Below are 55,980 nucleotides of genomic sequence, written 5' to 3' on the forward strand. Positions count from 1 at the left end.
CTGGCTCCGTCAGAGCCGGGCGTCCGCGAGGCGCTTCACTCCTCGTCCCTGCGCAGCGAGGCGAGCACGCTCAAGTCCTCCAGCGTGGTGGTGTCTCCCGTCGTCTCCTTGCCGGCCGCGACGTCGCGCAAGAGCCGCCGCATGATCTTTCCGGAGCGCGTCTTCGGCAGGCCCTCCGCGAACCGGATCTCGTCCGGCCGGGCGATCGCGCCGATCTCCTTCGCCACGTGCGCCGCCAGCTCCTTCTTCAGCTCCGGCGAGGGCTCCGTGCCCTTCTTCAACGTGACGAACGCCACCAGCGCCGTGCCCTTCAAGTCGTCCGGACGGCCCACCACCGCGGCCTCGGCGATGCGCGGGTGCGCCACCAGCGCGCTCTCCACCTCCGCCGTGCCCAGGCGGTGGCCTGCCACGTTCACCACGTCATCCACTCGGCCCATCAGCCAGAAGTAGCCGTCCGCGTCCGTGCGCGCCCCGTCGCCCGTGAAGTACTTGCCCGGCAGCTCGCTGAAGTACGTCTTCACGTACCGCTCCGGATCCCCGTACACCGTGCGCAGCATCGACGGCCACGGCTTCGTGATGAACAGCAGCCCACCCTGCCCCTTTGGCACCGGGTTGCCCTGCCGGTCCAGGATCTCCGCGTGGACCCCCGGCAGCGGGAACGTCGCCGAGCCCGGCTTCGTCGGCGTCGCCCCCGGCAGCGGCGTGATCATCATCCCGCCCGTCTCCGTCTGCCACCACGTGTCCACCACCGGGCACCGTCCGCCGCCAATCACGTCCCGGTACCACATCCACGCCTCGGGGTTGATCGGCTCTCCCACCGAGCCCAGCAGCCGCAGCGAGCTCATGTCGTGCTTGCGCGGGTGCTCCTCGCCCAGCCGCATGAAGGCCCGGATGGCCGTGGGCGCCGTGTAGAGGATCGTCGCCTTGTAGCGCGCGATGATCTCCCAGAACCGATCCGGCCCCGGATGCGTGGGCGCGCCCTCGTAGAGGATCGTCGTCACCCCGTTCATCAACGGCCCGTACACCACATAGCTGTGCCCCGTCACCCAGCCCACGTCCGCCGTGCACCAGTAGATGTCATCGTCCTTCAAGTCGAACACCCACCGCGTCGTCAGCGAGATGTTCATCGCGTAGCCCGCCGTGGTGTGCAGCACGCCCTTGGGCTTCCCCGTCGAACCCGAGGTGTAGAGGATGAACAGCGGGTGCTCGCTCTCCACCCACTCCGGCTCGCACGTCTCGCTCTGGCCGCGGACCAGCTCCTCCCAGGAGATGTCCTTCGGCCCGAGCGGCCCCGCCTCCCCCGCGCGCTTGAGCACCACCACCTTCTCCACCGTGCGCATGTTCGGCACGGCCGCGTCCACGTTCTTCTTCAGCGGCACCACCGCGCCCTTGCGCCACCCGCCGTCCGCCGTGAGCAGCACCTTGGCTCCCGCGTCGTTCATGCGCTCCTGCAGCGCCTCCGCCGAGAAGCCGCCGAACACCACCGAGTGCACCGCGCCGATCCGCGCGCACGCCAGCATCGCCACCGCCGCCTCGGGCACCATGGGCAGGTAGATGCCCACCCGATCTCCCTTGCGCACCCCGAGCGACTTCAGCCCGTTGGCCAACTTGTTCACCGCCACCGCCAGCTCGCCGTAGGTGACGGTGCGGCGATCTCCGGGCTCGCCCTCGAAGAGGATGGCCGGCTTGTCCTTCAGCTTCGGCAGGTGCCGATCCAGGCAGTTGTAGGCCAGGTTGGTGCGGCCCTCGATGAACCACCGCGCGTGCGGCGGCTTCCACTCGAGCACCGTCTTGAAGGGCTCCTTCCAGTAGAGCTCCTCGCGCGCCCGCGCCCCCCAGTACGCCTCGGGATCCTTCGCCGCCTCGTCCCACAGCCGGCGGTAATCCTCCATGCTGCGGATGTGCGCTCGCTTCGAGAACTCCGCGGGCGGAGGGAAGACTCGGTTCTCCGAGAGGACTGATTGGATCTCGTGCGACGGACGCTGCGGCTCGGCCATGGCTTCCTCCCCAGCAGGACAGCAAGACGTGTCCTATTGTCTAGGTCGCCTGTGGCTCGGGCTCAAGGCTGCTCTGCGCACTGCTCCCCATTCTGAACGGCCTCGAAGCGGGCCCACAGCTCGCAGACGCACTGGTCCGGGCGCCGCGCCTCGTAGCGCACCCGCAACACGCCGTTGAACTGCGTACGACACACCGTGTCACCTTCCAGGTGCACGCTCACCTGATCCAGCAGGCACTCCTGTCCGTTGGCCGTCGCCGTGGCGTTGGCCACGCTGCCGTCCACCGCGAAGCTGCCGCCGGACTCCAGGAAGCGGCCGACGAGCTGCATCTCCAACAGCTCGAAGTCCATGCGCACCACCTGTCCGGTAATGAGCAGCGAGCCGTCCCAGAGCGCCTCCTCCGAGGACAGCAGCTTGCAGTCGTCCCGGTACACCTCGGTGGCGCGGATGTCGTAGTGCCCCGGGTTCTGGGGGTAGGAGTTGCAACTGGCACAGAGCCCCGCAACGAGGAGCAGGCACGGCAGGAGCAGGCGGCGGGTGGACACGAGCACACCATAACCAACCCCGCGCATCAGTGCAGTGCCCTCGCTCGGCCCGGGGTAGACTGCCCGCCCCTATGGCCGAGACCCAGTACAAGAACCCCACCCCCACCGTGGACTGCATCATCGAGCTGTCCGGCGAGCGCATCGTCCTCATCCGCCGGGCCAACCCGCCCATCGGCTGGGCCCTCCCCGGGGGCTTCGTGGACGAGGGCGAGCCCCTGCACGCCGCCGCCGTGCGCGAGGCCAAGGAGGAGACGGGCCTCACGGTGGAGCTGATCGAACAGTTCTTCACCTACTCGGATCCCAAGCGCGATCCGCGCAAGCACACGGTGTCCACCGTCTACATCGGCCGGGCCCAGGGCGAGCCCCAGGGCGCGGACGATGCCGCCGAGGCCAAGGCCTTCCCCCTCAATGCCCTGCCGAAGGATCTCTGCTTCGATCACGGCACCATCCTCTCGGACTACCTGGCCTATAAGCGGACCGGGCAGCGCCGGAAGATCTGAAGCCGCGCTCGGATGTACGTCCTCCTGGCCCTCCTCGCCCTCGGCCTGCTGCTGGCCGTGCACGAACTGGGACATCTCGTGGCCGCGCGGCTGCTCGGCGTGACCGTGTCCCGGTTCTCGCTGGGCTTTGGGCCTCCGCTGCTGTCCTTCCGGCTGTTCGGCACGGAGTATGTCGTCGCGGCCATTCCCCTGGGCGCCTCGGCCACCCTCCACGGGATGAACCCCCACGCGCCGGGGTTGGATCCCGCTGATCCCCGGAGCTACTCGGCCCAGCGCCCGTGGAAGCGCCTGGTCATCACGCTCGCCGGCTCGCTGGCCAACTACCTGGTCGCGCTCGGTGTCCTGGTCGCGCTGTACACCTCGGGCACGCACGTGGTGGTGCCACTCACCGTGGGCACGGTGACACCCGGCTCGGAGGCGGCGTTCGCGCAGATGCTCCCGGGCGATCGCATCCTCAGCGTGGATGGACAGCCGGTGAAGACCTGGTCGGACTTCGTGGAGTTCATCGCTCAGAGCCCGGGCCGCGAGCGGTCGCTCGTCGTCTCCCGCCACGGAGAGCCCCGCGTGGTGAAGGTGCGCCCCCGAGCCGATGAGCACGGAGTGGGCCGCATCGGCGTGAGCCAGCAGTACGTCTACAAAGAGCACAAGCCCGGCGAGGCCCTGATCCAATCGCTGCTGCACACCCAACGTGTAGCGGGCGAGGCACTCTCGATCATCCGAGGGTTCGTGGTCGGGCGCGATCCCGCGGCGGACTCTCCCATCTCCGTGGCGCTGGTGCGCCAGTCCTCCGGCGCGGCTTCCAGCGGCTTGGACTCCTTCATGCGAGTGCTGGTGGCCATCTCGGTGGTGCTCGCGTTGCTGCACCTCGTGCCCGTGCCGGGGCTGGACGGCGGGCAGTTGGTGTTTCTCGCGCTCGAGCTGGCGCGAAAGCGTCCCGTGTCCCCGCACGTGCAGACGCTGGCGAACACGGTGGGGTTCCTGGCCATCGTGGCCACCATGGTGGCCGTGGCCATCGCGGACATCCGCCGCGCCCTTCCCTCCTCGGAGGCGGCGAGCAGCCCTGGCAATGGAGGGGTGGCGCTCCCCGCTCTCCTGGATGCCGGGGATACGGCCAGCCAGGGTGGCTCTCCCAGCGATTCGGGCGCTGCCGACGCGGGGTGAAAGCTCTATTCTCGGACGGTCCATGAATCGCCAAGCCACTGCCGGCCTCTTCTGCGAGCTGTACTGGGGTGAGTCCCTGGCCGAAGCCTGGAGCTTCGGTCCCGAGCAGCCCCAAGTGCTCGCCGCGCCTGATGAGAAGGCGCCCCTGCCGCTCTATGGCTTCACCCTGCCCCAGGAGCCGTTCCTCCTGGCCGAGCGCACCGAGCGCGGCTACCGCGTCTTCGTGCCCCCGAACGTGAAGCTGGAGCGCAGCACCCGGGGGGATGCGTTCCACGGCGTGCCCGAGTCCCAGCTCGAGCGGCGCGAGGGGCGGGTGAGCGTGGAGCTGCCCGAGGGCTCCACGCTGCGGCTCACCGAGGGGGAGCTCCATCTGACGCTCCAGCACTCGGTGGCGAAGGATCGGGAGAAGCCGTCCCGGTTGAAGCTCCTCGTACGGGTGGCGGTGGGCAGCGCCCTGTTCCTCTTCCTGCCCCTGGGGTTCCTGCTCGGGGGGCCGGATCCCGACCAGCTGCAGAAGATCAACAGCCGGGGGCTCGAGGCGGCGAAGGAGAAGGAGCTGGCCCGGCGCAAGGCGCTGGGAGTCGACACGCCCCTGCGCCCTCTGTCCGACGCCGAGAAGAAGCAGAAGCCGGATGGAGGCACCCCAGCCCCCGTGCCCGGTGGGTTCAGCGTCCAGTAACGGCTGCGCTAAGGCCCGAGCCCCACCCAGATCTCGCCGTCCTCGAAGAACTCTTTCTTCCAGATGGGCACGTCCTGCTTGAGCCGCTCGATGGCGTGCTCGCAGGCCAGGAACGCCTCCTTGCGGTGTGGCGCCGCGGCGGCGATCACCACCGCCAGCTCTCCCGGCATCAGCGTGCCCACCCGGTGCATGATCGCCAGGCGCGTGCCGCTCCAGCGCTCCGCCACCTCCGCGCCGATCGCCGCCAGCCGCTTCTCCGCCATCGGCGGATAGGCCTCGTACTCGAGCCTCAGCACCCGGCGGCCCTTCGTCTGGTTGCGCACCGAGCCCGAGAACGTCACCAGCCCGCCGTACGCCTCGCCCGACACCGCCGCCACCACGTCCTCCAGCCGCAGCGGCCGGTCCACCACCGAGAACAGACCCGAGCCTCCCGACACCGGAGGAATGAGCGCGAACTCCGCCCCGGCCGGCACCTCGGCGCTCGCATCCACGAACTCCTGGTTCACCGCCACCCGCAGGTGCGGCAGCAGTGGCTTGAGGCTCGCGTGCCGCTCGGCCAGCAGCCGCAGCACGTCCTGCACTCGCGTGCCCGCGGGCACCTCGAGCGTCTCGCGCTGGGCTCCCGCGCGCTCCCGGGCCGCGGCGAAGTAGAGGATGGTGATCATGGCCATCTCAGCGCGTCCGCACCACGATCCGGCCTCGCAGCCGAGCCCCACCCTCTTCGACAGCGAAGTCCAGGAAGGCATGCTCGAAGGGCGTGAGCTGATCCAGGAACGCCCCGCCAAAGGCCTTGGCCGCGCTCAACTGCCCCTGGGGAACGCCCGGCACCTGCTCGGGCGCGTCCATGTCCGCGCGCAGCCGGCCCATGTCCACCATCAGGGACACGTGGCTCGGCCCGAACGTGCTGGCTCCGAAGCGATCCCGCAGCGCGGCGCCCACGTTCCCTCGCGGCCTCGCATCCAGCACCTCGCCCGCCTGCAGCGACAGCCGATCCGCCGCCACGCTGACCACCAGCGGCTGCTCCATGACCCGCGTCCGGAACCGGGTGACGTTCTTCTCCTGGCTCGACTCCACGCTCCACGAGCCCTCCTCGAACGCCTTCATGAGCGCCGTCACCACCGGCTCGGAGCGCGTCAGCCCCGCCTCCAGCAGCACCGCGCCGCGGGGCTCGGGCCGCTTGTTGAGCAGGAAGTTCCGGTAGAAGGCCGGCGCGTCGAAGTACACCAACAGCGTCACGTCCCCTCGCAGCGCGCCGATGAGCCCCTCGGCGTCGAGGCCCTCCTTGCGCCAGATGTCCTGAGCCTCCGCCCGCCGCGGCGAGCCCGGCGCTCCGAAGACCAGCGAGGCCAGCTCCTCCGGAGGGATGGACATCATCGCCGCGCCGACGGGCCCCAAGGGCGCCTGATCCAGCAGCGCGGGCACGGGCCCCTGCTTGCCCTTGAGCAGTGGCTTGTCCGTGGCCAGGAAACCATCCAGCTCCGCGCGCCCCTCCTTCACGCCCAACGAGGCGAGGAACCCGGGGAACCCTTCATCCACCTCCTTCTTCGGGAACTGGGTGAGGATGTACACGCTGCCCTGCGCCACCTTGCCCCGCAGCCGCGTCAGCAGCGGAGACTCGGACAGGCCCGGGCCGGTGAACCCCGCCACGTACCGGCGCAGCCCCTCTGCATCCGGTGACGAGGTGGAGGCCTTCACCGGCTCGCCCTCCTTCGCCTCCTCCTTCTGCGGCATCGCCAGGTACAGGTAGCCCCGGTCCAGGAACGCCGTGACGGGCTCCGCGCCGTTGAGCTCGATGCGCACGCTGCCGTCCTCCTGGCGCCGCGCCTTGTGGCCCTCGGACTCGAACTCCTTGACGACGGCCTCCATCGCCGCCTGCCCGTCCGTCACTCCCAGCAGCGCCACCGTGCCCTCGAACGTGGGCACCGCGAACAGGCCAAAGCCCTCCTCCGGATCCACCGCGCTCGAGTCCCCCTTCACGCTCTGCAGCACCATGGGCAGGAAGGGCGTCTCCTCCATCTGCCGCTGCGCGACGTCCGGCCCCACCAGCCGCTCGTAGAAGTCCACCAGCGGCTCCACGGAGCCACGGAGCTGGGGCACGTAGATGGCCACCGTGGCATCCGAGGGGATGGCGCGCAGCACCGGCCTGGGCGCCACCGTGAGCTGCGCGCGGCCCACCTCCGTCGTCCCATCGAGCGCCCGCACCGCGTACGTGCCCGAGCGCGCGAAGGCATGCGACACGTGGCTGGCCTTCTGGGCCGGGGTACCATCGCCGAAGTCCCAGCTCACTTCAGGCGTGCCCTCCTGGACGGCGCCGAACTCCACCGGGATGCCCGCCTCCACCGTACGGTCCGGCCCCAGCTCGGGCCTCACCGTGTGGTGGCAGCCAGCGGCCAGCAGGCCACCAGCCACCAGCGAGAGGAAGGACAGCGGGACTTTCAGGGACAGGCACGAGGAAGACCGCATAGAAGCGGTCTAGTAGTCCAAGGCCAGCCCGAACATCCAGTGCCGACTGGAGAGAACGATTCCCGGGCTGCCAAAGTTGTCCACTTGAGCGTATGTCCACTCAGCGAAGAAGTAGCTGTGGTTGACACCGATGTCCGAGTCGAAGTCCCGAGCCAGCCGAGGCTCCAGCACGTCCAGCAGGAACGAGACGCCCCCCGTGAGGCCGTAGCCCCACCGCCCCCCCTTGCCCGCGCGATCGCCGAGCGTCTGCGTCTCGCCGCCCTTGTTGATCCACCATGGCATGTAGATCAGCCCCAGCTTGCCGTAGGGCACCAGCGGCACGTGCCAGCGCAGCGCCGGGTAGTCGAACTTGTAGAAGCCGTTGAGCTTGAGCGGCACCACCTTGAGCGCTGTCTTCTCCTCGGCGGTGTCGCCCGTGTCGGTCTTGGTGCTCGCGTACTTCTCCGCGTAGCCCGCGGACACGCCCAAGCCCGCCGTGCCGATGCCCTGGTAGAAGTAGCGCTGCAGCTCCAACTCGAAGAGCAGCATGGGCCTGTCGCCGAACGTCTCCGCGTAGGGCTTACCGGTGAGGCCCTCCTCGGTGTCGATCCGGGGCGTGAAGGTGCCCAGCTTGAACTCCACGTCGCCCGTGCGCGGGGACTGCAAGGGCACCACGGGGGACGTCTGCGTGACAGTCTGCGCCTGGCTCGGCAGCGCGCCGAGGAGCGCGAGGATGCCGAGGGCTACTGCTCGACTCATGACCGTTTTCTCCTTGAGGACAGCCAGAACGCCAGGACGGCCATGACCCCACCGCCCGTCAAACCACCTGCCGCCGCGCCACAGCCTCCCGTCTCCGCCCCCTGAGCCTCGACGTACCGATCGAAGAAGCCCAGGGTGTGGATCGGCGTGCCCTCCAGGGGCTCCGAGGCCGCGCTCTCATTGTCCGCCGCGTCCAGCGCCGTCGCGGTGACCGTGTACGTCACTCCGTTCTCCAGGCCGTCCATCTTGAACAGCGTCAGATCCGCGGCCTGGGTGGACGTTCTCTCATCGGAGCCGTCCGCCCGCGCCACGTGGACCTTCACCCGGGAGGCATCCGAGGGGGAGCTCACGTGCACCGAGAGGGCCTGGTCCAGCGCCGCCACCTTGTCGATGGTTGGCGCATCCGGGGGCTTGGCGTCATAGGTGACGTCGATCGAGGCCTTCTGGAAGTTCTTGGAGTTGGTGGAGCAGTCTCCAGCAATCCCTCCCGGAGTCGGGACCGAGCCGCACAGCTTGTAGGTCTTCTCCTGGCCGTCGGCGGGACAGGTGGTGGTCCCCCCCTGGAAGAGCGGGAGATCATTCGTCGTGAACGACACCGCGCCGGTGCGGTTGTTGATCACGTTCGCCTTCGACACGGTCTCGACGGGCGTGGTGCCACTGGGCACCTCATCCGTGCAGGACTCGGCGAGCCAGAAGTGGAGATCGTCGCAGACGACGGTCGTCGTGAGGTTGTAGGTCCAGGTCACCGTGGTTTTCTCATCGCACGAACCCTTCTTCAGCCGGATGTCGAGCTGGTTGCCCGGCAGCGAGATCTGAAGCGGGGACGCCGTCTGGCTCCAGGCGGCGGTGGTGGCGGTGAGCGTGAGGGCAATCAGCAGGTAACGCATGGACGGTGGTGACCCTAGCAAGTGGGGGGCCATCTGAAACGGGGGGTGTATCCCTTCATTCCCAGGTGAGAGTCCCCGGTCCCTCCGCCAAATGGGCAAGCCCGGCCCGGGGGGCGTGCCAAATTGTCAGGCAGGGCGTTGGAGCAGCCGCAGGCCGGCCTCCACCAGGTTGAGCGCGCCCCCTCGGCCGGCGTTGTCCACCACGGCGAAGAGGGAGAGCCACTCGGGCGCCTGGGGAAAGGTACGCAACCGGCCGACGTGGATGGCCGGGTCTCCGGCAATGAGCATGGGCATGGGGTAGACCTTCTCCGTGGGAGCATCCAGCACCTTGAGTGCGGGGGACGTCTTGAGGGCGGCGCGCGCCTGCTCCACGGGGGCCGGCACCTTGAGCTGCACGTGCACGCTCAGGCCGTGGCCATAGAAGGTGGGCACCTGCACGGCGGTGCCGGCGATGACGGGCGTCTCTCCTCGGGCGCCGAACAACCGAGCCGCCTCGAGCGTCCAGCCGGCCTCCTCCTCGGTCCAGGGCGAGTTGGCCATGAAGGGGCCCACCTGCGGCACCAGGTTGAAGCCGATGCGGTGGGGGAAGGCGTGCGCCTCGGGCTCGCGGGCGGAGAGCAAGCCGGCGGTCTGCTTCTCCAGCTCCCCCACCCCGCTGACTCCGGCCGAGGACACGCCCATCATCGCCGTCACCTGGGCCCGGACGACGCCGCCAAAGGCCTTCTGGAGCGGGGCGATGATCGAGACGAGGGCGCTCGACACGGCCGAGGGGATGCTGACGATGCGGCCCTTGAAGGTGGCGCCCAGCACCTCGGGGTTGAACGTCGGGAGCACCAGGGGCACGTTGCCGTCCGCGCGGAAGGCGGAGCTGGCATCCACCACCCAGGCGCCCGCGGCCTGGGCCACCGGCGCCAGCTTGCGAGAGGCGCTGGCCGGGGTGGCCAGGAGCACCAGGCCCACGCCCCGGAAGGACTCGGGGGTGGTCTTTTCGAGCTCCAAGGTGTCCTCGCCGTACTCCAGCTCCACGGCCTCGGAGCGCTCGGAGGCCAGTGCGGCGAGACGCTCGGAGGGCACGCCCTGATCCAGCAGCGCGGAGAGCACCTCGCGCCCCACGACCCCCGTGGCCCCCACCACGGCGATCCGTACGTTCTCATTCATGGCGCGCCCTTTAGCATGTCCCCATGTCCGAGTGGCTCTCCGATAAATCCTTGAAAACAAGAACTTTTAGATCTTCTAGCCATCTTTGACAGTCAAGTATGCGTAGGCCAGACTACTCAAGGCGCGAAAGGTGTTTTCTTGGAATTCTGGAGACAGGATGCCCATGAGTGATCTGCCACTGCCGGTACACGGTAAGGAGCTGGTCGTTGCCGCAACCGCCGGGTCGTCTCGGAGGAGCTTCCTGGCTCACTTCGTGCGGCTGGGGCGGACCAAGTACCTCTTGTACAGCTGGGTCCTGCACTCGCTGGGGGTCACGGCCGCGGTGTACATGGGGTCTGCGCCACAGCTCGGGGCGTACCTGCACGGCCAGCTGTTCGTGTGGTGCCTGCACCTGATGACGCACTACTGCAACGAGTACTTCGATCTGGAGGCGGACCGGGCCAACCCCTCGCCCACCCAGTGGACCGGGGGCAGCCGCGTGCTCGTGGAGGGGCTGATCGAGCCCAAGGTGAGCCTCATCGCCAGCCTGGTGCTGCTGTGCGTGTGCCTGGCGCTCATCCCCTCGATGCCGCGCCCGGCCCAGTATGCGGCCATCATCGGGTTGGGGCTGGCGTGGTTCTATACGGCGCCTCCGTTCCAGCTCAACTACCGCGGCCTGGGTGAGCTGACCGTCACCACCGTGCTCAATGGCTGCTTCCCGATGATCGGCTACGCGCTGGCCACCGGCGAGGCCAGCCTCTTCCCCGCGCTCCTGCTGCTGCCGGCCTTCCTCATCCAGTTCGTCCGGATGACGATCATGAACCTGCTGGACTACGAGGGAGATCGGCGCGTGGGCAAGCGCACCCTGGTGGTGCTGCTGGGGCCTCGGGCGGTGCTGCACCTGCACGCGGTGGTGCAGGCGCTGGCCTATGTCCTCCTCGTCCCCGCCGTGCTCTGGGGGCGCGTGCCCCTCTGGGTGGCGCTGTGCGTGGGGAGCACCTTGCCGCTGTCCGCGTGGCATGTGGCGCGGCTCTACCGGGGCGCCCACCTGAATCCGCGCACGGCCAACAGCGTGCCCTTCTGGGCCTCCACCCACGTCTCCCTGGTGGTGGCCGCCGCCTATATCGGGCTGCTGCTCGACGGCTTCCTCCGAGGCATCTTCCGGGTCGGCGGCCCCTCCAACCTGCTCCTGGCGCCGATCGTCGTCTATGCCGTCATCCTCCTGCGCCAGATGCGCAAGAACCGCCCCAAGCCCATCGGCGAGCCCCGGGACGCGGCGGCCCCGGCGCGGGCGGCCTGAACTCCAGCGCGGGTGAAGAACAGCCGGGGAGGGGAGCCCCTGCCTCGACGCGGGCCCCTACCCCCACAAATCCTGGAAGGCGGACAACTTCGCCCCCACCCATGAGGGCGGTGTATGATCCGTAACCGCTTTGCCCCCTACCGCCCTTCATGCTCACGCCAGAGCCTCCGCGGCGCCCGAGTTGCCGAATGATGACTGCTGGGTTGAATTTCGGGAAGTACTCCATCCTGGAGCACCTGGGCTCCGGAGGAATGGCCGAGGTCTACAAGTGCCGGCTCGGCGGCATCGGCGGTTTCGACAAGCTGGTGGTCGTCAAGCGCATCCTTCCCGAGCGCTTGGAGGAGCCTGAGTTCATTCACATGTTCCTGGATGAGGCGCGGATCGCCGCCAACCTCAACCACCCCAACGTCATCCACATCTTCGAGGTGGACGAGATCGACGGCGCGCCGTACATGGCCATGGAGTACGTGCGTGGCCCCACGATGGCCGCGATGATGCGCGCCGCGTACCGCCAGAAGAAGGTGCACCTGGGGCACATCGCGAAGGTTCTCGCCGACGTGTGTGCCGGGCTGTACTACGTGCACAACGCGAAGGATCAGAACGGGGTGCCGCTGCAGATCATCCACCGGGACATCAGCCCGCAGAACATCCTCATCTCGGTGGAGGGCGTGCCCAAGCTGCTGGACTTCGGAGTGGCCAAGGCGGTGGGCAGGCTGGCGCAGACCGAGGCTGGCATGTTCAAGGGCAAGCTGCGCTACATGGCGCCGGACCACGTGCGGGGCGTGCCCGTGGATCACCGCGCGGACATCTACTCGGTGGGGGTGTGCCTGTACGAGGCGATGACGGGCCGCCAGCGCTTCCCCAGCAGCCTGAACGAGGCGGCGGTGATGGCCACCATCATGGATGGCAAGGTGGCGCCCCCCTCCCAGGTGGTGGAGAACTTCCCGCAGGAGTTGGAGAGCATCATCATGTGGGCGCTCGAGCCCGAGCCGGCCCAGCGCTGCCCCAGCGCCGATGCGCTGCGCCAGGCGCTGGAGCAGTTCATCGCTTCGGGCGGCTATGCCTCCAGCGCTCAGGCGGTGGCGCAATGGGTGGCGGAGCTGTTCCCGCCCTCGGAGACGCAGTCGTACGGGCGCAAGCCCGCCGTGTCCCCGGGGACCGGCTCCGCCTCTTCGCCGCGCACCGGCTCGCGCCCCGCCCTGGGCAGTGCGGCCAACTCGGGCAGCAACTCCAGCATCCGCGCGCTGCGCACCAGTGGCAGCAGCTCCGGGAAGCTGCGGATGGGGCAGCAGCCCTCGCAGGAGGAGGGCGCCTATCCCGCCGATCTCACCCAACTGGAGAAGGCCCCCTCCGAGCAGGAGGAGGCTCCGGCCAAGCCGGTGGCGAACGCCATCGTGGCCGTGGGGACGATGGTGGCGCTGCTGTTCGGCGGAAGCGGGGTCGCGTACCTGGCCACCCGGAAAGGGGCTCAGGAGCATGCCCCGGCGACGCAGGCCGCCCAGCCGGAGGCAGCCAACCCCCAGCAGGCCTCGGGCAGCACCGCGCCCCCCGTGAAGGAGACACCTGCCCCGCCCGTGGCCCCTGCCCCACAGGCGCCGCCACCGGCGGCTCCCACGGCCGCCACCCTGGAGTCCTCCCTGGAGGAGGCGGAGCGCTTGCTGAAAGAGGCCCAATACGGCCAGGCCCTGGAGCTGCTCTCCAAGGTCAGTGAGGTGCAGACGACGAATCCCGAGCTGAGCAGCCGGCGCGTGCGCCTGACGACGATCGCGGAGCGGGAGTCGCTGCTCACCAAGGCCCGCATGGCGCTGGAGCTCAATGACGTGCCCAAGGCCGTCGAGACCGCCAAGCAGGTGCTGGACCTGGAGCCGAACAACCCGGAGGCGCTGCGGCTGTTCTCCGAGACCAAGAAGCTGACCGGCGCGAACGCGAACGCGGCGCAGCGCCCGCGCCAGCGCCAGCGCATGGGCACGCTCAACCTGACGGTGGAGCCCGCGGCCATGGTCTACCTGAATGACGAACCGGTGGGCCTGTCTCCACTGCGGCAGTACAACCTCCCCCAGGGCAGCCACAAGGTGGAGGTCCGGCTCGCGGGCTACGTGCCCATGGAACGCACCGTGCAGATCCAGGGCAACAAGGCCACCACGCTCGAGCTGGCGTTGGCGCGGGCCAGCCGGCCGCAGGACGGTGGCAAACCGGCGGCGAAGGGGGGCGAGGGCGAGGAGGCCGCCCCCCCCCGTGCCACTTCCGACTCTACGACTCCAGCCCCGCCTGAACCGCCCGGCAACACCGCGGCGGCGCCGCATTAGAAGGAGGCCGCCCCATGCAGCCCATGGCTATCGCCGCAGCCACCGGCCTCATTGCTCCCCCACCCCACACCACACCACTACCATCCGAGCCCTCCCTCGCGTGAGCTCGGCGAAGCGGGCACTCGACTCTTATGAATACCGCCATCACTCTTGCTCGTGTGATCATGGGGCTTTGCTTCGTCATCATCGGGCTCAACTTCTGGGCCAAGTGGTTCCAGCTCAATATGCAGGGCGCGGCCAAGCGGTTCCTCGATGCGATGGAACAGAGCGGCTACATGCACGCCGTGAAGACCGTCGAGGTCAGCGGCGGCGTGATGATGTTGGTGGGGTACAACCTCCCGCTGGCGCTGCTGCTGCTGGGGCCGGTCATCGCCAACATCTTCCTGTTCCATGCCTGCCTCGACAGGAAGGGCCTGCCCCTGGCGACGCTGCTCGTCGTGCTCGAGGGGTTTCTGCTCTTCGTGTACCGCGCCGCCTTCATGGGTATCTTCCGGGGCATCGAGTCCTGAGGCGCCGTACTTCTGGCTGGCCCAGTTCAGCTTCCATCACGTGCTGCACTACCGAGGCGGACGCTACGGCACCTTCCGGTTCGTGCCGCCGGGCCCTCTGCGGTTCCTCGTCAAGGCCAGCCTGGGCAAGAGCCGAGTTCCCATCGTGAGCGATCATGACGCCCACCACGCCGAGCGGTTCTCGTGCTGGGCTGCCTGCCTGGGAACCGCCGCGAGCCGGGCCGAGCGGTGTCGGTATAGGTAGGGGCTCTCCCGGGGCTGCTGTCCTTGCGGCATACTCGCGAGCCATCGTGAGCTCCCCTGCCCATTCCGAGCCCCCCACCTCTTCCTCTTCTGAGTCCTCCCAGTCGCCCTCGCTGGTCGCGGTCTCCCCCCCGGCCCCGGCGCTCACCGAGAGCCAGAAGCTGTCCGTCTCCCAGCGGCTCCAGGTGCTGCGGACGCGCTACAGCCAGTTGGAGGCCGTCCTCTTCTTCGCGGCCGGCTTCACCTTCGACGCGGTGATGCTGGACCGGATCGACGACGAGCTGATGCTCTGGCAGCAGATCGTCTACCTGGGGGTGGCGGGGCTGGTGCTGGGGCTGACGTTCCGCCACGAGATGGCCGGCTGGCACCCGCCGGCCTGGGCGGCCAAGCCGTGGAAGTACTCCGAGCACCTGCTGCACTTCATGCTCGGCACGCTGCTCAACGCCTACACGCTGTTCTACTTCAAGGCGGCGAGCGGCCCGGTGGCGGTGCTCTTCCTGGTGCTCATCGGCTGCCTGCTGGCCATCAACGAGATGCCGCTGTTCCACAAGATGGGGCCGGTGGTGGTGATGGGGATCTTCAGCTACGCGCTCACCAGCTACTTCGGCTACCTCATCCCGGTGTTGGTGGGCTCCATCCGCGTGTGGATGTTCCTCACGGCGGTGTTCCTGGCGCTGCTGTGCATGGCGCCGCTGTTCTACTTCGTGGAGCGCTGGCGCGGGCGCAACGAGGCGATCCTCAAGGTGGGCGTGCCCGGCGGAGCGGTGCAGGGGTTCATGCTCGCGCTGTACTTCTTCCACGCCATCCCGCCGGTGCCGCTGGCGCTGGAGTCCATCGGCGTGTACCACAAGGTGGAGCACACGCGGGGTGGCCCCTGGCGCCTGTCCATGCTGGAGCCCAGCGGGCTGTTCCACCGGCACGGGGACACCGAGTTCCTGGCGCGCAAGGGAGACAAGATCCACGTCTTCGTGCGCATCTTCGCGCCGCGTGGCTTCCACGATCGCATCTTCATGCGCTGGTTCCGCCAGGATCCCGTCCGGGGCTGGGTGCAGACGGATCCCATCCAGCTGGCCATCGCGGACCGCGAGGAGCGCGGCTACCCGACCTTCTCCACCAAGGCCAACTACCAGGCGGGCAAGTGGCGGGTGGAGGTGCAGACCGAGGACGGGCGCACCGTGGGCGAGCAGATCTTCACGCTGGTGGACGATACGTCGACCACGCCGCGCGACTTCGTGGTGGAGGACGGGTAAGGCGCGGCGCTATGCCGCCACGTGCTCATCGCCGACAGAGCTACCGGGGCCATTGCTTGTCTTCCCTTCCTACCAGACTGCGCTGATTGCGGCTTGCCAGAAGATTGTCTCCAAGCCGAGAGCCACGGCTGGCCGCAGGGATTCTCAAGGCTTTGACACGCGCTGGCGCGTCGGCACTGAGTATTGCGCGTGGATCATGGCAGTCGATGCCGGAACCGTGTACGCCATCACCACGGATGGCCGTATTCTGCGGCGTCTCTCCGAAGACGACCCGGACTATCCCAATCCGCTGAGGCTCTCCTCGGACGCAGGGATCTCTTCTCCTGCCAGTCCCGATGGAGGCTCCCGCCTGGATGGAGGCGTCCAGGATGATGGAGGCGTCCTCACGCCTCCCGCTCCATGAGGCTCAATCGTCCTTCAGGCGAGCGGTAGGCGCGGGCCCGGGCAGCGGAGGGAATTTCGGGTTGCGCTCGGGCTCGCTGGGCCGGACGTAGTGAGGCTCCAGCGCGAAGACCGCTTCCATGGCCTGCGTGTCCGGGAAGCGCGCCAGCCGCGCCAGCTCCACCGCCGAGGGAAACACCGGCCCTGACAGCAATCGCGAGGGCGCCACTCCAGCGGCCTCCAGCGCCGCGCGGTAGTCGGTCAGCGCGGGCCCCAGCGCGAGCGCCTCGGGCTCTGCGGCCATCTTCGCCGCCACCTCCTCCGGAGACATCGCCGTCTCCGGCGCCAGTGCCTCCACGCTCCGCCCGCTGCGGCGGTACGCGCCCAGGTACAGGTCATCCTTGCGCGCCACCGCGAGGCAGAAGAGCGGCGGTCCGTCGGGCCCCTCCAGCGCTACCGCCGCCAGGGAGGACGCTCCCACCACCTTCAGCCGTGTCGCGTAGGCCAGCGCCTTCACCGTGGCCAGGCCAATCCGCAGGCCCGTGAAGGACCCAGGCCCCAGCCCCACCACCAACCCCTCCAGCTCCGCCAGCTTCGCCCCGTGCCGCGCGAGCAGCTCGCCCACCACGCCGGGCAGCACCTCGCTCTGCTTCTGCGGAGGACCGATCACCACGTGCTCCAGGGCACGCACGTCCTCCCCCGCCCGCTCCACCAGGGCGAGCGACAACGTCAGCGTGGAGGTGTCGAGCGCGAGAAACACGGCCCTCCTCTACCCCGGGAGCGCCTCGGGCGGCATGGAAAAGGACGTCACCGGCCCCTCGTCCTGGCACCGGTACAGCCGCACCCGCGCCAGCCCCTTCTCCAACATGTCCAGCTTGCGCGCCGCGGCCAGGGACACGTCGATGATGCGCTCCGCCTTGAAGGGGCCTCGATCGTTGACGCGCACCTCTACAGACTTGCCGTTCTCCATGTTCACCACTCGCAGACAGGAGCCGAACGGCACCGTCCGGTGCGCCGCCGTCAGGGCGTTCTGATCGAAGCGCTCGCCGCTCGCCGTCCTCCGTCCGTTCAGGCCCGGGCCGTAGTACGAGGCCAGCCCCTCGCCCAGGTAGGCGCGAGGGCCCTTCTCCGGCGCCTCGGGCCGAGCCCTGCCCACGGTGGGCGGCTCAGGCCGAGCGGCCGGGAGCGGCCGGGCCGCACGCGTGGTGCACCCCGCCAGCAGCCCCAATCCCATCGTCAGCGCCAACCACCGCCCCAACGCCACGCTCACCGGGTGATGTCGTTGAACATCGCCACCAGCATCAGCGCCACCAGCATCGCCAAGCCGATGACGTTGGCGACCTCGCGCACCCGGACCGGGATGGGACGGCGACGGACGCCCTCCCACCCCGCGGCCACCAGGTGGAAGCCGTCCAGGATGGGGATGGGCAGCAGGTTCACCACGCCCAGGTTGATGGAGATCACCGCCATCAGGTTGAGGAAGTAGTCCCAGCCCAGCTCCGCGCTCCGAGACGCCATCTGGTACATCATGATGGGGCCACCGATGGAGCTCACCGGCACCTTGCTGCCGATGCTCGCGATCGCCATCACCGTCTGGCCGATGATCTTCGGGACGATCTTCACCGCCTGCTTCAGCGCCTCGTCCCACGCCAGCTTCACCGTCACCTTCTCGGCCGGGGGCACCTCGCCCCGCGTGGGGAACCAGGGACGAATGCCCAGCGCCAGCTTCTCGGGCACGCCGCCCTCCTCCAGCTTGAGCGGCGTCTGGGACAGCTTCGCCTTGTGCTCGCCGTCCGTGCCGCGCCAGGTCAGCTCGAAGGGCTGCTTGTCCAGCCCGCTGAGCTTCACGTCCAGCGTGTGGAACGTGGTGAGCGTCTCGCCGTTGAACGCCACGAGCCGATCCCCTGCCTTGAGCCCCGCCTCCGCCGCCGCGCTGCCCGGCAGCACCTCGGCCAGGTAGAGATCGTCCGGCTCCGCGCCGATCGCCGCCAGCCCCTCCTTGTCGGGCTGCCTCTCCACCTGGAGCTTCAGCACCTCGGGGACTCGGAGCTCCACCCCGCCCGCCTCCACCGGCTTCAGCCGCTGCACCGCCAGCTCCAACGTGCCCTGGTGCTTCGCCAGCGCCTGGTAGAGCGAGCCCTCATCCGGCACCGGCGTGCCGTTGATGGCCAGGATGCGATCGAACGTCTTCAGCCCCGCCTTCTCCGCCGGAGAGCCGGGCGGCACGCCCATGATGGGGATCGGCGAGTTGGCCTCCACCATCATCCGGCCGCGCTCGATGGTCTCGAACGGCGTGGACTCCACGTACTTCAGCGGCGTGACGTTGGTGGTGAACTGACTGCCGTTGCGCTCCACGATGAGCGGGATGGGGCGCTCGAAGCGGCCGACGAACGCATCCGCCATCTCCTCGAAGGTGCGGACCTTCTCGCCCTCCACGGCGACGATCTTGTCACCGGGCCGCAGGCCCGCGGCCGCCGCGGGCGTCCCCGGAGCCACATAGCCCAGCCGCGTCGAGATGGCCTCGTGTGGCCCCCAGAAGACGAAGAAGTAGATCAGCACGGGGAAGATCAGGTTGAACGCCGGCCCCGCGAGGACGATCGCCATGCGCTTGAGCGGCGGCTGATTCAGGAAACCCCGGTGGGCGTCTTCCGGCGGCAGCTCCTCGCCGGGCACATCCCCCGCCATCTTCACGTAGCCGCCCAGCGGCAGCAGGGCGATCTGGTACTCCGTCTCGCCCTTGGTGAAGCCCAGCAGCTTGGGCCCGAACCCGAAGGAGAACTTGAGCACCTTCACCCCGCAGGCCTTCGCCACGAGGAAGTGACCCAGCTCGTGCACCGTCACCAGCACCCCGAGCAGGAGCGCGAAGAACCCGATACTCGCCATGGCGGCAAGACTAATCGCGCCCCGGTCCAGGGACAACGCACATCCGTCCACACTGCTCGGCCGAGCACACAGCCGCTACGTCAGCCACCCGCGGACGAACTGCACGTAGATGAACACCAGCGGCGCGTTGAACAGCAGCGCGTCAATGCGGTCCAGGATGCCGCCGTGCCCGGGAATCAGCTTGCCCGAGTCCTTCACCCCATACGCCCGCTTGAGCATGGACTCGCACAAGTCCCCAATGGGGCCGGCAATCCCGCCCACCACGCCCAGCACCACACAGTCCGCCGGGGTGAAGTGCGGGAAGAAGCCCGCCCGGGCGATGAACATGCCGCCCACCGAGCCCACCATGCCTCCGAAGAAGCCCTCCCACGTCTTGTTGGGGCTCACCTCCACGTACAGCTTGTGGCGGCCCAGGAAGCGGCCGGCGAAGTAGGCGGCGGTGTCGTTGCCCCAGGTGATGACGAGCGCGCAGATGACCCAGGAGAGGCCCTCGTCGCGGATGCGCAGCGCGGACACGGCCATGAGCCCCACGGCGCCGTACAGGTACCCCATCATCAGATGCGCCGAGCGCAGGGGCGCCTCGGGCAGCGGGCCTCGGATGAGGTGGTACGTCCACACGAAGAAGAACAGGCCCGCCGTGAGCCAGAAGGCCATCTCCCCCACGTGCTCCGCGTTGTGGAGCGGAAGCAGCGGGATGGCGCCCGACACCAGGATGCCCACCCATGCGGCCGGCGAGAGCTGCTTGAGGGTGATGGTGTAGTACTCGCTGGTGCACGCGGCGGCGGCCACCGCGAACAGGGCCGCGCTCCAGGCCCCTCCCTTCGCGATGAGGAAGAGGACCACTGGCAGCAGCACCAGCGCCGACACCACCCGGAGGACGAGGTTCTTGTTCTTCTCGTTCACGCCTTGGCCCGCTGGGTTTCCTCGAGCTGGATCTGCCCGGACGTCAACCCGAAGCGCCGCTCCCGCTGCTGGTAGTGCGCCAGACAGCGCAGGAACGCCTCGGTCCGGAAGTCCGGCCACTGCACATCCGCGAAGAACAGCTCCGCGTATGCCATCTGCCACAGCAGGAAGTTCGACACCCGGAACTCGCCGCTGGTGCGCACCACCAGATCCAACGGCGGCAGCCCGTGGGTCCACAGGTGGGACTCCATCTCCTTCTCGCCGATCTGCTCCGGCTTCAGCTCGCCGCGCGCCACCGCCTGGGCAATCTCCCGGGTCGCGTGGAGGATCTCCTCCTGGCCGCCGTACGAGAGAGCCAGCGTGAGCACCATGCCCTGGTTGTGGGACGAGGCCGCGCGCAGCTTCTCGAGCGGCTCGCGCACATAGCGCGGCAGCTTGTCCACCTCGCCGATAGCATTGAGGCGGATGCCGTTGTCGAGGATCTCCGAGTACTCGCTCTCGAGGAACTCGCGCAACAGCTCCATCAACCCGGCCACCTCGTCCGCGGGGCGCGCCCAGTTCTGCGAGGAGAAGGCATACAGCGTGAGCGCGGACACGCCCACACGGCGCGCGGTGCGCGCCACCTCACGTACACTGGCGGAACCCTCGCGGTGGCCCTCCAGCCGAGGCAGGCCGCGGATCTCCGCCCACCGGCCATTGCCGTCCATGATGATGCCCACATGGCGGGGCAAGGGCCGGGCCTTGACCTGTTGTTCTAGCGCGTTGATGGCAGAGGGGCGTTCCATGAAGCGTTGCACCTTAGAGGCCCCGCCCGGCGACGTCCACGGGAGTGTGGGCCAACGGTCGCCTGGTCACCGTGGCCGGTCGCCCGGTGGGGGTGGGCGGCGCACACCCACAAGCTGGCCCTTGGGACAGGTTGCCCAGCATGCACTGAATCACCCCCGAGCTTGTTTGACCCTGGAGCGACCTGCTCCGTAGGATCGGTTCATTCATGCCGCCCAAGTTGATAGGCCCCTACCGCGTGATGGAGACGCTCGGTAGCGGAGGTGTGGGGACCGTGTATCGGGCCCTGGACCGCCGCACGAATGATCCCGTGGCCCTCAAGCTGCTGTCCGCGGGTCCCGCGCTGGACACGCGAGCGGCACGGCGGCTCGCGCGCGAGTACGAGACGCTGGCGGATCTGGCCCACCCCAACGTGGTGAGGGTGTTCGACGTGGGCGTCTTCCAGGGCTACCCCTACCTGGTCATGGAGCTCATCGAAGGACTCACGCTGCGCAACTACCTGGATCTCCGAGGGGCGGAGCTGCTCTCTCCCTCGGGCTCCTTCTCCTCGCCGCGAGCGCGCGCCCTGCCGGACGACTCGGAGTCCTGGGGCGATAACGAGGAGGACTCGGATGACGAGGGCGGTGCGCTGCCCTTCAACCTGGCGGCCTTCTCCGAGGAGGAGCCGAGCGAGGTGGGGTTCGAGGCGGGGCCCGCGTCGGTCCGCGCGCTGGCGGACGCGGCGGATGAGCCGGACACAGGGGACCCAGAGGACTTCGATGCGGGCTACGAGGTGCCGGATCCGAAGGTTCAGCTGGTCGAGCGCCGCATCCAGGAAGCGCGCACGGAGGACCTCAACCGGCCCGAGCGCATGGGCCGCTTGAAGGACGCGATGCTCCAGGTCTGTGAGGCCCTGGCGTACATCCATGGCCACGGGCTGGTGCACCGGGATCTCAAGCCGTCCAACATCATGGTGGATGAGGACCGGCAGGTGCGGCTGATGGACTTCGGGCTGGCGAAGTTCCTGGCGGATGACGCGGGCCTCACGGCGGATGGGCGCATGGTGGGCACGTTCCGGTACATGTCTCCGGAGCAGATCCTGGGCGAGCCGCTGGACGCGCGAGCCGACCTCTACAGCCTGGGAGTCATCCTCTACGAGCTGATGACGGGCCGGCCACCGTTCGACGCGAAGACGCCGGGCTCGCTATGGCAGCAGGTGCTGGAGGTGGAGCCTGCCCCCATCCTGGGCATCAACCTGAAGGGAGATCCCCAGCTGGCGCGCGTGGCGCACAAGCTGCTGCGCAAGGAGCCGGACGATCGATTCCAGACGGCCGAAGAGGTCTACGAGGCCCTCGCCGAGTGAGCGCGGAGAAGGTGCATACGCTCTTGGTGGACGCCGCGAAGGCGGGTCAGCGGGTGGACCTCTTCGTGGGCGAGGCGCTGGGCCTGTCGCGGGCGAAGCTCAAGCGGCTGTTCGAGGAGGGCGCCGTCAAGGTGAACGGGCGCCCCGCGAAGAAGGGCCTGCTGGTGACGGGCGGCCAGAGCATCACCGTGGAGTACGAGGAAGAGACTCGCGAGGCCGTGCCGGACGAGGGCTTCCCGCTGAGGGTGCTGTACGAGGACTCGGCGCTGGTGGCCGTGGACAAGCCGGCGGGCCGGCCTTCGCATCCGCTGCGGCCCGGAGAGACGGGCACGGTGGCCAATGCGCTCGTGGCCCGGTATCCCGAGTGCGCCAGCGCCTCCGAGGACTCGCGCGAGGGCGGGCTGTGCCACCGGCTGGACATCGAGACCTCCGGGGTGCTGGTCGCGGCGCGCACGCGCGAGGCGTGGCAGGCGATGCGCTCGGCCTTTGGCGGCCGAGGCGTGGACAAGCGCTACCTGGCGCTGGTGACGGGTCCGCTGGCCGAGGAGGGAGAGATTGAAGTGCCCCTGCGCCACCACCCGCGCCACCCGGATCGCGTGGAGCCGGCGATGCCAGGAGAGGAAGGGGCGCGCGAGGCGCACTCGTTGTTTCAGGTGCTGGGGCGCTCGGGCGAGTACAGCCTGGTGGAGGTGCGGATCCTCACGGGCGTGCTGCACCAGGTGCGCGCGCACATGGCGGGCGTGGGGGCGCCGCTGGTGGGAGACATGCTCTACGGCGGGCGGGAGGAGCCTGGGCTCTCGCGCTTCTTCCTGCATGCGCAGTCGCTCGAGTTCACCCACCCGGTGACGGGCAAGAAGGTGCGCGTGGAGAGCCCGGTGCCCGCCGAGCTCACCGAGGTGATCCAGAAGCACGGCCTGTCGCTTACTCGCCCATCACCTTGACGATGACGCGCTTGCGGCGCTGCCCGTCGAACTCGGCGTAGAACACCTGCTGCCAGGGCCCCAGGTCCATCTTCGCCGCGGTGACGGGGATGATGACCTGGTGGTGGATGAGCAGGGACTTGAGGTGGGCGTCCCCGTTGTCCTCGCCCGTGCGGTGGTGGCGGTAGTCCGGCCCGTGGGGCGCGAGCTTCTGGAGCCACTCCCAGATGTCCTCATGGAGCCCGGACTCGTCGTCATTGACGAAGACGCCCGCGGTGATGTGCATGGCGGACACCAGCACCATGCCCTCTTGGATGCCGCTCTTGCGCACCAGGCCGGCGACCGTGTCCGTGAGCCGCACCAGCTCCCGCCGCTCCTTCGTCTCGAACCAGAGGTATTCGGTGAGGGTCTTCATTCCCAGTCCCCGTCAGCAAGGTTCGCTACAGTGACGGCCGCCATGCGCGCCATCATCCACGTCGACATGGATGCGTTCTACGCGTCCGTCGAGCAGCGGGACAACCCGTCCTTGCGAGGCAAGCCGGTGATCGTCGGCGGGCATGCACAGCGCGGCGTGGTGGTCGCCGCCTCCTACGAGGTGCGTCCCTTCGGTGTGCGCAGCGCCATGCCCATGGCCCGAGCGATGAAGATGGCGCCGCAAGCCATCGTCGTCCCGCCCCGCTTCTCCGCCTACGCGGAGGCCAGCGAGCAGGTGTTCTCCATCTTCGAGCGCTACACCCCGCTGATCGAACCGCTCTCGCTGGACGAGGCCTTCCTGGATGTCACGGCCTCGGTGGGCCTGTTCGGCGCGCCCGCGGACATCGCCCGCCGCATCCGCAAGGAGATCGCCGCCGAGCTGAGCCTCCCGGCCTCGGCGGGGCTCGCCTCGGTGAAGTTCGTGGCCAAGATCGCCTCGGATCTGGCCAAGCCCAACGGCCAGCGAGAGGTGCCCGCCGACCAGACGGTGGCCTTTCTGGCGAAGCTGCCCGTGTCTCGCCTGTGGGGCGTGGGGCCGAAGACCGAGGAGGAGCTGACACGCGCCGGGCTGAAGACCATCGGCGACGTGGCGGCGCGGGACGTGACGTGGCTGGAGCAGCGCCTGGGCTCGCAGGGGCGTCACCTCTGGGAGCTGTCCCAAGGCATCGATCCTCGCGAGGTGGTTCCGGACCGCGCCGCCAAGAGCGTGGGCGCGGAGGACACCTTCGAGGAGGATCTGAGAGGCGTGGACCTGCTGCGCCCCCACGTGCACTCGCAGGCGCTGCGCGTGGGCCGGCGGCTGCGCAAGGCGGGCGTGCGCGGCCGAGTCGTTCAGCTCAAGGTGAAGTTCGCGGACTTCATCACCATCACCCGGCGCACCACCCTCTCCTCTCCGACCGACGACGGACAGACGATCTACCGGGCCGCGCTCGAGCTGCTGGAGCGCGCGCACGAGGGCAAGCCGGTGCGGCTCACGGGAGTGTCCGTGCAGTCGCTCGGAGAGCAGGAGCCGCCACAGCAGCTCGGGCTCTTCTCCGCGCCGGCCGCTCCCCCACCGCGCAGCGCGAAGCTCAACGCCGCGCTGGATCGCATCACCGAGCGCTTCGGCTCCAAGGCCATCACCACCGCGGATCTCGCGAAGCGCGGTGATGAAGAAGACGACGATCCCCGGGGACGGGACTGAGCCGCGCCCCGGCGCTCAGGGGGAGGAGAGCGCCACGAGGTAACGCTCGATCAGGAGGCGATCCTCGGGAGTGAGCTTGGCGCGCTCGGCCATCTTGCCCACCAACCTGGGCCACTCCTGGGGCTGCTTCGCCGTGGGCACCACGAGGTTGTGGCACCCCGAGCAGCGCTGGACATAGCGGTCTCGCCCCGCCTCCAGGCTCTCCAGCGTGACGTCCGGCTGGCTGCGCGCGGCACGAGCCGCCACCTCGGCCGTGGGGTGGGGAAGGCCTCCGGCACATCCCACCAGCAGGAGCAGCAGCACACAGAGGCGCTTCATGGGAACACTCCGGGAGGGCAGGGAGACCCCGCGAACCCTACAAGTGGAAGGAGAAGAGGAGCCGGGCATTGAACTTCTCGTGCTCGGTGAGCACCAGCGTGCCTCCGCCCTCGGTGCGCTTCAGGGCCGGCAGCTGGGGCAGCACGGTGAGGCTCACCCACCAGTTGTCCGACGCATAGGAGACGACGGGCCCGGCGTGCAGCGCGGAGAACTCCCACGACTCATACTCGGGGAAGAGGTTGGTGTTGCGCACCTCCACGCCCAGCGAGAAGTGCGGAGTGAAGAAGTAGCTCGCCCCTCCCACCAGCTCCAAGGCGAGCTCCGGCTCGGTCTCCTCGGCTTCGAACTCGACCCCGTTCTCCAGCACGAGGTTGGCCGCGAGCAGCACGGGCCCGATGCGCTTGTCCAGGATGAGCTTGGCCTCCAGCTCGAGCTCATCAGGCTTCAGCCCCAGCTCTCCGTAGAGGGCCAGACCGAAGGCATCGGCCACCGGATCCATGAGCTTGTACTTCCACTCGTTGGAGACGCCGTCGAAGTTCGTGGAGGACTGAAGCTCCCCGCCCACGCGCTGGGTGACGGAGTTGAGGTTGAGGTAGAGCGAAGTCTGAAGCCGCTCGGTGAGCCCCACCTCGAACTCCACGCGCTCGTCGAAGCCCGTGTAGTACCCATCGCGTCCCAGCCGGGCCGTGGTCCACACCTCCACCTCGCGCCCGCCGGGAGGCAGCACCGCGGTCTCATACGTGTAGGTGAAGTGCCGCTCGTTGGCGGAGGCGGTGAAGGGAAGGACGGTGAGGCTCGCGAGGGCAAGCGCGAGGTGCAGGCGGCGAGAGCGATCCATGGGTGAGTCCTTCTCCAGTCAGGCGACGCGAGGCGGTGCACGGAGGCCTCCCCGTTCGCGAATCGTGGAGCCCTGATTAGTTGCAAGTGATTCGCAAAGTCAAGGTCACCTCACAAGAAGTCTTGGCGCGCAGACTCCGGGTACGTGGCGCCCCGGAGCGCGCACATTCCCGGTGCTGTCCACTGGTGGGCCTGGTGCGACAGCCCCCGGACTTGCGGAGCCTCACCTCCCCTCCCACCTTGGGGAGTCTGAAGGGGGCGGAACATGGGATGCGGGAGCGGGTGGCGGCGGTGGGCGCTCCGAGGGGGAGCCTTCGCGCTGTGGGTGGCGGTGGGGGGGATGGCCTGTGGCCGTGCGGAGCCCGAAGCGGAGCTCACGAGCCTGCAGCAGGAGGTGAAGTCCGGTCCAGCGCAGGCCGATCCCACGCAGCAGATCCAGCACGTGGTGGTGGTGATGATGGAGAACCGCTCCTTCGATCACCTCGTGGGCTGGACGCCGGGAGCGGATGGGCGGCAGGCCGGGCTCACGTATCCGGATCGCTCGGGCGTGCCTCGGCCCACGTACCCGCTGGCGCCGGACTATCAGGGGTGTGGCCACCCGGATCCGGATCACTCGTACGAGGGAGGGCGTGTCGAATACGACGGCGGCGCGTGCGATGGCTGGCTCCGCGCGGGGGCCAATGATGAGTTCTCCATCGGCTACTACCAGCAGAAGGACCTGCCATTCCTCGGGCAGGCGGTGCCTCGGTGGACGACGTTCGATCGCTACTTCTCGGCGATCATGTCGGAGACGTATCCGAATCGCATCTACCAGCACGCAGCGCAGACCGACCGGTTGACCAACACGCTCGACATCTCCACGCTCCCGACGATCTGGGATCGCCTCGCGGAGAAGGGCATCACCGGGCGCTACTACTACACCGACGTGCCCTTCCTCGCGCTCTGGGGAACGAAGTACCTGCCGATCAGCCGTCCCGTGTCCGCGTTCCTCGTGGACGCCGCCACCGGCCATCTGCCGCAGGTGGCCTACGTGGATCCCCGCTTCCTCGGCGAGGAGCAGGGAATCTCCGGCGATGATCACCCCCATGGGGACATCCGCAACGGCGAGGCGTTCCTGAACCTCATCTACACCGCGGTGACGCTGAGCCCGGAGTGGAAGCACACGGTGCTCATCATCAACTTCGACGAGTGGGGCGGCTTCTATGATCACGTGCCTCCGCCCACGGCGCCCATTCCTCCCGCGGATCAGGCCGCGGGCAACGAGGACGGACGGCTGGGCTTCCGCACCCCGGCGCTCCTCATCGCGCCCTGGGCTCCTCGCGGGGTTGTCTCGCACGAGCAGTTCGATCACACCTCCGTGCTGCGGCTGATCGAGTCACGCTGGGGGCTGCAGCCGCTCACCGTGCGCGATGCGACGGCGAACAACCTCGTGGATGCGCTCGACTTCACGCAGCAGCCGAAGCGCGGCCCGCTGTTCTTCGTGCCGCCTGGGCCCTATGGCCTCCCCTGCGCGGTGAGCCCGGTCCCACCGGACAATGATCTCGAGGAGCTCGAGAACCTCGCGCGGCAGTACGGCTGGCCGGTGTACCGCTCGGGGTGGCCCGTCAGCGTTCCCGCGGCGGGCTCGGAGAAGTAGCTCTCACGCGGATTCCGGGCGGACTTCGTCAAAGCTCCGAGCCACGGGGTGAGGGCCCGGCTCCACCGGAGTGCCCTCGCCTCGGATGAGACACCACGTCCGCAGGCCCGCGGCCCGAGCCGCATCCAGCTCTTCCCTCACATCCGAGAGGAAGAGGACCTCCTCGGCCGGAAGCCCCAGCTCCCGGACGATGGCGGCATAGGAGGTGGACTCCTTCTTGCCGCCGACGCGCGTGTCGAAGTAGCCGCTGAACAGCGGGGTGAGATCGCCAAACGGCGTGTGCCCGAAGATCAACCGCTGGGCGTGCTCCGAGCCCGAGGAGTAGACATAGAGGCGCAGCCCTTGCGCGTGCCACTCGCGCAGCCGCCGTGCGGCATCCTCGTAGACATGGCCCTGGAAGGCGCCCTCGCGATAGCCCTCCTCCCAGATGAGCCCCTGCAATCCCTTGAGCGGCGCGAGCTTCTGGTCCGTCTCGATCCACCTCAGCAGCGTGCCCACCAGCCACTCATCATCCAGATCCCCGCCCGCCACCTTGCGCGCCTCATCGAGCAGTCGGCGCACCTCCGGCCGGTGGCCTTGGGCGCGCACGAACCCCGCCAGGTGCCGCGCGGAGTAGGGAAACAGCACGTCCTTCACGAATGACAGGCTCGAGGTGGTGCCCTCGATATCCGTGACGATGGCTCGAACCATGGGGCTCATCTTCTCTCGGCTTGAAGCGGGGAACTATCGCGAGTGCTCGAAGTGCGCGGCCGTCTCGTCTTCTTCTCCATCACGGGGTAGTAGCACCCGTGTTTCCACTCATACGCGTCATCGCCACAGTTAGGGGGGTTATCGAACAGCTGGCGCCAGCATGCTCCGTTGATCTCGCGCTCCCCCGTACCTTTGCAGGGAGCGTGTTTCTGGCCCTCCATGGGCTCATCCGGCATCCGCTCCGCGATTGCCTTGGCCTTCAGCTCATGGGGAGGCTTCTCGGATACTTCCCACCTCATCAGCGGATTGTCGCCCAAGCCTCGCGTGCCCCCGCCGGACGCGGCACCCGCGCTCAGTACTTTCATACACGCGAACTGGGGCACCTCCTCGCGTCGTGAGTGCCCTTCCCACGCCATGCACACCACCGTCAGGAATACGGCTGCCACGGCAAGCCCGAGCCATAATCGTCTGGCATGCGCGAGCGATCCAGTGCGCACACGCGCGGATACGGCCACGGGCACTGAGGCCGCGTGCGCTGGAACAGCCACCTGCACCTTTCGGACTGGCATGGCTTCCAGTGTGGCAGAGACTGGCCGCTCTGGATCGAAGAGCGGCACATCCGCCTCGCTCCCCGCGTGCTCCGCCACGGACTCCGCCGCCTCCGCCAGTTCGCCAGCCCTCCCGCGCGCCTCGGGCTCGCGGGCCAGCATCCACTCGATGAGGGCTGACAGGTCAGGCATCACCCGCGGATTGAGTTCCCGCGCCGCCCGCCGCGACGGAAGTGGCGGCAGCAGGGATTCTGCTCGGGGCTCGGGATCCGTCCCAGGTGGCGGGTATCGCCCTGTCACCAACCGGTAGAGGCTGACTCCCAGCGCATAAAGATCGTCCGTCGGCCGAGCCTCGTAACGGGCATCCTTCTCGCGCCAGTGCTCCCATTGGAAACGCACGGCCTCGGGGCTGCGGTACTCCGGAGTGCCCGGGGCCATGAGGCGATCGGTGATGGGGGGTGCTCCGACCCATGTGCCCGAGCCGAAGTCCGTAAGCACGGCGCGGCCCTCGGGCTCGACCAGGATGTTGTCTCCCTTGACGTCCCGGTGCAGGCCACCGGCGCGATGGAGCGCCTCCAGCCCCCACATCAACTGCGCGGCCACTCGCAGCACCTGACGCGTGGACGGTTGGTGCACCCGCGCCCACTCGTACAGCGTGAGCCCGCGGATCCACTCCATCACGAGATAGGGGTGCATCCTCTCGGAGTCCGCGTGCCACCAGCCTCGATCCAGCAGCCGAGGCACCGCCGGGTGCTGTATGCGAGAGAGCAACCCCACCTCGCGCATGAAGCGCGGATCATTGCAGAACAGAGCCAGCTTGAGCGCCACGGGCAACGAGCCCGGATGACCAGCGCGGCGGGCCCGGTACACCGCGCCGTAGGTGCCACGGCCGCTGTAACCCTCCAAGACCCAGGGACCCACCAGGCTTCCCAGTCGAAGCGAGTCGGGGGTCAGTAGTTCCGGCATCGTGCACCTCGGCAGAGAGCAAGGGCGAACCGCTCCGCCCGCGCGCAGCCTACTCAATGAGTAGGACGCCGTCATGCCCCTCTACCGGATATGGTGCTCTCTCCAGGCTGGGGCTGGGCCCAGGTATGCCGCTACGCCGTCATCTCCGGGAAGCGCGCGGCGATGTCGTTGCCCGTGAAGCGTGCCACCCAGCCCTCCGTGTTCGTGAACAGGCGGATGGCGATGAAGCGCGGCCGCGGCCCCATGTCGAACCAGTGAGGCGTGCCATCGGGGACGCCAATCAAGTCCCCCTTCTCGCACAGCACGGCGAACACCTGGCCCTGCTTGTGGATGTTGAACAGCCCCTGCCCCTCCACGAAGAAGCGGACCTCGTCCTCGCTGTGGGTGTGCTCGCTCAGGAACTTGTTGCGCAGCTCCACCTTCTTCGGGTGGTCCGGCTCCATCTGGATCACGTCCACCGACCGGAAGCCCTTCTCCTTCATCAGCCGGTCCACCGAGTCCCGATACGCCGCCAGGATCTCCTCCTGGCTGGCGCCGGGCCGCAGCGGCCGGTTCGCCTCCCAGCGCTCGAAGCGAATCCCCACGGCCGCCAGCTCCCGCTGGATGGAGGCAGGGTCCGTGTAGATCCGCGGCCGGCCCGGCTCGTGGTCCGCGTAGACCTTCAGCTCGCTCATCGTCCCAATCTCCTCAGCTCGATCTCACACGCAAACAGGAACTCGAACGCCTCGATGTGCCGGCACGCCTCCGCCACGCTCCGCCCCCACGTATAGAAGCCATGGCCCGAGATCAGGTACCCGTGGAGCCCCTCGTGCTCCGCCATGTACTCCTGGACCCGAGCCGCCAGCCGGGGCACGTCCTGGTCATTCGCGAACACAGGCACCACCACCCGCGTCTCATGCGTTTGAATTCCCCGCAGCGCCTTGAGCACCTCGTAGTCCTCGAGCACCAGCTCGCCCCGGTGCAGGCGCGACAGCAGGGTGGCGCTGAGCGAGTGCGTGTGGAGCACCGCGCCCAGGCTCGCGTCCCGCCGATAGAGCTGGAGGTGCAGCGGCAGCTCCGCTGAGGGCTGCTTGCCCTCCGAGCGCACCTGCCCGTCCAGATCCACCACCAGAAAGTCCTCGGGTCCCAGCTCGCCCTTGTGGCGGCCCGAGACGGTGATGAGCACGTGCCCATCATCCAGCCGCGCGGAGAAGTTGCCGGCTGTCGCGGGCACCCAGCCTCGCTCGAAGAAGAAGCGCCCAGCGCGAATCAGCTCCGCGGCCCTGTCACCGAAAGAGTCCTCGGGGTGCACGGGCCCCACTATATGCCCGTTCCCAGCCTCCCGAGGCTCCCGGCGGCCAGGAGCCCTGGGGATGGCTCAGTCTTCGTCCGGCCCGTCGGACTCCGAATCGGAGCCGCTGTCGCTGTCATCCCCCGCGCCGTCGCCGTCATTCGACTCGGCACCCGCCGAGCCAGCCGTGGCCTCGGCCCCCGGCGCACCCGGGCGCCCAGTCCGACGGCGGCGACGACGGCGGCGCTTGCGGCCGGCCTCGCCTTCCGAGGGTGCGCCCTCGGAGCGGGCCTGCGGCACCTCGCCGCTCTTCCACGCCTCCAGCGCCTCGCGGAACTCCCCCGTGGCCTCCACGGAGATCTCGAACACCGTCATCGCCTCGTTGAAGAGCGGGTGCCGGCGGAAGGCCACGCTGCGACGGCGGCGCTCGCCCGTGAGCGTGCGCTGCGCCAGCAGCAACAACCGGCAGCGCTCGGCGATCCGCCGGGGCAGGCGCGCCGTCTGCACGAAGCCCGCGAGCAGCTCCTCGATGGCCTGCGCCACCGAAGGCCGAGCCCCAGGCTCGTTGGACTCCGCTGGCGGCGGCGCCGCGCGGCTGATGGGCACCAGCAACATGGCCAGCAGGATGGCGTCATCCAACGGCTCGCCCGAGGCCACACGCCGATCCAACGCCTCGGCGAAGGCGTAGAAGGTGCGCTCCCCATCCTTCCCGAGCTGCTTCAGGTACGCATCCACCGGCGGCAGGAGGATCTTCAGCGCATCCAGCGCGGACAGCAGCTTGAGGCTGGGCGCCGCCACCCCGGTGCGGATGAGCCGGAACGTCTCCTCCAGCAGCCGCGCGGGGGCGCAGCGCGGCAGATCCTCCACCGCGCCCTCCATCGCCGCGTACGTGCGCGACTCGATGTCGAAGCCCAGCTTGCTCGCGAAGCGCACCGCCCGGAGCATGCGCACCGGATCCTCGCGCATGCGGATCTCCGGGTCGCCAATGGTGCGGATGTACTGCTCGTCCAAGTCCCTCCGGCCCCGGACGTAGTCAATCACCCGGCCCTCGGTGACGTCGTAGAACAGGCCGTTGATGGTGAAGTCGCGGCGGCGCGCATCCTGCTCGGCGGTGCCGAACACGTTGTCGTGGGTGATGAGCAGATCCTCATCCCCGTTGCCGTTGCCGTTCTCGGCCCCCTCCTCCTCGGGGCTGGTCTCCATCAGCTCCGTCGGGTTGGCGCGGAAGGTGGAGACCTCGATGATCTTCCCACCCTTGAAGTAGACGTGCGCCAGCCGGAACCGCCGGCCGATGAGGCGGCAGTTGCGGAAGGTGGCGCGCACCTCGCCCGGGTGGGCGCTGGTGGCCACGTCGAAGTCCTTTGGCTTGCGCTTGAGCAGCAAGTCCCGCACGCACCCGCCCACCAGGTACGCCTGGTGGCCATGCGCGTGCAGCCGGAGCACCACCTTGAGGGCATCCGGGTCCAGCTCCCGAGGATCGATCTCGGCGGGCTCACCCGAGCGGGTGGTGGTAGGGGCCACCAGCTCTGGCTCGGGGGTGGTGGGCTCCGGGGCAATGAGCTCGGGAGGGGGCTCCACGGGTTCGGCTCGGGGCTCGGGGGGTTCGGTGGGCAGTGGCAGATCCAGCGGATCCGGCTGCAACTCCATATCGGTGGACATCTGAGGGACCTCGCTCGCACCCTCGGGGACCGGCCGAGCCTCGGACGAGGCTGCCTCGCGCGCGTCTTCGGGCGCAGGTTCTGGCGGTCCGCCGGCAGGCGGCGTTTCAATTGAATCTCGCGTCATCGCGTATCGACGCCCCAACCTTGGGACTTCGGGGCAGCCGTCTATACCGCATCCTCCCCCGAGGGGAGTAGCGCAGGAAGACATTGTTAAGGGGGCCCAGGCCCGCTGGGTCCCCCTACCTGGCCCACCTGCTGCGCTCGGAGGGGAAGCCTCCCCGCCTGCTCATCCAGGGGGCGCGGCGGCCTCCGCGGGGGCGACCGGGAGGGTGAGGTGGAAGGTGGTGCCCTGGCCGGGCGTGCTCTCCACGGTGAGGGTGCCGCCCAGCGACTGGATGATGCTGAGGCACACCGCCAGCCCCAGCCCCGTGCCCTCCCCCACCGGCTTGGTGGTGAAGAAGGGATCGAAGATGCGCTCCAGGTTCTCTGGGGGAATGCCACACCCGGTGTCGCTCACGTCCACCGTCACCCGGTCCGGCGCGCTGAGCCGGGCCGTCACCCGCACCTCGTTGCGCGCTGGGTTGCCAGGGCTGATGGCCTGGGCGCCGTTGACGATCAGGTTGAGGAACACCTGCCCCAGCCGCGTCGCGTTGCCATGGATCCGCGGCACCCCGGCCACCTGTTGCACCAGCCGCGCCCGATCCTTCAGCTCGTGCGAGGCCATCTTCGCGACGTCTCGCAGCACCTCGGCCACATCCACCGGCCCGGTGCTCTCGTCGTCCGCCCGCGCCAGCGTCTTGAGATCCTGCGCGATGAAGTGCACCCGCTCGGCCCCGTCGCGCGCCTCCTCGAGCGCCTGGAGCAGATCCCTCCGCTCCTGCTCGGAGAAGCTGCGCTGGGCGTGGTTCAGCTCTCCGTGGATATACGCCAGGTTGCTGATCACCGCGACCAGCGGGTTGTTGATCTCGTGCCCCACGCTGGCCGCCGTGCGCCCGAGCGACACCAGCCGGTCCGAGAGCATGAGCCGCGACTGAGACACCTTGAGCTCCTGGGCCATCTGGTTGAAGCCCCGCGCCAGGGTGGTGAACTCGTCCCGGCGAGTCTCCGGCAGCTTGTGCTGGAGCTCGCCCCGGCCAATGCGCTCGGCGCCCGCGAGCAGCTCCCGGAGCTGGCGGCTCATGGGCAGCAGGATGGTCAACGCCACCGAGAGCAGCACGCACAGCGCGGCCAGCGGCGCGAGGATCGCCAGCAGCTCGCCGGTGCGAATCCCCCGGTCCGACAGCCGCTCCAGCTCCTGGAGATCCTCCTGCTGCATCTCCAGCGCCGCCTGCAGGAGCGGCTCCACGCTGCGCCCGAACTCGAAGATGCTCAGCTGCGGATGCGCTCCATCCGAGCCGATGCCCGAGGGCAGCCGGGCGACCCGCCCCTCGGCGTGCTGGGCCCAGAGCCGCAGCTCCTGCGACAGCCGCTCGATGTGCTTCTTCTCCCTGTCCCGAGACTCGCCTGACCAATGCTCCTTCTGGTCCGTGAGCTCGCGGAGCCGGGCGAGCTGCACCTCCATCTTCCGCTGATATCCACCCAGGACGGCCTCGGGCAGAGCGCCCGAGCCATGCACCCGCTGCAGATCCGACAGGAACACCAGCGCGTCGCCGCGCAGCTGGCTGTAGAGGTAGCGCTGCTCCTGGCTGCCGAGCGCCCAGTCCCGCATGAGCCTCCCCCGGGCCGCGAACTGGTGGAGCGCGGCGCCCAGTCCTCCCACCAGGCCCACTGCCACCACCAGCAACACCAGCACCTTGCCCCGGATCGTCATCACTACAGGTGCTCCTCCAACCGGGTCCCTGGCCTGGGGAGCACAAGGCCTGACCCTTGTCTCCTGATAACTCACTTCCCGGTATCTTCGTGTGAAATGAGACAAACAGGCAATAACAGAAATAAACGCTCAACCCGAGTGTGCCGTGTAACACGCTGGGTGTGGCGCAGCGCGCCGCAGCGCGCCGTGAGGGCGCCCGTGGCCAGGCTCGGGGTTCGGGGTTCGGGTCGAGGCGTGGGGCTCGCGCTACTTCTTCCGGTCCTTGTGGGTCCTCGGAAGCGCGTGGGAGATGAGGGCCACGTAGTCCACCGCCTGGGCGCGAGGAGGCGCGGGCGGGGTGCCCAGCGCGGCCAGACGCTTGGTGAAGGCGGCGATGATGTCCGGCACCGGGCGGATGGCCTGGATGATGCCGTTGGGCCCGTCCAACGCCTGGGAGAGCGCCAGCGCGGCCTGCTGCAGCGGCAGGCCCCGGCGGATCAGATCCTGGAACGAGTTGGACAGGGTGATGATGTTGTGCCCCGCCGTCTGCACCATCTCCACGGCGATCTTGATCACCTGGGGCGCGGTGAGGTGGCCGTCCGCCAGCAGCACCAGCGCGGCCTGGAAGTAGTTGAAGATGGGCACCACCCGAGGGCCGTAGGGCGCGAAGTGCGCCGGCGGCGTCAGCCGATCCAGGTGGATGAAGATGCGCCGCACCGGATCGGCAATAGGGATGCGCTTCCACGAGCTGCGCACGCGCTCGGCGTCATCCGGGTATACGCCGCCCGCCTCCAGCACCTGGGTGAGCACGCGCTCGTCCACGCGCCCGGCAATCAAGTCCGCGTAGAGCGAGTAGATGAACGCATCCGCCTCCGCGTCGTCCCCGAAGAGCACCTCCTCGGCCTCGACGGGGGCGCTCACGCGGCTCTCGAGGATGGCGGGCAGCTTGTAGCCCACCTGCCCTCGCAGCGCCCGGAAGCGCCCGCGCAGCAGGTTGCCCACGTTGTCCTTGAGGACGAACTCGTCCCACTTCACCCCGTCCAGCTTGAGCTTCTCCTCCAGCACCGTGCGCATCTGCTTGGGGCTGCCGGAGACGATGCACAGCCGCGAGTCCCCGTTGGCCGCCAGCTCGCGGATGAGCGCCGAGGCCCCGGGCACGGCCACCTTCTCGTGGGCCTTCTGGAACGCCGTGCGCACCAGGTCCCTGAACGAGTCGAAGTCCGTGCGCAGGTACGTCTTGTCGAGATCCCACCGGTAGATGCGCCGCGGCGGCCGGGGATCGATCCGGTCCGGCAGGCTCACCGCGGCAGGCCTTCCTGGATGGAGGTGCCCAGCTGATGCGCCACCGCCTTGGCGGCCACCTTGCCGGCGTTGGCGATGGCGCGAGCCTTCGAGCGCCCATGCGCCTTGATGAAGATCCGATCGAAGCCGAGGATCGGCGCGCCGCCGTACTGCTCCCAGTCGGTGATGTCCTTGATGCGCTGAATCCCGCTGGAGAGCATGGCCAGGCCCGCGCGCCAGCGCAGCTTCTCCTTGTAGGCGTAGCGGGCCAGCTCCACCACCGTCTCGTGGACGCCCTCCAGCATCTTCAGGCACACGTTGCCCACGAAGCCGTCGGTGACGATGACGTCCACCGTGCCCTTGGGGATGTCCACGCCCTCCACGTTGCCCACGAAGTGGATCCCCTCCATGGAGGACAGCTTCGAGTGCGCCTCCACCACGCGCGGCGGCCCCTTCTGGGGCTCCACGCCGTTGGAGAGCAGGGCCACCTTGGGGCGCTCGTTGCGGGAGATGATGCGCGCGTACGCCGAGCCCATCACCGCGAACGTCACCAGATCCTCCGCCGTGGCCTCCACCGTGGCCCCCACGTCGAGGATGAGCGAGAACGGATCCTCCTTCTCACCGCGAGTGCCGCGCGTGGGGTACACCGCCGCCAGCGCGGCCCGGCGCACGCCCGGAATCAGCTTGAAGTGCCGCGCGCACGCCAGCACCCCCGCGCCCGTGTTGCCCGCGGAGACCAGGGCCTGGGCCTCGCCCTCGGCCACCAGCTGGGCGGCCACCGCCACCGAGGCGTGCTTCTTGCGCGCCAGCGCCTCGCCCGGCTTCTCGTCCATGCCGACGAACTCGGCGGTGTGCTGCACGGAGATCTTCTCGGCGCGGTGCTTGGTATCCGCCAGTGCCGCGTCAATCAGCTCGCGGTCCCCCACCAGCAGCGCGTGGATGTGGGGTGCCTCCAGGGAGAGCTGCGCGGCCCCGCGCACCACTTCCTCGGGGCCGTGATCACTGCCCATCACATCGAAGGCAATCGTGACGTCCTTGAGCTCCTGCGAGGTCCCCGCCATAACCCCCATCTTACGAGCTTTGCCCGACACTCGCGCCCGGCAATCGCATGCGAGCCGCCAGGCCCAGGGCCAGGAGCGCGCCCACCGCCATCATCGCCGCCGCCGTCCCGTAGGGCACCCCGGGCCCGAAGCCCGTGAAGAGCCACCCGCCCAGCGCCGGGCCGAGGATGCGCCCCAGCGAGCCAAAGGCCTGATAGCTACCCAACACAGCGCCCAGCCGATCGGGCGGGGCCTGCAGGGACACCAGGGAGGACAGGGCCGGGTTGGCGCAGGCCGAGCCCACCGCGAGCGTCCCCATCACCGGGAAGAGCCACCCGTACCCGGGCACCAGCGGCAGCAGGGCCAGCCCCACGCCCGTCACCGCGAAGCCCACCACCAGCAGCCAGCCCTCTCGCACCGGCTGGTAGCCCTGCTCGGAGCGGCGCCCAGGCGGGAGGAGCCGGGGGATCAGCCCTCCCTGGAGGGCGGCGGACACCACCCCCACCAGGGCGAACAGCCCGCCGGTGCGCATGCTGGCCTCGGCCAGCTCATGAGGGGTGGCATGGGCGGCGAGGAAGAACAGGCCCCCCTCCAGCGGCACCGGCCCCACCGAGAGGAAGCGCGAGAGCAGGTACACCGAGAAGGTGCCCTCCATCTGCGCGAAGGCCGTGGTGAACACGAGGATGAGGATGAGGCACACCCCCACCACGGGCAGCCTCAGCGCGAGCGCCGCCCCCTTCATGGAGCGCGTGGAGGCGGTGGAGTCACTGCCCGGAACTCGGGACTCGGCCAGGAACAGGAAGGTGAACAGCAGGTTGAGCGCCGACAGCACCGCGGCGAACAGGCCGATGTAGAGGTTGCCGCCCCAGGCGCCCAGGAAGCCTCCCAGCGCCGGGCCCAGCACGAAGCCCAGGCCGAACGCCGCGCCGATGAGGCCCATGCCTCTGGCGCGCTCCTCCGGCCGGGTGACGTCCGCCACATACGCCTGCGCGGTGGAGATGTTGCCGCCGCTGGCCCCGTCGATGACGCGGGACAGGAAGAGCAGCGGCAGCGAGTGGGCGAAGGCGAACAGCACGTAGCCCACCATCGAGCCCGCAAGGCTCAGCAGCAGCACGGGCCGCCGGCCATACCGGTCCGACAGCCGCCCCAGCACCGGGGCGAACACCAGCTGCAGCAGCGAGTACACGGAGAGCAGCAGCCCCACCGAGAACGGTGAGGCGCCGAACTTCACCCCGTACACTCCGAGCTGCGGGATGAGGATCCCAAAGCCGATGAGATCCAACGCGACGATGCCAAAGACGACGCGCAGTGAGGCGCGCCGTACGCTCCCCTCCTCCATACTCCCCCGCTTACCGCGACGACGACTCGCTTGCCTGGACGTCGCGGTTGGCGGTGTCCCGCTCGATGCAGCCCTTGGTGAGTGTGTACTGGTAGGTGCCCAGCTCGTCTCGCCAGTACTCACCCTCGTACGGCCAATAGAGCTGATCATCCGCCACCGCCACCGTGAACCGGTACTTCTTGACGATGGCCGTGCGGCCACCCGCCTTGAGCTGCTCCTCGAGGAACTCCTTCTCCTTCGTCGTGGTCTCGAACTTGATGCGCAGGCCGTTGGCCAGCAGCTGCTTGAGGGCGATCAGCTCCGTCTCCAGCTTGCCCTTGGACATGATGCCGGCCTTCTCGATCAGGGCGGTGCGCTGCTCCTTCAGGCCCTCGAGCAGCTCCTTGGAGAGCTCCGAGTACTTGAAGGTGTCGCCCTTGCTCGAGAACGCATCCATCTCGTCCTCCAGCTCGAGGATGGAGTCGTTGGTCTTCTTCAGATCCTGATCCGTGAGGGCCAGCCGGAGGATGCGCTCGAGGATGATGTCCGTGCCGTTCTTCTCCGAGCCCTGCTTGTTCTTCTTCTGCACGTCGGCGAGCACGCTGTAGTACTCGCTGGCCGCCATGTTCTTCTTCACCAGCGCCTCCAGCTCGTCGTGCACCGGCAGGTAGGTGTGCTCGAAGTCCTGGAGGATGAGGGAGGACTCGCGGTAGCGGCAGTTCTCGTAATAGATGACCGCCTTGAGGATGAGCGCCTCCGGGAAGTACTCCTCGCGGAAGAAGGGCGAGGACAACGTGATCAGGTTGCCCAGCGCCTGCTCGTACTGGCCCACGCGGTAGTTGGCCCAGCTGGACTCGAAGAGCGACTCGAGCCACTGGTTGGTGCCGCGCTCGATCTTCCCGAAGTAGAAGATGGCGTAGCGGTTCTGCTGCATGCCGTAGTGCGTGCGCGCCAGCTGCATGAAGGCCAGCTCCCGCAGGGACTCATCCAGGCTGGCCTGCTCGGCCGTCTTGCCGCCGCCGGGGCGGGTCAGCCGGATGACCTCCTTCATGTCCTCGATGGAGGCCACCATGTTGGTGTCCCCGCGCCGCGCGTCCGCGCTCTTCACCTTGCTGCCATCGCGGAAGTACGCCAGGCCCTCGAGGAACTTGGTGCGCGGGTAGAACGGATCCGTGTGAGGGATGAGCGTGGCCAGCCGCTTGACCTCCTCGAAGCTCTTGTCCGCCTGGTCCGCCTGCCCCACCTGATCCAGCGCCTTGCCACGCACGAAGTGGTAGCGCGCCAGCAGGTAGTGGAACTCGCTGCGGAACTTCTCGGGGAACTCGTAGTTGGCGTAGCGGGCGATCTCGTCGAGGATGACCGTCTCGTTCTTCGTCTTGCGGCTGATGAAGAAGAGCCACTCCAGGCTCGTCTTGAAGAACTTCGTCTGCGGCCCCACCGCGAGGATCTTCGAGAACTCGCCGAGCGACGAGTGGTACAGGCCCATGCGGTACAGGGCCTTGGCCACCACGTAGCGCGCCTCCACCTGGAGGCCCGCCAGCTTCGGGTCCTTGATGATCTCGTAGCCGGCCATGGCGGCCTGCTCGTACTGATCGTTCTTGAAGAGCGACACGGCCACGTCCAGCCGCTGGCGATCCGCCGTCTTGCCGGACACGTCCACCGCGTCGAACGTCATCGTGGGCGCGGTGCCCTTGCTGGAGTCCCCGGTGAGATCCAACCCGAGGCCGCCGGCGGGCTGCTCCGCGGGCGCGGGCGTGGTGGGCGCCGGAACAGGGTTGGGAGCCGTGGCGGGCGAGGGCGCGGGCGCCTCGGTGCCGGAGCTGCCGCTGGTGGCGGCGGGGGTGTTCGCCGGCGCGGGCGTGGGCGCCGTCAGCGGCGAGGTCTCCGTGGCGGAGGTGTCCTCGTCAGCGCCCTTCTTGCCGTGCTTCTTCTTCTTGGAGGAGGCGGTGGTGCTCTTCCCGCCACGCTTCTTCTTCTTCGAGGAGCTGGACGAGTCGAGGCCCTCGAAGCTCTGGGCCGGAGACGGCATGGCCCAGAAGAGTGCGAGCCCGAGGAGCGCGAAGCGGAGGAGTCGAAGAGAACGGATCATGACTCGGGAAGAGCGGTGGGGAGGAAGAAGGAGAAGCCCAGCTCGAACATGAGCTGGTTGCGCAGGGAGGTATCAGTCCCCTGGAGCTTTTCCACGTAGATGAGATCCCTCACCTCCGTGCGCAAGGTCATGTAGTGATTGAAGAAGAAGCGGAAGCCGAGGCCCACGTTGCCGCCCGGGGTCATCTGCGTGCTCGGTCCCTTGTACTGGACCAACGAGGCGCCCAGCACCCCGTACATGTCGAAGTGGGCGAACTTCTCGGCCATCAGGGAGATCTTCCCGTAGATGGGCGACCACTGAGCGTCGAGCCCCGCCATCAGCTTGAGCTGGCCGGGGGCGGTGCCGTCGATCTCCGCGAACGTGGGCGCGCGGCAGCCACGCCCCGCTCCCTCGTCGAGCGTGCAGATCTGCGCCGCGCCGGACACGCTGTTCAGGGCGTAGCCGGCGCGCAGGCCAAACCCGAGCGTCTCCCAGGGGTAATAGGTCACCGTGGTGCCCAGGATGTACTTCCTGAAGAACGCATCCCGGATGGAGACGGTGGCCGAAGGGCTGATCTCCAAGCGGTGCCTCTTGAGGAACAGGTGCCCGGAGACAGGGCGGATGCGCTCGCGCAGAGGGCCCAGCGCGTCCTTGTCCACCTCGGAGACGTCACCGGCTTCGGACTCGGAGGAAGAGGTTTGGGCTGGCGTGGGGTCAGCCGAGGGAGCCTTGGGCTTGTCGGACTTGGCGGACTGGGCCAGCGCCACCATGGGCAGCAGGCAGCAGGCCAGAAACAGGCGAAGGGTTCTCATCACTCGCTCTCCCGTCCGGTGGAGCGCAAGGGGAAGAACACCGAGATACCGGCATTGATCGTCATGACGTTCTGCAGGGCGCCCTTGCTGGTGCCCAGCGGCTGATCCACATACGAGGTATTGATGAGCGAGGTGTTCACGGCCAGGAAGTCCTTGGCCACGAAGCGCAGGCCCACGCCGACATCGGCGCCAACGTTGAGGCCACGGCCCGGCAGCGCTGACGTCTCGGTATGCACCGCCCCCAGGCCGCCCAGCAGGTAGCCGTCGAAGTGGAGGATGGAGTTGAGGAAGGCCACCTTGCCATAGAGCGGGCTCCACTCCGCGTCCGCCATGGCGGACCACTCGGGCACCGAGTGGAAGATGCGGCCGTGGAAGACGCTCTTGGCGGTGCGCACATCTTCCGAGGGCACCACCTGGAACGCCGAGCCGCGCACGGCCACCGCCAGCGAGTCCGCGACGTAGTAGGCCGCGTGCACCGTCGCGCCCAGCTTGGAGTAGTAGGGATCATTGACGGAGAAGGTCACCTCGGGGGTGATCTCGAAGCGTCCCTTCTTCAGGTAGACCTTGCGCTGGACACTCTTGACGCGATCTTCCTGGGTGATGTCCGCGGGCGGCTCCGCGGCGCTTGGCGGAGGGGCCGCCGGAGCAGCCTTGGTGGTGGCCGCGGTGGGAGGTGGCGCGGCGGGGGTGGGAGTCTCAGTGGTGGTATCGGGCTTCTGTTCCTCGGTCTTGTTGGCGTCTTCGCCCGTCAGATCGAGCCCCATTCCTTGGCCGGTCTGGGCGAGCGCCAGCGCGGGCCAGAGGCACAGCGCGAGCAGAGTTGCCTGGAGGCGATTCACTTCCGGAGGCTCCATGGTGGAGGGGCGATCATCCGCCCGCGAATGTTCGCAGTATCGAAGGCCCGGCCATCCTACGCATTCCTCTTCGCCACCATCAACGCAATCCACGCATGGCTGCCCAGCAGCCACGTCCGTGTCCCGGTGAAAAATTTCGCTCCGGACACTCGGCGCACGAGCGCGTTGGCAGCCCTCCTCCCTGTGCTACGCTCGAAGCCACCGCTGTTCTCCCTACGAGGTCCATTGCGATCATGTCATCACGTCTTGCGGTGCTGCTGAGTACCGTCCTGCTCGCCTCCGGCTGCCAGGTCACCTCCGATCTGGGCGTGACGTGCTTCCTGAACAAGAAGCAGCTGAAGTTTGAAGCGAATGGCGACCCCACCTACCGCAAGGACAAGGACGGCAACGTCATCAAGGACAAGTACGGCAGGCCGGTCCAGGATTACGATGTCGTCAACATCCTCGAGCGCGAGTTGACGCCGGGGCAGGACTACATCTCCTTCGGTGTCCCGGACTGCGAGGATCAGATCTGCGTCAGGGATGCCGATTCCCCGCCCAACCCCGACTACGATCCCAAAACCACCGCGCCTCCGGAGAAGCAAAATGCCCCGGCGCTGGGCTACTGCACCACCCCCTGTGTGCAGGGCTCGAGCGCCTCGGCCTGTGAGGTGACGGATTCCAGCGTGGCCAGCGAGCTGAAGAGCCGGATGGACTGCCGCTCCCTGCTCCTGGATCAGGCCACCCTGGACAAGCTCCGGGCAGACGATCCCGCCACCTACCAGTCCACCTTCGGGGACACCTCCTCCCCCTTCTTCTGCGCGGGCAAGCCTGTGGCGGCGACGGGCGGCTGAGCCTCTTTCGCAACCTCGATAGACCTTTTCCGGGCCCCATTCGTCATAGGCAGGGCCCGCTGCTTTCCAAGGAGCCCTGCCATGAACAAGACCTTCACTTTCCTGGCCCTGGCCGGCGCACTCGCGCTCGTGGCCCTGGTGCTGGGCATGCCCCGCGTGGTGTCCCCTCCCCCGCCGCCGCAGCCCCACATCGCCACCCCGGTCCCTGTCCCCCCGCCGCCTCCCACCCCTCCGCCTCCGGCCAGCACCTCGCAGGGCTCGCTGACGATGACGAGCCGGCTGAGCCACCCCTACATCACCCCGGGCAGCTCGGATGTGTTCGTCACGGTGGACATAACGGGGGCGCAGGTGCCGGGCTCGCGGCGCAGCCCGGTGAACCTGGCGCTGGTGATTGACCGCTCGGGCTCCATGAACGGCTACAAGCTGGCGCAGGCGAAACAGGCGGCGCGGCAGCTGGTGGGGATGCTGCAGGAGGAGGATCGGCTGGCCATCGTCCACTACGGCTCGGACGTGAAGAGCCTGCCGAGCATGGCGGCCACCTCCGCCAACCGGGCGCGGATGCTGCAATACATCGACGGCATCTGGGACGAGGGCGGCACCAACATCAGCGCGGGCCTGACGACGGGGCAGCACCAGGTGAACACCGCGCGGAGCCAGTACCAGGTCAACCGCATCATCCTCATCAGCGACGGGCAGCCCACCGAGGGCATCACCGATGAGGAGGGCCTGAAGCGTGTGGTGAAGAACATCCGCGCCGAGGGCGTGACGGTGAGCTCCATCGGCGTGGGCACGGACTTCAACGAGGACCTGATGCAGGCGTTCGCCGAGTACGGCGCGGGCGCGTACGGCTTCCTGGCGGACGCGGGCAAGCTGGCCAGCATCTTCCAGAAGGATCTGCAGCAGGCCACCACGCAGGTGGCGCGCAACGTGGAGCTGTCCTTCGAGCTGCCCGAGGGCGTGACGCTGGGCGAGGTGTTGGGCTACCAGGCGCACCAGGCCGGGCGCACCGTGCGCGTGGCGATGCCGGACTTCTCGGCGAGCCAGACGGAGCGCGTGGTGGCGCGGGTGACGGTGATGGGCTCGTCCGTGGGGCAGGCGGTGAACGTGACGGGGCTGAAGCTGACGTACACGGATCTGCTGAAGGACGGGACGGTGGAGAGCACGGCGAGCCTGTCGGCGATGGTGACGGACCACCGCGAGGAGGTGCTGGCCAAGCAGGACAAGGAGGCCACGGTGTACGCGGCGCGGGCTCGCAGCGCGGCCAATCTCCAGAAGGCGGCGGAGGCGCTGAAGGTGGGCCGTCGCGACGAGGCCCGGCAGCTCATCCAGCAGAATCAGGCCATGTTCGATGATGTGGCCTCGGTGGCGGGGGCTCCGGCGGTGGCCGCGGACAAGGCCGAGCAGCAGGCGGCCTATGAGGAGTACGAGCAGGCGCGGGGCGAGGACGCGGTGAACACGGCGGTGAAGCGCTCGAAGGCGAAGGCGCTCAAGGACTTTGGGCGCCTGGGCTCGACGTACTGAGGCGGGACAGGGCTTTTCCAGGCAGGCACACCTCCGAGGGCTCCGCTGGCAACGGCGGGGCTCTTGGTGTTTGCAAGGCACTGCGCGCGCTTCTGGGTTGACCGATGGAATCCCCCCGCCCTATCTCCGCGTTCCTCCTGCCTCTCGGTGGGAGAGCGCACAGGAGGCGCGACACGGCATGGCGAGCGCGGACACCCCTTGGGTCGGGGTCATCATGGGCGGCAAGAGCGACCTCGAGTACCTGCGCCCGGCGATCGACATCCTCACCGAGCTGAGCATTCCCCACGAGGTGCGGGTGGTGTCGGCGCACCGCACGCCGGACTGGATGATGGAGTACGCATCCACGGCGGAGGCGCGGGGGCTGTCGGTCATCATCGCGGCGGCGGGAGGCGCGGCCCACCTGCCCGGCATGGTGGCGAGCAAGACGCTGCTGCCCGTGCTCGGAGTGCCCATGCCCACCACGGTGCTCAATGGGTTGGATGCCTTGATGTCCATTGTACAGATGCCCAAGGGCGTGCCGGTGGGGACGCAGGCCATCGGTAAGCCCGGGGCAGCGAACGCCGCGCTGCACGCCGCCTCCATTCTTGCCCTCAAGTATCCGGAGCTGCGGGCGCGGCTGGCCGCCTGGCGGCAGGCCCGCACCGATGAGGTGCTCCGGGATCGGGAGCTGTCATGAAGAGTGTCCTGCCAGGTGGAACCCTTGGCATTCTGGGCGGCGGGCAGCTGGGCCGGATGATGGCGTTGTCGGCGCGCACCCTGGGGTACCAGGTGCAGGCGCTGGATCCGGATCCAGCGTGCCCGGCCCGCTGGGTGGTGGACCAGTGCTACACGGCCGACTTCAGCGATGCGAAGGCCGCAGCCCAGCTCGCCCGGGCGTGCGATGTGGTGACGCTGGAGATCGAGAAGATCCCCCTCACGTCGCTGCGAGCCGCCGCCGAGCACGCCCCGCTGCGTCCCTCGGCCGCCGTGCTGGAGATGGTGCAGCACCGCGGCCGGCAGAAGGCGTGGCTGGCGAAGCATGGGTTTCCGCTGGGCCCCTGGCAGGAGCTGAACGGCGCCACCGAGCTGGGCACGGCCGTCGAGGCGCTGGGCGGCAGGTGCTTCGTGAAGTCCTGCGAGGGAGGTTACGACGGGCGCGGGCAGGTGCAGGTGAAGGCCGCCACGGAGGCGTCCCAGGCATGGCGAGAGCTGGGCGAGCGCGCGGTGGTGGCGGAGGCCGCCCTGGAGCTGCAGGCGGAGCTGTCCGTGCTGGTGGCTCGCAGCCCACGGGGTGAGACGGTGGTGTACCCGCCCGCCTACAACCACCACGAGGAGCGCATCCTCGCGTGGTCGCTGCTGCCCGGCCCGCTGCCGCTGGAAGTGACTGTGCGGGCCGCGGAGATCGCTCGCGACATGGCGAATGCGCTCCAGATCGAAGGGCTGCTGGTGGTGGAGATGTTCCTGCTGAAGGACGGGCGGCTGCTGGTGAACGAGCTGGCCCCGCGTCCGCACAACAGCTTCCACGCCACGGAGGTGGCCTGCCTCACGAGCCAGTTCGAGCAGGCGGTGCGCGCGGTGTGCAACCTGCCGCTCGGCTCGGTGGAGGTGGTGCGCCCGGCGGCCATCGTGAACCTGCTGGGAGACTTGTGGCTGCGCGAGGGCGGTCCCCGCTTCGAGCAGGTGCTGGCAATGCCGGGCGTCCGGCTGCACCTCTACGGCAAGAGAGACGCGCGCAAGGGCCGGAAGATGGGGCACCTGTCCGCGGTGGGAATCACCCCCGAGGATGCGCTGGCGCGGGTGAAGGCGGCCTCCCAGGCGCTGGGGATCTGACGCCATGAAGACGAACGCCGCCCGGCTGCTGGACACGCTGGGCATCCAGTACGAGCTGCGCGAGTACGAGGTGGATCTGGAGGATCTGTCCGCCGAGACGGTCGCCGCGAAGGTGGGGCTGCCGGCGGAGCAGGTCTTCAAGACGCTGGTGGCGCGGGGAGACAGAACGGGCGTGCTGATGGCGGTGGTAGCGGGCGATGCGGAGCTGGATCTGAAGGCGCTGGCGAAGCTGAGCGGGGACCGGAAGGTGGACACGGTGGCCCTCAAGGAGCTTCAGCCGCTCACGGGCTTCATCCGCGGAGGAGTGACGGCCATCGGCGGCAAGAAGGAGTACCCCGTCTTCGCGGACGAGACAGTGGAGCTGTTCGACGTCATCTCCGTGTCCGCGGGCGTCCGAGGGACACAGATCATCATCGCCCCGGCGGACTACCTGAAGGTGACAAAGGCCAAGGTGGGCCCCATCTCCCGCCCCAAGGGCTGAACGTTCAGTCCTTCGCCGCGTTCGGAGTGAAGAACACCTTGCCGGACGTCATGTCCGAGGCGGCAATGCGCAGCGCCTCTCCCGCGGACTCCAGCGGCAGCCTCGCGCGGACGGGGACCTCGAAGTCCTTGCCCAGCAGCGTGGGCACTCCCATCAGCGCGCGGAGCTGATCCTTGCCGAAGCTTCCTTTGAAGAACTCCGGCAGCCAGAAGCCCTCGATCTTCTTCTGGTGGAAGACGAACTCTCTCGGGTGGATGCGGCAGTCCTGCTCGGAGAGGCTCCCGTAGACGATGACGGTGCCTCCATCCACCAGCGCTTGCATCAGGCTCCCCGTCATTGGCCCCGCCACTGGATCGAAGGCCAGCGACACGCCCAGCTCGTGACATCTGAGCCGCAGCCGCTCGTCGAACTCCGGCTCGCTGCTGTTCACCACGTGCTCGGCCCCGAGCTTGCGCAGCAGCTCCTCCTGCTCGGCCCGGCGGACCACGTTCACCAGGGGGAGCTTCTCCTTGCGCGCCAGCTTCTGCAGCATGCGCCCCAGCGTGCTCGCCGCCGCGCTCTGCACCAGCGCCCGGTGCTTGCCCCGACGCGCCAGCTCCATCAACGCCCAGGCCGAGACTGGGTTGACGAAGAAGCCAGCTCCCTGCTCGTCGCTCATGCGTGGCAGCAGGGGAAGGCACTGCATCAGGGGCACCACCACGTACTCGGCCCACGTCCCGTCCGTGGTCGGGGCTGGCACACACCCCACCCGCCGCCCCACCAGCAGCCGCCCCGCAAGGCTCCCCGCCGCCACCACCGTCCCGCTGCCCTCGAAGCCTGGCACCGCGGGCAGCGGCTTCTTCACTCCATAGAGTCCTCGAACGAACAACAGATCCGAGGGGTTGATGGAGGCGGCCGCCACTCTCACCAGCACCTGGCCTGGCGCGGGTTTGGGGACCGGCATCTCCGTCACCTGCAGCGACTCGGGCCGACCGTCGTAGGCCGTCAGGCGCAGCGCTCGCATGGTCTCGGGAAGGGCGGAGGTCGTCATCGACAGACCGTTTTATTCGGCCATGCGTTCCAGCGGGAACCTTTCTCTCGCCCGCTGTGTCGGAGTTCCCGATGTCCGCCACTGTCCTGCAGCTGCATCACCGCGAAGTGTTCGAGCGAAACGTCTCCCGAGCGCTGGCCGCCGGGGCTGGAGCGGGCCTGTTGCACCTGGCCACCCTGAAGATCGGGTTGGCGCTGCCGCTGGCCTACCTCGTCATCGCCGGAACGGTGCTGGCCGTGGCCAGGGGCGACAAGTGGGACCGGCTCCTGCTGTCGGGCCTGGGAGTGCTGCTGCCCGCCCTGCCCTATGCCATGGGGATGGCGCCCGCGTGGACGGCGGGCCTGAGTGCCGCGGCGGCTGGCGCCCTGCTCGTTCGCGCCCACCTCAATGAGCGCGGCGAGGAGAGCCAGGTGGGCGAGCGCCGCCCCACCTTCATCAATTACCTGCTGGGCGCGGGCCTATGCACCGGGCTCACCCTGGGGGGCGTGGAGGTGGCTCGCATCCTCGCGACTCGGATGGCGGAGCTGGCGACGCCGGTGATGCTCGGCGCGAGCGTGGCGGGTGCGATCGTGGGCCTGTTCGTGGGGCTCAGCTCCGTGGCCGCGCACCTGGCGCTCGCCTCGGATCCCGTGGAAGCCCGCTGCGAGGAGCTGCTGCCCCGGCTCTCGGGCGACTTCCATACCCTGGCCCAGCGCGCGTTGACGCTCTATCGGCAGTGCGGCCAGTCGCTGGCGCAGCTCCCCCGCGAGCCCGCCCGCGAGGAGCTGGCCAGGACGCTGTCCCGCATGACGCGCGATGCCGTGGAGCTGGCTTCGGAGTGGGCGGGCGTGGAGGCCCAGCTCGAGGAGCGCGCCCAGACGGAGCTTCAGACGGAGCGTGAGGAGCTGCTCCGCGCCGCGAAGGCGAGCACCGACGTGGTGGCCCGCCGGCAGCTCGAGTCCGCAGCCGCCTCGCTGAGCGAGGAGATCGAGCGCCTGGGAGAGCTCAAGCAGCGCCGGGAGCGAATCCTGGCGCGGCTCCGGGCGCAGGTGGCGCAGTTGGACCGGGCGCGTGTGGCGCTGCTGTCGCTGCGCAGCGGGCATGCGCAGATGAAGGCCGCGGAGCTGTCGGCGATGACTCGGCGCTTCCGGGCGCTCTCTTCGTCCCAGCTCGAGGAGGGCCAGGCGATGGACGCGGTGGCCGCCCAGGCGACACTCGCCCAGACCGAGCCTCCCCCCATGGCGCCCACTCTGGAGCCGGTAGCTTCGGAGACCATGGCGCCCATCTCCCCTATCGCCGAGAGCACACCCGTGCCGCCCTCCCCGGTGAACGAGCGGGGCGCCTGAATTCCTGGCGTTCACTCCCGCTCCTGCTCAGGGAGAGTCTCCGGGCTCACCAGTGAGCCCGCAGCCAACGCCGAGGGTCAGCACAACCTGCTGAATCTCCTAGGTTCCAGCTACAGCACAAACAGGAATACCGCCTTCAGCCCGAACTCCCCTTGAGGAGCCGAGCGTGCGGCCGTTACCTCTGTGCCACGGGTTTTTTGCCTGGCGCTCACTCGCTCGGCGTGGGGCGGTCAGAGGGATCCGTTACATCTTCAAGGCATGAGCCTTCCCCTGACCAGCGGTGCCGCCGAGCCGCCTGCCTGGCTCTGGAACGGCGACGAACCTCGGATCGTCTCCGTGTTCCAGCCGATCGTGGATCTGATGACCGGAGAGGCCATTGGGTACGAGGTGCTCTCCCGCGGCGTGGGTCCCATCCAGGCCCCCCATGTGCTCTTCACCAAGGCGCGGGTGGAGGGCGTCACCTGGGAGTTGGAGCGAGCGTGCTGGACAGCGGCCGTCCGGCGCATCTCCCTGCTCCCGGCCGAGGACCGGCGCGTCCCCTTCTTCTTCAACGTGGGGCCGGACGTGCTGAGCGATCCCCGGTTCGGGGATGGCTCCACGCTGGAGCTGCTCGCGCGCCATGGCATGAGCCCCCGGCAGATCGTCCTGGAGATCACCGAGACGAGCGCCTTCGCGGACTGGGAGCAGCTCCAACGGCTCACGCGACAGTGCATGGGCCACGGCTTCGGCATCGCGCTGGATGACTTCGGCGCGGGGCACTCGGGGCTGGTGACGTTGGTGAACAGCGCGCCGCACTTCATCAAGCTGGATCAGGCCCTGGTGCGAGACATCCACCGGCACAGCTACCGGCAGCACCTGGTGAAGTCCCTGGTGGACTTCGCCTCCAGCGTGGACAGCACCCTGATCGCCGAGGGCGTGGAGACGTGGGAAGAGCTGAGCGTGCTGCTGCGGCTGGGCATCCGGCACGCCCAGGGGTTCCTGCTGGCGAGGCCGGCCAATGAGCCGCCTCGGCCCTCTCAGGAGTTCGAGCTGCGCCGCCGCGAGGCCATCCGCACGCTCCACTTCCAGAACGACGAGGATGACGAGACAGTGGGAGGCATCGTCATCCGCCGGCTGTGTGTGGACTCCGGGCTCACCACCGAGGAGTTGGACCGGTTCTTCCGCCGGACTCCCGGCCTGGACCACGTGGTGATCCTCGAGGAGGAGAAGCCCCGGGCGCTGGTGACCCGGCAGCACTTCTTCGCGAAGACGGCGGGGCCGTTCGGCTACCCGCTGCTGCAGAAAAAGCTCGCGGAGTTGGCGTCAAACGAGCAGCCGCTCGTGGTGGAGGACAACATGGCCATCACGGCGCTGGCGAAGGTGGCCATGGAGCGCCCACCCGAGTCCCTCTACGATCCTGTGGTGGTAATCGACGCGAAGGGGCGGTTCCTGGGCACGGTGACGATGAAGCAGCTCATCGCTCGCGCCACGGAGCTTGAGGTGCGCGCCGCCACGGGCGCCAACCCGCTCACGCACTTGCCGGGAAACCGGATGATCGAGCGGTGGATCCGGCAGGCGCTCCAGGGCTCGGAGTTCACGGTCATCTACGGCGATCTGGATCACTTCAAGGAGTACAACGATCGCTACGGCTTCCTGCAGGGGGACAAGCTCCTGCGGCTCACGGCGCGGGTGCTCTCGGAGAGCCTGCACCTGCTGCCGCGCGGCAGCCACCTGGGTCACGTGGGCGGAGATGACTTCGTGCTGGTGTGTCCGGACGCGGTGGAGCCTTCGACGCTCGAGGCCATCTGCCAGCGCTTCGACGAGGAGAAGCGCGCGCTGTTCGACGCGACGGATCTGGAGCGAGGCTGGTTCGAGGCCACGGACCGCAAGGGCACGAGCGTGGAGGTGCCGCCGGTGACGCTGAGCCTCGCGGTGCTGGACAGCCGGAAGATGGGAGGCCACGTGCACCCGGCGTCCCTGTCGGGGCTGGCGGCCTCGCTGAAGAAGAAGGTGAAGGAGCTGGCGGCCAGCACTCGCGCCAGCACCTTCATGTTCGAGCGCCGCGCACAGCCGTAAGGCTTCTGGCTCCAGCACCCGTGGCCCGATGAGAACTGCGAGCGCTGGAAGTCCGCGCCCAGGGAGGTAGAACCTCCCCCATGCGCGGTTGGCAGAAAGCCCTGTTCTGGAGCGCGGCCCTGGGCGTGCTGGGCACGGCACTCGTGCTCATGTTCCCGGACAGCTACCAGCAGGATGGCGGGCAGCACTACATGTTCGTCCGCTGGGCCTTCCTCAGGCCTCACTACTTCGTGAAGGTGTGGGCCCGCCCCCTCTTCGAGCTCGTCTACGCCTTGCCAGCACAGCTCGGCTATCCGGTGGCCAAGTTCGTCACCGTCTCCGTGTGCCTCGCCACCGGCTGGAACACCTTCCGGCTCGCCGAGGAGCAGGGGCTCTCGCGTCCCCACTTGAGCATCCCGCTCCTGTGGTTCCAGCCCTCGTGGCTGCTGCTGTGCTCGGAGCTGATGACCGAGCCCCTCTTCGCGCTTGCCTTCATCGTCGCGCTGCGGCTCCACCTCTCGGGACGGGTGAAGGCGGGCATCGCCGTGGCTTCGCTCCTGCCCCTGGCCCGGCCCGAAGGGTTCTTCCTCGGCATCCTGTGGGGCGTGTGGCTCCTGCTCGACCAGCGCGATCCCCGCCCCCTCTGGAGGCGACTGCCGTCCACGCTGCCGCTCGCCGCAGGTTGCGGGCTCTGGTGGATGGCCGCGTACCTCATCACCCGGAATCCTCTCTTCATCCTCCACGACTGGCCCCAGGAATGGCTCGCGACGAGCGGCGTCTATGGCACCGCTCCCTTCTGGAGCTATGCCCTCCGGCTCCCCGAGCTGCTCGGGCCGCTGCTCCTGTTTCCCTTCCTGCTCGGCCTGGGGGTGGTGCTCCTCCGCCGCCAGTTCCTGGAGGCCACCTCGGCCGTCCTCGTGCTCTTCCTGCTGCACTCGGTGTTCCGCACCTTCGGCCTGTTCGGCTCGGCGGGCTACCCGCGCTACTTCGTCTGTGTCTCCCCCGCCCTGGCGCTCATCACCCTCGCCGGCTGGAACGCCCTGGCCGACAGGCTCCCGCGGCAACGGTGGGTGGGCGCGCTGGGAGCGCTCGTGCTGCTCCCCTCCGCAATGGCCGCGCTCCTCTATGTCGACGCCGCGGAGTGGTCACGCGACGCATGGGCCGTGGATGCCACGGTGGCCCGCTTTCGCGAGGCCCCCCGCCCGGTGAGCCGCTTCTACGGCAGCCAGCGCTACATGTACGTCGCCTTCGACACTCCGGAGTTGAAGCCCCTGCTCAACGGAGACCGGGAGCACAACCTTCAGGTGCTGCGCGAGGCTCCTCCCGGAACGCTCGTCATGTGGGACGGAGACCGGGGCCCCGAGTGGCACCACCTGGAGTCCCAGGACATCGCGGCGCTGGGCTACACCCTGCTGCGCTCGGACTCCTACGTCCTCACGGGCAAGCTCCTCAGCCGCTCGCCCGGCCCTTGGTTCGACTACGGCTACGGCCCACTGGATGGGTACGGCTGGAACTGGCACGGCTTTGGCGGGCCCCGCTCCGTGCGCCTGTTCCTGCTCTACAAGGAGCGCTGAGGCTCAGGGGACGATGGGAATCGAGGACACGCCCTCGAACTCCACCGTGCTGCCCTTCGTCACGCCCACCGACTGGCACCACCCGCCGGCCACCTCCAGCACGAACTGGCTGGGCACTCCCACCGTGCGAGCGGTGAGCGTGCGTGGCTCGGCCCGCTCGACGATGCCCACCACCCGCTTCTGCGAGTTGATGAAGAGCATGTCCAGCGGGATCTGCGTGTTGCGCATCCAGAAGCTCTGCACCTCATCCTCGGGGAAGAGGAAGAGCATGCCCTTGCCGGGCGCCAGCTCCGTGCGCCACATCAACCCTCGGGTGCGCGTGTCGGGCGTGGCGGCCACCTCCACCTCCACCCGGTGCACTCCCCCAAAGGCGTCATGCAGGCGCACGAACGCATGCGGTAGCGGTGGCATCGCGTAGTCCTTCGCGGTCACATCCGCCACCGGAGCCGAGTGGGCGGGCGGCTTGCCCTCCGCCTCGGGCCGGCAGGCGAGCATCACCAGCAGGGCGGCGCCCAGGGCCTGAACAGGGGAGCGGCGCATGATCACGAGTTCAGCTGCTTGTTGAGGAGCTTCTCGGTCAGGTCCGGGCCCAGGCTGTCCGCCATGAGCTTCTCGACGACGCCCTCGAAGTCCGAGCGCTGGGTGTCGCTGTTGTAGATGAAGCGGATGCCCATGCCGGGCTCGTCTCCATCCGCCTTGGACCAGACCACCTCGCCCAGCAGCTCGAAGGGCGCCTCGCGCTGGGGCACGGTGAGCTTGAAGAGGAAGCGCGTGCCGATGGACAGCGGCTTCTTCGTCTTGATGAAGGTGCCACCCTTGGAGATGTTCTTCGTGTAGTCGGCAAAGAACGAATTGAGCTTCTTGTAGTCGACCTTCAGCTCAATGGGCAGTCGGGTCTGCTGGCGGTGTTCTTGACCGGTCTTCTGTTCGGGCATGCTGGTGGGGAGTATAGGGGAGCCTATGCGGCAAGTCCTGTGGTCCAGAGCCTCCGCCCTGCTGCGACGTCCAGCGGTGCTCATCGTGGTGGGTGTGCTGGCGCTCGGCGGCTCGGCGCTGGTGTTCCTCCCCCTCTTCGGGCTGCCGGGCTTCGAGCTGGGGCTGGCCCTCTCCATCGCCGTGGGGACACTCGGAGGCGGTGTGGGCATTGCCGCCGCCGCCCAGGAGCGCCGCATCCTCAGAAACGAAGAACCCCGGCTCAAGGAGCTCCCCCGCCCCGAGCGCCCAGGCCAGGCCACCGCCCTGGCGCTGGGCACCGCGCTGCTGCTGAACCTGGCGGTGCTCGTGCCCCCCTTCCTCAGTTCCACCCTCTTCGCACTCTTCTCGACGCAGTGTGATCCGTTCGAGCTGGTGGGCTTCTATCCGCTGCTCACCCTACCCTCCGCGGTGCTGGCCTCCACCGTGGGTGTCCTCTGCGGCTTCTGGCTCAGGAGGCCGGGCCGGGCGGTGCTCGCCTACGCCGGACTCGTGCTGCTCTCGGGCGTCCACACCGCCTGGCCCATTATCACCGGGCCCCAGGTGTATGCGTTCAACCACTTTCTCGGACATCTGCCGGGGCCGCTCTACGACGAGACGCTGGCGGTGACACCGAGGCTGGGGTGGTTCCGGCTGGAGACGCTGGTGCTGGCCGCGCTCGTGGCGCTGATCACCGCCCTCTGCCTGGAGGTGCGCGAGGGACGGCTCTCCCAGCCTCGTCGCTCACCCGGCGCGTGGGTGCTGCTGGCACTGCTGGTGGGGGCGATGGCGTTCTTCGAGGGCAACGCGCCGGTGCTCGGGCTGCGGATGACGCACGAGTACCTGGCCGAGAAGCTCGGCGGCGTGCGGGACTCGCAGCACTTCCGCCTCCATTACCCGCGCGGCCTGGAGCGCGACGCCGTGGAGCGGATGGTGAGGGATCTCGAGTTCCGCTACCTGCAGCTCTCCCAGTTCCTCGGTGGTGGGCCTTCGGATCGGCTCCAGGTCTACCTGTACCGCACCGACGAGGAGAAGCAGGCGCTGGTGGGCGCCGGGAGGACGCAGTTCGCCAAGCCCTGGCTCACCGAGCTGCACATCAACGATCGATCCTTCCCCCACCCCACCATGCACCACGAGCTGGCGCATGTGATGGCGGGCCCGGCCGGCAGCGGCCCGTTCCGCGTCACCACCCGCTTCGGGCTCTGGCCGTTGATGGGAGTGATCGAGGGCTTCGCGGTGGCCGCGGATGATCCCGTCCAGGGCGATCTCACGCTGCACGAGTGGGCCGCCGGCATGGGCCGCCAGAAGCTGGCCCCGGACATGCGCAAGCTCATGGGCACGGAGGGCTTCTACCAGTCCGCAGCCGCGCGGGCGTACACGGTGGCCGGCTCCTTCCTGCGTTACCTGGCGGACACCTACGGCCCCGAGAAGGTGCGCGTGCTCTACGCCCACGCGGACTTCCAGAAGGCCTATGGGCGCTCGCTGGATGAGCTGGCTACCGAGTGGGAGCGCTTCCTGGACACGCTGCCGCTGGACGAGGCCACCCTCAGCCGCGCCTTCGCGCGCTTCCGCACCGGCAGCCTCTTCACCCGCACCTGCGCCCGCGAGGTGGCTCGGCTCCAGAAGGATGCGCAGGACTCGCTCACCAGCGATCCCCAGGAGGCGCTGGAGCTCTACCGGCGCGCCGCGGCGCTCCAGCCCGAGGAGCCCACCTATGTCATGGGCCAGGCCATGGCCCTGGATCAGCTCGACCGCACCACCGAGGCCGCTCAAATCCTGGCCACCCTGGCGGACAAGGTGAAGGCGCAGCCCGCGCTCGAGGCCGAGGTCGTCATGGACCAGGCGGACATGGCCCTGCGCCTGCAACACCTCGACGAGGCGAAGAAGTACCTGGAGCAGGTGCTCGCGCTGGCGCCCAGCCCCGAGCTGACGCGCTCCGCGCAGATCAAGCTCGCGTCGCTGGACTTGCCCTCGCGGCTGAAGACCGTGGAGAGCTTCTTCCGCGCCCGCAAGGAGGAGCTGCGCGTGCTGTACCTGGCCCGCGCCCTGGAGGCGGCCCCCACGGACCCGTACTTCAACTACCTGCTCGGCCGGCGCTTGCAGCCGTCCGGGGATCCGGCGCTCGCGGTGGAGTACCTCCAGAAGGCGCTCGCCTCGAGCGGCTCGGAGCTGCCCGAGGCCATCCGCCGCGAGGCCCTCCGGCTGCTGGTGGAGACCTCCTACCTGGCCGGCGACTGCGGCGCGGTGCGGCATGAGGTGGGCGCACTGCCGGATTTTGGACCTGCCTTCAAGAAGGAGGCCCTGGAGTGGGTGGCCCGGTGTGATTTCGAGGATGCTGCCTTTCAAGGACCTCTGGTACCCCGGCAGGCTTTCCGCTAGAGGCAGGCGCCACATTTCCAGGAGGGCGTATGCGGTTCGAGTCGCGGCAGCGGATCATGGGGACGGTGGACGAGGTCGAGCGCGCGATGCTGGACCCCAGGTATCCCGAGTTCCTGCTCAAGCACCACGGCGTGCTGCTGGAAGTCCAATCGCTGGAAGTCAAAGACGAGGGCGACAAGGTGCGCCGCAAGGTGCGCTACCGCCCCAAGCCCGTCATCGCCTCCATCGGCCCCAAGAAGGTGCCGCCCGAGTGGTTCGCCTTCGTGGAGAGCTCCACCTACGACAAGAAGAAGAAGGAGCTCACCTTCACCAACGTCCCCACCTCCAACACCATCTCCAAGATGCTGGTGAACACCGGCACGCTGCGGCTG

Annotated in this window: 51 protein-coding genes (1 of these 51 only partly in view); 21 read left to right on the top strand and 30 right to left on the bottom strand. The window is 68.6% G+C overall.

From position 1 onward, the window contains the following. Positions 1-35: 35 nt before the first annotated feature. Entirely contained in the window at positions 36-1,997 is a 1,962-nt protein-coding gene (gene acs / locus ACJ8AT_RS02050) for an acetate--CoA ligase (RefSeq protein ID WP_407735824.1), read from the bottom strand. Positions 1,998-2,059: 62 nt separating this feature from the next. Then, positions 2,060-2,542, bottom strand: coding sequence for a hypothetical protein (locus tag ACJ8AT_RS02055; RefSeq protein WP_407735825.1), 483 nt, complete (start codon positions 2,540-2,542; stop codon positions 2,060-2,062). 71 nt (positions 2,543-2,613) lie between these two features. Here ACJ8AT_RS02055 and ACJ8AT_RS02060 point away from each other — a divergent pair, with 71 nt between their 5' ends. From ACJ8AT_RS02060 to ACJ8AT_RS02070, 3 genes are read left to right on the top strand one after another with little or no spacing between them, the layout of a single operon-like run. Next, positions 2,614-3,042 (top strand): NUDIX domain-containing protein, encoded by a 429-nt coding sequence (locus ACJ8AT_RS02060; RefSeq protein WP_407735826.1) that lies wholly within the window; start codon positions 2,614-2,616, stop codon positions 3,040-3,042. A gap of 12 nt (positions 3,043-3,054) precedes the next feature. Next, positions 3,055-4,203 carry a M50 family metallopeptidase gene (locus ACJ8AT_RS02065; protein ID WP_407735827.1) on the top strand — a complete coding sequence of 383 codons (1,149 nt, stop codon included), beginning with the start codon at positions 3,055-3,057 and terminating at the stop codon, positions 4,201-4,203. Positions 4,204-4,225: 22 nt separating this feature from the next. Then, positions 4,226-4,882: a hypothetical protein gene (locus tag ACJ8AT_RS02070; protein ID WP_407735828.1), complete on the top strand. Its 657-nt coding sequence runs from the start codon at positions 4,226-4,228 to the stop codon at positions 4,880-4,882. Positions 4,883-4,890: 8 nt separating this feature from the next. Here ACJ8AT_RS02070 and moaD read toward each other — a convergent pair whose 3' ends face one another. From moaD to ACJ8AT_RS02095, 5 genes are all read right to left on the bottom strand, one after another. Further along, a complete protein-coding gene (gene moaD, locus ACJ8AT_RS02075; RefSeq protein ID WP_407735829.1) occupies positions 4,891-5,553 on the bottom strand; it encodes a molybdopterin converting factor subunit 1 in 663 nt (220 codons plus the stop codon). A gap of 1 nt (position 5,554) precedes the next feature. Further along, positions 5,555-7,345, bottom strand: coding sequence for a PKD domain-containing protein (locus ACJ8AT_RS02080; RefSeq protein ID WP_407735830.1), 1,791 nt, complete (start codon positions 7,343-7,345; stop codon positions 5,555-5,557). A 9-nt stretch (positions 7,346-7,354) separates the two neighbouring features. Further along, on the bottom strand, positions 7,355-8,083 hold the full coding sequence (locus ACJ8AT_RS02085) for an MXAN_2562 family outer membrane beta-barrel protein (protein ID WP_407735831.1): 729 nt from the start codon (positions 8,081-8,083) through the stop codon (positions 7,355-7,357). Further along, positions 8,080-8,970 (bottom strand): MXAN_2561 family MXYO-CTERM-anchored protein, encoded by an 891-nt coding sequence (locus ACJ8AT_RS02090; protein WP_407735832.1) that lies wholly within the window; start codon positions 8,968-8,970, stop codon positions 8,080-8,082. Before ACJ8AT_RS02090 ends, ACJ8AT_RS02085 begins: the two co-directional genes overlap by 4 nt. Positions 8,971-9,096: 126 nt before the next feature. Beyond that, positions 9,097-10,128 (bottom strand): aspartate-semialdehyde dehydrogenase, encoded by a 1,032-nt coding sequence (locus tag ACJ8AT_RS02095; RefSeq protein ID WP_407735833.1) that lies wholly within the window; start codon positions 10,126-10,128, stop codon positions 9,097-9,099. A 163-nt stretch (positions 10,129-10,291) separates the two neighbouring features. On the opposite strand from ACJ8AT_RS02095, the gene ACJ8AT_RS02100 reads away from it, so the two are divergent. The 4 genes from ACJ8AT_RS02100 (at position 10,292) to ACJ8AT_RS02115 (ending at position 15,715) form a co-directional block, all read left to right on the top strand. Further along, positions 10,292-11,407: a prenyltransferase gene (locus tag ACJ8AT_RS02100; RefSeq protein ID WP_407735834.1), complete on the top strand. Its 1,116-nt coding sequence runs from the start codon at positions 10,292-10,294 to the stop codon at positions 11,405-11,407. A gap of 203 nt (positions 11,408-11,610) precedes the next feature. Next, a complete protein-coding gene (locus tag ACJ8AT_RS02105; protein ID WP_407735835.1) occupies positions 11,611-13,713 on the top strand; it encodes a protein kinase domain-containing protein in 2,103 nt (700 codons plus the stop codon). 131 nt (positions 13,714-13,844) lie between these two features. Next, positions 13,845-14,222, top strand: a complete 378-nt coding sequence (locus tag ACJ8AT_RS02110; protein WP_407735836.1) for a DoxX family membrane protein — start codon at positions 13,845-13,847, stop codon at positions 14,220-14,222. Between the two features lie 290 nt (positions 14,223-14,512). Then, positions 14,513-15,715: a DUF2914 domain-containing protein gene (locus ACJ8AT_RS02115; protein ID WP_407735837.1), complete on the top strand. Its 1,203-nt coding sequence runs from the start codon at positions 14,513-14,515 to the stop codon at positions 15,713-15,715. Between the two features lie 406 nt (positions 15,716-16,121). Here the strand turns inward: ACJ8AT_RS02115 and tsaB are convergent, their stop codons facing one another. The 5 genes from tsaB to ACJ8AT_RS02140 all read right to left on the bottom strand — a co-directional run bounded on the left by tsaB (position 16,122) and on the right by ACJ8AT_RS02140 (position 20,667). Continuing rightward, positions 16,122-16,856, bottom strand: coding sequence for a tRNA (adenosine(37)-N6)-threonylcarbamoyltransferase complex dimerization subunit type 1 TsaB (tsaB, locus tag ACJ8AT_RS02120; protein WP_407735838.1), 735 nt, complete (start codon positions 16,854-16,856; stop codon positions 16,122-16,124). Positions 16,857-16,865: 9 nt separating this feature from the next. Then, entirely contained in the window at positions 16,866-17,330 is a 465-nt protein-coding gene (locus ACJ8AT_RS02125) for a septal ring lytic transglycosylase RlpA family protein (protein ID WP_407735891.1), read from the bottom strand. A 32-nt stretch (positions 17,331-17,362) separates the two neighbouring features. Beyond that, a complete protein-coding gene (gene rseP / locus ACJ8AT_RS02130) occupies positions 17,363-18,979 on the bottom strand; it encodes an RIP metalloprotease RseP (RefSeq protein WP_407735839.1) in 1,617 nt (538 codons plus the stop codon). 75 nt (positions 18,980-19,054) lie between these two features. Continuing rightward, positions 19,055-19,882, bottom strand: a complete 828-nt coding sequence (locus ACJ8AT_RS02135) for a phosphatidate cytidylyltransferase (RefSeq protein WP_407735840.1) — start codon at positions 19,880-19,882, stop codon at positions 19,055-19,057. Next, positions 19,879-20,667: an isoprenyl transferase gene (locus ACJ8AT_RS02140; protein ID WP_407735841.1), complete on the bottom strand. Its 789-nt coding sequence runs from the start codon at positions 20,665-20,667 to the stop codon at positions 19,879-19,881. The genes ACJ8AT_RS02135 and ACJ8AT_RS02140 overlap by 4 nt, the downstream gene beginning before the upstream one ends. Positions 20,668-20,873: 206 nt before the next feature. Between ACJ8AT_RS02140 and ACJ8AT_RS02145 the strand changes: the two genes are divergently transcribed. Further along, a complete protein-coding gene (locus tag ACJ8AT_RS02145; RefSeq protein ID WP_407735842.1) occupies positions 20,874-22,007 on the top strand; it encodes a serine/threonine-protein kinase in 1,134 nt (377 codons plus the stop codon). Continuing rightward, positions 22,004-22,948 carry an RluA family pseudouridine synthase gene (locus ACJ8AT_RS02150; RefSeq protein ID WP_407735843.1) on the top strand — a complete coding sequence of 315 codons (945 nt, stop codon included), beginning with the start codon at positions 22,004-22,006 and terminating at the stop codon, positions 22,946-22,948. Before ACJ8AT_RS02145 ends, ACJ8AT_RS02150 begins: the two co-directional genes overlap by 4 nt. On the opposite strand, the gene ACJ8AT_RS02155 is transcribed toward ACJ8AT_RS02150, so the two are convergent. After that, positions 22,929-23,342 carry a secondary thiamine-phosphate synthase enzyme YjbQ gene (locus ACJ8AT_RS02155; RefSeq protein ID WP_407735844.1) on the bottom strand — a complete coding sequence of 138 codons (414 nt, stop codon included), beginning with the start codon at positions 23,340-23,342 and terminating at the stop codon, positions 22,929-22,931. The genes ACJ8AT_RS02150 and ACJ8AT_RS02155 overlap by 20 nt on opposite strands. A 42-nt stretch (positions 23,343-23,384) precedes the next feature. Between ACJ8AT_RS02155 and ACJ8AT_RS02160 the strand changes: the two genes are divergently transcribed. Beyond that, a complete protein-coding gene (locus ACJ8AT_RS02160) occupies positions 23,385-24,584 on the top strand; it encodes a DNA polymerase IV (RefSeq protein WP_407735845.1) in 1,200 nt (399 codons plus the stop codon). A 15-nt stretch (positions 24,585-24,599) separates the two neighbouring features. Here ACJ8AT_RS02160 and ACJ8AT_RS02165 read toward each other — a convergent pair whose 3' ends face one another. Next, positions 24,600-24,902: a hypothetical protein gene (locus ACJ8AT_RS02165; RefSeq protein ID WP_407735846.1), complete on the bottom strand. Its 303-nt coding sequence runs from the start codon at positions 24,900-24,902 to the stop codon at positions 24,600-24,602. Between the two features lie 37 nt (positions 24,903-24,939). Next, complete coding sequence (locus tag ACJ8AT_RS02170; protein ID WP_407735847.1) at positions 24,940-25,740, bottom strand: DUF6662 family protein; 801 nt, start codon at positions 25,738-25,740, stop codon at positions 24,940-24,942. Positions 25,741-26,004: 264 nt separating this feature from the next. Here ACJ8AT_RS02170 and ACJ8AT_RS02175 point away from each other — a divergent pair, with 264 nt between their 5' ends. Next, complete coding sequence (locus ACJ8AT_RS02175; protein ID WP_407735848.1) at positions 26,005-27,375, top strand: alkaline phosphatase family protein; 1,371 nt, start codon at positions 26,005-26,007, stop codon at positions 27,373-27,375. Positions 27,376-27,378: 3 nt separating this feature from the next. On the opposite strand, the gene mtnC is transcribed toward ACJ8AT_RS02175, so the two are convergent. The 12 genes from mtnC to ACJ8AT_RS02235 all read right to left on the bottom strand — a co-directional run bounded on the left by mtnC (position 27,379) and on the right by ACJ8AT_RS02235 (position 41,657). Next, complete coding sequence (mtnC, locus tag ACJ8AT_RS02180; RefSeq protein WP_407735849.1) at positions 27,379-28,065, bottom strand: acireductone synthase; 687 nt, start codon at positions 28,063-28,065, stop codon at positions 27,379-27,381. Between the two features lie 5 nt (positions 28,066-28,070). Further along, positions 28,071-29,534, bottom strand: a complete 1,464-nt coding sequence (locus ACJ8AT_RS02185; protein ID WP_407735850.1) for a serine/threonine-protein kinase — start codon at positions 29,532-29,534, stop codon at positions 28,071-28,073. Positions 29,535-29,710: 176 nt separating this feature from the next. Beyond that, complete coding sequence (locus ACJ8AT_RS02190; RefSeq protein WP_407735851.1) at positions 29,711-30,253, bottom strand: 1,2-dihydroxy-3-keto-5-methylthiopentene dioxygenase; 543 nt, start codon at positions 30,251-30,253, stop codon at positions 29,711-29,713. Continuing rightward, positions 30,250-30,870, bottom strand: coding sequence for a methylthioribulose 1-phosphate dehydratase (locus ACJ8AT_RS02195; RefSeq protein ID WP_407735852.1), 621 nt, complete (start codon positions 30,868-30,870; stop codon positions 30,250-30,252). The genes ACJ8AT_RS02190 and ACJ8AT_RS02195 overlap by 4 nt, the downstream gene beginning before the upstream one ends. A gap of 66 nt (positions 30,871-30,936) precedes the next feature. After that, positions 30,937-32,634: a polynucleotide adenylyltransferase PcnB gene (gene pcnB / locus ACJ8AT_RS02200; protein ID WP_407735853.1), complete on the bottom strand. Its 1,698-nt coding sequence runs from the start codon at positions 32,632-32,634 to the stop codon at positions 30,937-30,939. Positions 32,635-32,796: 162 nt separating this feature from the next. Then, positions 32,797-34,320, bottom strand: coding sequence for a sensor histidine kinase (locus ACJ8AT_RS02205; RefSeq protein WP_407735892.1), 1,524 nt, complete (start codon positions 34,318-34,320; stop codon positions 32,797-32,799). A 246-nt stretch (positions 34,321-34,566) separates the two neighbouring features. Beyond that, positions 34,567-35,601, bottom strand: coding sequence for a phosphatase domain-containing protein (locus ACJ8AT_RS02210; RefSeq protein WP_407735854.1), 1,035 nt, complete (start codon positions 35,599-35,601; stop codon positions 34,567-34,569). Then, positions 35,598-36,641: a phosphate acyltransferase PlsX gene (gene plsX / locus ACJ8AT_RS02215; protein ID WP_407735855.1), complete on the bottom strand. Its 1,044-nt coding sequence runs from the start codon at positions 36,639-36,641 to the stop codon at positions 35,598-35,600. Before plsX ends, ACJ8AT_RS02210 begins: the two co-directional genes overlap by 4 nt. A 10-nt stretch (positions 36,642-36,651) precedes the next feature. Then, positions 36,652-37,959, bottom strand: coding sequence for an MFS transporter (locus ACJ8AT_RS02220; protein WP_407735856.1), 1,308 nt, complete (start codon positions 37,957-37,959; stop codon positions 36,652-36,654). A 10-nt stretch (positions 37,960-37,969) separates the two neighbouring features. Then, the gene (gene gltC / locus ACJ8AT_RS02225) at positions 37,970-40,027 is read right to left on the bottom strand and encodes an adventurous gliding motility protein GltC (RefSeq protein WP_407735857.1); all 2,058 of its coding nucleotides are present in this window, start codon (positions 40,025-40,027) and stop codon (positions 37,970-37,972) included. After that, a complete protein-coding gene (locus tag ACJ8AT_RS02230) occupies positions 40,024-40,818 on the bottom strand; it encodes an outer membrane beta-barrel domain-containing protein (protein WP_407735858.1) in 795 nt (264 codons plus the stop codon). The genes gltC and ACJ8AT_RS02230 overlap by 4 nt, the downstream gene beginning before the upstream one ends. Further along, a complete protein-coding gene (locus tag ACJ8AT_RS02235; protein ID WP_407735859.1) occupies positions 40,818-41,657 on the bottom strand; it encodes an outer membrane beta-barrel domain-containing protein in 840 nt (279 codons plus the stop codon). The genes ACJ8AT_RS02230 and ACJ8AT_RS02235 overlap by 1 nt, the downstream gene beginning before the upstream one ends. Before the next feature lie 248 nt (positions 41,658-41,905). Between ACJ8AT_RS02235 and cglC the strand changes: the two genes are divergently transcribed. From cglC to ybaK, 5 genes are all read left to right on the top strand, one after another. After that, positions 41,906-42,505 carry an adventurous gliding motility lipoprotein CglC gene (gene cglC, locus ACJ8AT_RS02240; RefSeq protein WP_407735860.1) on the top strand — a complete coding sequence of 200 codons (600 nt, stop codon included), beginning with the start codon at positions 41,906-41,908 and terminating at the stop codon, positions 42,503-42,505. An 81-nt stretch (positions 42,506-42,586) separates the two neighbouring features. Continuing rightward, positions 42,587-44,026: a VWA domain-containing protein gene (locus ACJ8AT_RS02245; protein ID WP_407735861.1), complete on the top strand. Its 1,440-nt coding sequence runs from the start codon at positions 42,587-42,589 to the stop codon at positions 44,024-44,026. Between the two features lie 178 nt (positions 44,027-44,204). Beyond that, positions 44,205-44,702, top strand: a complete 498-nt coding sequence (gene purE / locus ACJ8AT_RS02250) for a 5-(carboxyamino)imidazole ribonucleotide mutase (RefSeq protein ID WP_407735862.1) — start codon at positions 44,205-44,207, stop codon at positions 44,700-44,702. After that, on the top strand, positions 44,699-45,835 hold the full coding sequence (gene purK, locus ACJ8AT_RS02255) for a 5-(carboxyamino)imidazole ribonucleotide synthase (protein WP_407735863.1): 1,137 nt from the start codon (positions 44,699-44,701) through the stop codon (positions 45,833-45,835). The genes purE and purK overlap by 4 nt, the downstream gene beginning before the upstream one ends. Before the next feature lie 4 nt (positions 45,836-45,839). Then, on the top strand, positions 45,840-46,316 hold the full coding sequence (ybaK, locus tag ACJ8AT_RS02260) for a Cys-tRNA(Pro) deacylase (protein ID WP_407735864.1): 477 nt from the start codon (positions 45,840-45,842) through the stop codon (positions 46,314-46,316). 4 nt (positions 46,317-46,320) lie between these two features. On the opposite strand, the gene ACJ8AT_RS02265 is transcribed toward ybaK, so the two are convergent. Next, complete coding sequence (locus ACJ8AT_RS02265) at positions 46,321-47,346, bottom strand: zinc-binding dehydrogenase (protein ID WP_407735865.1); 1,026 nt, start codon at positions 47,344-47,346, stop codon at positions 46,321-46,323. Between the two features lie 71 nt (positions 47,347-47,417). Here ACJ8AT_RS02265 and ACJ8AT_RS02270 point away from each other — a divergent pair, with 71 nt between their 5' ends. The 3 genes from ACJ8AT_RS02270 to ACJ8AT_RS02280 all read left to right on the top strand — a co-directional run bounded on the left by ACJ8AT_RS02270 (position 47,418) and on the right by ACJ8AT_RS02280 (position 52,279). Continuing rightward, the gene (locus tag ACJ8AT_RS02270; protein ID WP_407735866.1) at positions 47,418-48,671 is read left to right on the top strand and encodes a hypothetical protein; all 1,254 of its coding nucleotides are present in this window, start codon (positions 47,418-47,420) and stop codon (positions 48,669-48,671) included. Between the two features lie 258 nt (positions 48,672-48,929). Further along, positions 48,930-50,726 (top strand): bifunctional diguanylate cyclase/phosphodiesterase, encoded by a 1,797-nt coding sequence (locus tag ACJ8AT_RS02275; RefSeq protein ID WP_407735867.1) that lies wholly within the window; start codon positions 48,930-48,932, stop codon positions 50,724-50,726. An 80-nt stretch (positions 50,727-50,806) separates the two neighbouring features. After that, positions 50,807-52,279 carry a hypothetical protein gene (locus tag ACJ8AT_RS02280; RefSeq protein WP_407735868.1) on the top strand — a complete coding sequence of 491 codons (1,473 nt, stop codon included), beginning with the start codon at positions 50,807-50,809 and terminating at the stop codon, positions 52,277-52,279. 3 nt (positions 52,280-52,282) lie between these two features. Here ACJ8AT_RS02280 and ACJ8AT_RS02285 read toward each other — a convergent pair whose 3' ends face one another. Both ACJ8AT_RS02285 and ACJ8AT_RS02290 read right to left on the bottom strand, forming a co-directional pair. Further along, complete coding sequence (locus ACJ8AT_RS02285) at positions 52,283-52,819, bottom strand: DUF192 domain-containing protein (RefSeq protein WP_407735869.1); 537 nt, start codon at positions 52,817-52,819, stop codon at positions 52,283-52,285. Positions 52,820-52,821: 2 nt separating this feature from the next. Next, positions 52,822-53,214 (bottom strand): TIGR02266 family protein, encoded by a 393-nt coding sequence (locus ACJ8AT_RS02290; RefSeq protein WP_407735870.1) that lies wholly within the window; start codon positions 53,212-53,214, stop codon positions 52,822-52,824. Positions 53,215-53,239: 25 nt separating this feature from the next. On the opposite strand from ACJ8AT_RS02290, the gene ACJ8AT_RS02295 reads away from it, so the two are divergent. Both ACJ8AT_RS02295 and ACJ8AT_RS02300 read left to right on the top strand, forming a co-directional pair. Then, positions 53,240-55,609, top strand: a complete 2,370-nt coding sequence (locus ACJ8AT_RS02295; RefSeq protein ID WP_407735871.1) for a tetratricopeptide repeat protein — start codon at positions 53,240-53,242, stop codon at positions 55,607-55,609. Positions 55,610-55,638: 29 nt separating this feature from the next. Then, positions 55,639-55,980 carry the 5' portion of a hypothetical protein gene (locus ACJ8AT_RS02300; protein WP_407735872.1) on the top strand. Its footprint extends 183 nt past the window's final position, so only the first 342 of its 525 coding nucleotides appear in the window; its start codon is at positions 55,639-55,641; its stop codon lies off the right edge, out of view.

The organism is Hyalangium sp., from assembly GCF_045802625.1.
In the GTDB taxonomy this organism is placed as follows: domain Bacteria; phylum Myxococcota; class Myxococcia; order Myxococcales; family Myxococcaceae; genus Hyalangium.

Bases quoted from the DNA above. Each gene is read 5' to 3' on its own strand.
- ACJ8AT_RS02190 (WP_407735851.1), bottom strand. From the start codon at position 30,253: ATGAGCGAGCTGAAGGTCTACGCGGACCACGAGCCGGGCCGGCCGCGG.
- ACJ8AT_RS02230 (WP_407735858.1), bottom strand. From the start codon at position 40,818: ATGAGAACCCTTCGCCTGTTTCTGGCCTGCTGCCTGCTGCCCATGGTG.
- ACJ8AT_RS02100 (WP_407735834.1), top strand. From the start codon at position 10,292: ATGAGTGATCTGCCACTGCCGGTACACGGTAAGGAGCTGGTCGTTGCC.
- purK (WP_407735863.1), top strand. From the start codon at position 44,699: ATGAAGAGTGTCCTGCCAGGTGGAACCCTTGGCATTCTGGGCGGCGGG.
- moaD (WP_407735829.1), bottom strand. From the start codon at position 5,553: ATGGCCATGATCACCATCCTCTACTTCGCCGCGGCCCGGGAGCGCGCG.
- mtnC (WP_407735849.1), bottom strand. From the start codon at position 28,065: ATGGTTCGAGCCATCGTCACGGATATCGAGGGCACCACCTCGAGCCTG.
- ACJ8AT_RS02295 (WP_407735871.1), top strand. From the start codon at position 53,240: ATGCGGCAAGTCCTGTGGTCCAGAGCCTCCGCCCTGCTGCGACGTCCA.
- ACJ8AT_RS02070 (WP_407735828.1), top strand. From the start codon at position 4,226: ATGAATCGCCAAGCCACTGCCGGCCTCTTCTGCGAGCTGTACTGGGGT.
- ACJ8AT_RS02090 (WP_407735832.1), bottom strand. From the start codon at position 8,970: ATGCGTTACCTGCTGATTGCCCTCACGCTCACCGCCACCACCGCCGCC.
- ACJ8AT_RS02275 (WP_407735867.1), top strand. From the start codon at position 48,930: ATGAGCCTTCCCCTGACCAGCGGTGCCGCCGAGCCGCCTGCCTGGCTC.
- pcnB (WP_407735853.1), bottom strand. From the start codon at position 32,634: ATGACGCGAGATTCAATTGAAACGCCGCCTGCCGGCGGACCGCCAGAA.
- plsX (WP_407735855.1), bottom strand. From the start codon at position 36,641: ATGGCGGGGACCTCGCAGGAGCTCAAGGACGTCACGATTGCCTTCGAT.
- ACJ8AT_RS02270 (WP_407735866.1), top strand. From the start codon at position 47,418: ATGTCCGCCACTGTCCTGCAGCTGCATCACCGCGAAGTGTTCGAGCGA.
- ACJ8AT_RS02095 (WP_407735833.1), bottom strand. From the start codon at position 10,128: ATGAATGAGAACGTACGGATCGCCGTGGTGGGGGCCACGGGGGTCGTG.
- ACJ8AT_RS02125 (WP_407735891.1), bottom strand. From the start codon at position 17,330: ATGGGATTGGGGCTGCTGGCGGGGTGCACCACGCGTGCGGCCCGGCCG.
- purE (WP_407735862.1), top strand. From the start codon at position 44,205: ATGGCGAGCGCGGACACCCCTTGGGTCGGGGTCATCATGGGCGGCAAG.
- ACJ8AT_RS02165 (WP_407735846.1), bottom strand. From the start codon at position 24,902: ATGAAGCGCCTCTGTGTGCTGCTGCTCCTGCTGGTGGGATGTGCCGGA.
- ACJ8AT_RS02065 (WP_407735827.1), top strand. From the start codon at position 3,055: ATGTACGTCCTCCTGGCCCTCCTCGCCCTCGGCCTGCTGCTGGCCGTG.
- cglC (WP_407735860.1), top strand. From the start codon at position 41,906: ATGTCATCACGTCTTGCGGTGCTGCTGAGTACCGTCCTGCTCGCCTCC.
- ACJ8AT_RS02175 (WP_407735848.1), top strand. From the start codon at position 26,005: ATGGGATGCGGGAGCGGGTGGCGGCGGTGGGCGCTCCGAGGGGGAGCC.
- gltC (WP_407735857.1), bottom strand. From the start codon at position 40,027: ATGATCCGTTCTCTTCGACTCCTCCGCTTCGCGCTCCTCGGGCTCGCA.
- ACJ8AT_RS02245 (WP_407735861.1), top strand. From the start codon at position 42,587: ATGAACAAGACCTTCACTTTCCTGGCCCTGGCCGGCGCACTCGCGCTC.
- ACJ8AT_RS02220 (WP_407735856.1), bottom strand. From the start codon at position 37,959: ATGGAGGAGGGGAGCGTACGGCGCGCCTCACTGCGCGTCGTCTTTGGC.
- ACJ8AT_RS02140 (WP_407735841.1), bottom strand. From the start codon at position 20,667: ATGGAACGCCCCTCTGCCATCAACGCGCTAGAACAACAGGTCAAGGCC.
- ybaK (WP_407735864.1), top strand. From the start codon at position 45,840: ATGAAGACGAACGCCGCCCGGCTGCTGGACACGCTGGGCATCCAGTAC.
- ACJ8AT_RS02285 (WP_407735869.1), bottom strand. From the start codon at position 52,819: ATGCGCCGCTCCCCTGTTCAGGCCCTGGGCGCCGCCCTGCTGGTGATG.
- ACJ8AT_RS02080 (WP_407735830.1), bottom strand. From the start codon at position 7,345: ATGCGGTCTTCCTCGTGCCTGTCCCTGAAAGTCCCGCTGTCCTTCCTC.
- ACJ8AT_RS02085 (WP_407735831.1), bottom strand. From the start codon at position 8,083: ATGAGTCGAGCAGTAGCCCTCGGCATCCTCGCGCTCCTCGGCGCGCTG.
- ACJ8AT_RS02160 (WP_407735845.1), top strand. From the start codon at position 23,385: ATGCGCGCCATCATCCACGTCGACATGGATGCGTTCTACGCGTCCGTC.
- ACJ8AT_RS02205 (WP_407735892.1), bottom strand. From the start codon at position 34,320: ATGACGATCCGGGGCAAGGTGCTGGTGTTGCTGGTGGTGGCAGTGGGC.
- ACJ8AT_RS02290 (WP_407735870.1), bottom strand. From the start codon at position 53,214: ATGCCCGAACAGAAGACCGGTCAAGAACACCGCCAGCAGACCCGACTG.
- ACJ8AT_RS02110 (WP_407735836.1), top strand. From the start codon at position 13,845: ATGAATACCGCCATCACTCTTGCTCGTGTGATCATGGGGCTTTGCTTC.
- rseP (WP_407735839.1), bottom strand. From the start codon at position 18,979: ATGGCGAGTATCGGGTTCTTCGCGCTCCTGCTCGGGGTGCTGGTGACG.
- acs (WP_407735824.1), bottom strand. From the start codon at position 1,997: ATGGCCGAGCCGCAGCGTCCGTCGCACGAGATCCAATCAGTCCTCTCG.
- ACJ8AT_RS02170 (WP_407735847.1), bottom strand. From the start codon at position 25,740: ATGGATCGCTCTCGCCGCCTGCACCTCGCGCTTGCCCTCGCGAGCCTC.
- ACJ8AT_RS02155 (WP_407735844.1), bottom strand. From the start codon at position 23,342: ATGAAGACCCTCACCGAATACCTCTGGTTCGAGACGAAGGAGCGGCGG.
- ACJ8AT_RS02060 (WP_407735826.1), top strand. From the start codon at position 2,614: ATGGCCGAGACCCAGTACAAGAACCCCACCCCCACCGTGGACTGCATC.
- ACJ8AT_RS02265 (WP_407735865.1), bottom strand. From the start codon at position 47,346: ATGACGACCTCCGCCCTTCCCGAGACCATGCGAGCGCTGCGCCTGACG.
- ACJ8AT_RS02145 (WP_407735842.1), top strand. From the start codon at position 20,874: ATGCCGCCCAAGTTGATAGGCCCCTACCGCGTGATGGAGACGCTCGGT.
- ACJ8AT_RS02280 (WP_407735868.1), top strand. From the start codon at position 50,807: ATGCGCGGTTGGCAGAAAGCCCTGTTCTGGAGCGCGGCCCTGGGCGTG.